Raw genomic sequence first — 55253 nt, 5'->3', positions numbered from 1 at the left:
GCCGAAGTCTCCCGCACCTAGCGTGGGGCGCATGACGACCTCCGACCCGTCCGTCCGCTCCTCCCGTGTCACCGCGTACGCGGACGCCCGTGCCGTGCTCGACCAGCCGCTGCTGGTCCCCGAACCCGTTGCTGACGCGGTGGATGCGCCCGCGGGCTCCCTGGCCTGGCTGCGCGCCACTGTCGCCCGCTTCACCGGCGACGCGCAGACGCACGCCCGTCGGCGCGCCCACGCGGTGCTGGCGCTTGCTCGCCTGGACCCGCGCGAACTGCGCCAGGCGGCTGCCGGCTCGGTGGTCGGCGCGGACGACCGGCACACTGTCGTACGCATCCTGGCCGAGGAGCTGGGTCTGGCGGGCCCGGACGCAGTGGCCGACGCGGTCATGACCGTCTCTGCCGGATACTTCGGCAGCGACCTGACGCCCGCCCAGGAGAAGACCGCCGACGAAGCCGTCGCGTCACTGCTCGCCCGGACCGCCGAGGGGGACGGCGTGGCGGACCTGGAGGCCGCCGCGCAGCGGATCGGGCTGCTGGTGCAGGCGTGCGACGCGACCGCCCGATGGGTCGAGCACGCCCGCCGGGCCGCGCCGGACGGACTCCCACCAGGTGGCGCGGACGCCCTCCTCGCCGAGGTGCTGCGGCAGGACCCACCCGTGACCGCGCTGCGCCGACGAGCGCCGGCGGACGTCCGCGTGGGCGCGCTGGACTTCCGGGCCGGGGAGGTGGTGCTGATCGACGTCACCGCCGTGGAGCGGGGCACCCCCGCCGGCGGCGCCCCGTCCGATCCGGACATCGGCTCCGACGACGATCCGGCCCCTCTCGCCTTCGGCGCGGGGCCGCACCGGTGCCCGGGGCAGGCCCAGGCACTGGCGCTCGCCGCCGGAATACTGGAACGGGACGACCCGGCCGCGCAGGTCACGGACGCGGTCGCACGCGTGCTGAACCTCGCCGCGACCTGGACCGCCTGGGACGGGCTACCGCTGGCGGTGGACGACCGCGTCTACACGCCGCACAAGGCAATCCGCCGGGTCGCCGACCATCTGGTCGACCACCTGGCCGAGTTGGAGGCCCGTCTGGCCGGCCAGGAGCCGCAGCCGGACCACTGGCGGGCATCGGCGATCACCACACCGGCCGACCTCGCGCCGTTCACCACGGGAGACCTCGACGAGGCGCGTAGCCGCCTGGTCCGGCTCGGCAGAATCTGGGCCGACCGCCTCCGGGCGCTGAGCGACGCACAGTTGGACCGCTCGCCCGGCCAGGGCTGGTCCTTCCGGCTGCTCGCCGCACACGTCGCCGGCTCGCTGGACTACTACGCCGGGGCCGTCGGCCCTCTCGGCACCGCTGCCGACCCCGAGGAGCGGGCATGAGCACGGTCAGCGCTTCCGCCGCCATCGCCTTCCGTGAACTGCACCACCGCCCCGGCGCGCCGATATTGCTGCCGAACGCCTGGGACCACGCTTCCGCAGCCGCGCTGGCCGTGGCCGGCTTCCCCGCCGTCGGCACCACCAGCCTGGGTGTCGCCGCCGCGGCCGGGCTGCCGGACGGGGTCGGCCGGACCCGAGCCGAGACGCTGCGGCTCGCGCGCCTCCTCGGCAGCGGGCCCTTCCTGCTCTCCGTCGACGTCGAGGGCGGCTTCAGCGACGACCCGGCCGAGGTCGCCGGCCTCGCGGCGGAACTCGCCGAGGCGGGCGCGGTCGGCATCAACCTGGAGGACGGCCGCGCCGACGGCGGTCTCACCCCGCCGCGCCTGCACGCGGCGAAGATCACCGCGGTCAAGGCAGCCGTGCGCGGGCTCTTCGTCAATGCCCGCACCGACACCCATTGGCTGGGCGGGGGACACGAGGCGGAGACAGCGTCCCGCCTGGCGGCTTACCAGGACGCGGGCGCGGACGGCGTCTTCGTGCCGGGTCTGACCGATCCGGCGTCCATCGCAGCGGCGGTGGACGCGACCGCGTTGCCGCTCAACGTCCTCGCCACACCGGACGGGCCACCTCTCGCCCGCCTGGCCGACCTCGGTGTGCGCCGGGTCAGTCTCGGCTCACTGCTGTTCCGGCTCGCCCTCGGTGCGGCCGTGGACACCGCCGTCGGCCTGCGCGCGAGCGGTGTGTTCCCGCAGACGCCCGCAATCCCCGGCTATGCCGCGGTACAGGACCTGGCCTCACGCGGGCGCTGAGGACCCGCCCTTGGCACCACGGTGCGCGTGGACGCCGGCAGAGCTCTCGCTCGGTCAGGGCTGGTATGCGTAGCCGATGGTGAACCGGGGCGGCAGGCACCACTCCCCGTATTCGATGATCCCCTCCGCGTCCGACCAGCGGTGGGCGCCGGCCAGGATCGGGGAGCCGACCGGCAGGCCGAGGGCACTCGCCTCGCGGGCGTCGGCGGGGCGGGCGTGCATGTCGTCGCGGGCGTGGGTGATCGTGCGTCCGGTGGCTTCCAGCACCCGGGCGGACAGTCCGTGATTGCGGCCGGGGGCGGTGTTCAGCAGATCCGGTACGAGGGCGGCGAACGGGGCCGGGTACCACGTCACGGCGAACACGGTCCGGGTCTTGCCCCGGCCGGCCAGCCACTCGCGCCGGACCACCTGATCCCCGGCCTCCAGATCGAAGACCTCCGCCACATACAGCGGCGGGACGATGAGCTCCGCGGCCGTCACCCGGCTCGTCTCGCCCTCGGCCAGGAACGACTTCACCCGCTGGACCCGGGCCAGGCGGTCCCGCGCCGACAGCGTCCAGCGCGGATCGTCGGCGACGTACGTACCCCGGGGGGTGGTGCGGATGAAGTTCTCCACCTGGAGAGCCTGCAAGGCGCGGGAGACCGTGGCGGCCGCGGCCTGCCACTGGCCGGCGATCTCGGGCCGGGCAGCACCCGGCCACCTCGAAGTCCCGGCCGGGAGCACCGAACGTCGGTCACGCAGGCCGGGATCCCGGCCGGCCTGCGAAGCCTCGGCCCAACCCGGCCGACCCGCCCCGCCCCCACGCCCGCCCGTGGGGGCGGTGGGCAACCCAGGGCCCGGCAACGCCCGACCGGCGGGGGTTGAAGCAGGCGGCCGGCACGCTCCGTACCCCGGCCCACCCCTAAAGCCCCCGACCGGGAGCGCCAAACGTAGGCCACGCCGGCCGAGATCCCGGCCAGCCCGGAGCCCCGGCCCGCCCCTCAGGTGAAGTTCGGCGCGTTGCGTTCGTACACCAGGCGCAGGCCGATCAGCGTCAGCCACGGCTCGTGGACGTCGACCGCCGAGGACTCGCCCAGGACCATCGGGGCCAGTCCGCCCGTGGCGATGACGTGGACGTCGGCCGGGTCGCCCTTCGGGCCGACCAGTTCCCGCGCCATCCGCGTGACCACCCCGTCGACCTGGCCCGCGAAGCCGTAGACGACGCCCGCCTGCATGGCCTCGACCGTCGACTTGCCGATCACGTTGCGCGGCCGGGCCAGCTCGATCTTGCGCAGCTGCGCGCCGCGGACGCCGAGCGCCTCCATCGAGATCTCGATACCCGGCGCGATCACGCCGCCCACGTACTCCCCGCGCACCGACACCGCGTCGAACGTGGTCGCCGTGCCGAAGTCGACGACGATCGCCGGGCCGCCGTACAGCTCCACGGCCGCGCACGCGTTGATGATGCGGTCGGTGCCGACCTCCTTGGGGTTGTCCATGAGGATCGGCACGCCCGTCTTGACGCCCGGCTCCACCAGCACCGCCGGTACGTCGCCGTAGTAGCGCCGGGTGACCTCGCGCAGCTCGTGCATGACCGCCGGCACCGTCGAGCAGATCGCGATGCCGTCGATGCCGTCGCCCAGCTCGTTGCCGAGCATCGGGTGCATGCCCATCAGGCCCTGCATCATCACGGCCAGTTCGTCGGCCGTGCGCCGCGGGTCGGTCGAGACCCGCCAGTGTTCGACGATCTCGTCACCGTCGAACAGGCCGAGGACGGTCTGGCTGTTGCCGACGTCGATCGTCAGGAGCATTACCGCTCCTCGCGCAGGTCGAGGCCGATGTCCAGGATGGGCGAGGAGTGGGTCAGGGCGCCCACCGCCAGGAAGTCCACGCCGGTCTGCGCGTAGGCGCGGGCCGTCTCCAGGGTCAGCCGGCCGCTGGACTCCAGCTGCGCCCGGCCGGCGACGATCGTGACGGCCTCCTCGGTCTCCGGCACCGTGAAGTTGTCCAGCAGGATCAGGTCGGCGCCCGCGTCCACGACCTCGCGGACCTGGTGCATCGTGTCGACCTCGACCTCGACCGGGACGTCGGGGAAGGCCTCCCGTACCGCCTTGAAGGCCTGCGCGACACCGCCCGCCGCCACCACGTGGTTGTCCTTGACCAGCGCCGCGTCCGACAGCGACATGCGGTGGTTGACGCCGCCGCCGCAGCGCACCGCGTACTTCTCCAGCGCGCGCAGCCCCGGCGTCGTCTTGCGCGTGTCGCGGACCTTGGCGCCCGTGCCCTCCAGCAGGTCGGCCCAGCGGCGGGTGGCGGTCGCGATGCCGGAGAGCCGGCACAGGATGTTCAGGGCGCTGCGCTCGGCCGTCAGCAGGTCGCGGGTGCGGGCCGTGACGGACAGCAGGACCTCGCCCGCCGCCACCCGGTCGCCGTCCTCGGCGTGCCGCTCCACCTCGAACGCCTCGGTGCACACGATGGACAGCACGGCCTCGGCGATCCGCAGGCCGGCCACCACGCCCTCCTCGCGCGCCGTGAAGTCGGCCGTGGCGACCGCCTCCTCCGGCACCGTGGCGACGGTGGTGACGTCCACGCCGCCGTCGAGGTCCTCGGACAGCGCCATGTGCGCGATGTCCTCGACCTCGATGGGGTCCAGGCCGGCGTCCGCCAGCAGCTGGGCCAGCGCCGGGTCCAGGCCGCTCTCGTCGTCGCCGCAGCCGCAGTCGTCGCCGCAGCCGCCTTCGTTCTGCTCGATCAGGGAAAGCTCGGGGTGCTCGGGGTGCTCGGGGGTGCTCACGGTTACTGCTCCTGGCTCGGGGACTCGGCGGTCCGAAGCGGATGGCGGACGGACGGGAGGTCCGCGCCGGCGGTGGGGGTGACGACCAGGGCGCGCCGGCGCGTCGACGACAGCCGGACGACCAGGTGACGGCGCCAGTCCGCGTCGTCGCGGTCGGGGTGGTCCTCGCGCCAGTGGCAGCCGCGGGTCTCCTCGCGCCGCAGGGCGGCGGCGACCAGGACCCGGGCCACGCACAGCAGGTTGGTGGCCTCCCAGGTGTCCACACCCGGTTCGGCGGTCTTGCCGTGCGTCTCCAGATCGGTCAGGGCGGCCGCGTACAGGTCCTCCAGGGCCTCGGCTGCCGCCCGCAGGGAGCCGGCGGACCGCAGCACGCCCGCGCCGTCCGTCATGATCCGCTGGACCTCGAAGCGCGCCTCGGCGGGCTGCAGCGGACCGGTGGCGGGTACCGGTATGCCCGGGCCGCTGCCGGCCGGCGGCCGCGCGGCGATGTCGGCGGCGATCCGCTCGGCGAAGACCAGGCCCTCCAGGAGGGAGTTGGAGGCCAGCCGGTTCGCGCCGTGCACGCCGGTGCAGGCGACCTCGCCGCACGCGTACAGGCCGGGCACCGTGGTGCGGCCGTGCAGGTCGGTACGGACGCCGCCGGACGCGTAGTGCGCGGCGGGCGCGACCGGGATCGGCTCGGTCACCGGGTCGATGCCGTGGGCGCGGCAGGCGGCGAGGATGGTCGGGAAGCGCTGCTCCCACATCGCGGCGCCGAAGTGCCGGGCGTCCAGGTACATGTGCTGGGCGCCCTGCTCCTGCATACGGCGCATGATGCCCTTGGCGACGATGTCGCGCGGTGCCAGCTCGGCCAGCTCGTGCTGCCCGAGCATGAAGCGCACGCCGTCGCCGTCGACGAGGTGGGCGCCCTCGCCGCGCACGGCCTCCGAGACCAGCGGCTGCTGGCCCTCGGCGTCCGGCCCGAGGAAGAGCACCGTCGGGTGGAACTGGACGAACTCCAGGTCGGAGACCTCGGCGCCGGCGCGCAGCGCGAGGGCCACGCCGTCGCCGGTGGACACCGACGGGTTGGTGGTCGCGGAGAAGACCTGCCCCATGCCGCCGGTCGCCAGGACCACGGCGGGCGCGTGCACCGCGCCGACGCCGTCGTGCTGGCCCTCGCCCATCACGTGCAGGGTGACGCCGGCGGTACGGCCCTCGGCGTCCTGGAGCAGGTCCAGGACGAGCGCGTTCTCGACGGTCTCGATGCCGGCCGCGTGGACGGCCTCGACCAGCGCCCGGCTGATCTCGGCGCCGGTGGCGTCGCCGCCGGCGTGCGCGATCCGGCGGCGGTGGTGGCCGCCCTCGCGGGTCAGCTCGATCTCGCCGGTCTCGGCCGAGGTGTCGAAGACCGCGCCGGTCGCGATGAGGCGGCGTACGGCGTCGGGGCCCTCGGTCACCAGCAGCCGTACGGCCGCCTCGTCGCACAGGCCCGCGCCCGCCACCAGGGTGTCGTCCAGGTGCTGTTCGGGGGTGTCGCCCTCGCCGAGCGCGGCGGCGATACCGCCCTGCGCCCAGCGGGTGGAGCCGTCGTCGAGCCGGGCCTTGGTGACCACGACGGTACGGCGGCCCGCCGCCGCGCAGCGCAGCGCGGCCGTCAGGCCCGCGACGCCGGAGCCGACGACCACGACGTCGGCGTCCAGGGCCCAGCCGGGGGCGGGGGCGTGCAGCCGTATGCCCGTACCGGCCGCCACGCCGCTTCCGGTGCCGGTGCCGGTGCCGGTGCCGGCGTCGGTACCGGTGGCGGTGGCGCTGCCTGAGGTGGTCACGAGTGTGCTCCGAAGTCCAATGGGATGTTGTCGATCAGCCGGGTCGTGCCGACCTTCGCGGCGACGGCCAGCACGGCCTCGCCCGCGAAGGCGGGGCCCACGTCGGTGAAGTCCGCGGGATCCACCAGCGCCAGGTAGTCCAGGGCCAGCGGCGGGGTCGCCCGCCCGGCCTCCTCCAGGACGTGCCGGGCGGCGGCCCGTACGGCGTCGGGCAGGCCGGAGCCGGCGACCGAGACGGCGTGCGCGTCGGCGGAGGCGCGGGCCTCGCCGAGCTTGGCCAGCCCGTCGGCCCGGCTGTCGTCCGCGGGCGCGGCGGTGGCCTCGGCGCGGGCCGCGAGCGCGGACTGCGCGGCGAGCCGGTCGCGGCCGGCGAACAGGGCGCGGGACAGGGCCAGGGCGGTACGCCGCTCCCCGTCCGAGAGGTAGCGGTTGCGGCTGGACAGCGCGAGCCCGTCGTCCTCCCGGACGGTGGCCACGCCGGCGATCTCCACGGGGAAGTTCAGGTCGGTCACCATCCGCCGGATCAGGGCGAGTTGCTGCGCGTCCTTCTGTCCGAAGAACGCCACGTCGGGCCGGGTGAGGTGGAGCAGCTTGGCGACGACGGTGAGCATGCCGTCGAAGTGGCCGGGGCGGGTGGCGCCCTCCAGCCGGGTGCCCATGGGGCCCGCGGAGACCCGTACCTGCGGTTCGCCGCCCGGGTAGACCTCGTCGACGGACGGCGCGAACACCACGTCCGCGCCGGCCGCTTCGGCGAGCGCGAGGTCGGCGTCGAGGGTGCGCGGGTAGCGGTCGAGGTCCTCGTCGGCCCCGAACTGGAGGGGGTTGACGAAGACGGTGACGACGACCTGGCCGTCGGCGCCGGCCCGCTCGCGGGCGGTACGGACGAGGGTGGCGTGGCCCTCGTGCAGCGCGCCCATGGTCATGACGACGGCGCGGGGGCCGCCGCTGCGCGGCAGCTTGTGCAGCGCCTCGGCGGTGGACAGCAGGTCCGTCATCGTTCCCCTCCCGGGGTTCCTTCGTCGGTGGGGGCGGGACCGGTGCCGGGGCCGCCGGTGCCGGGGGTGGTGCCGCCGGTGCCGCCCGGGCCGCCGGTGCCGCCCGGGCCGCCCGGGCTGGTGTCGCCGTCGTCGGCGAGGACGCCGAGGAGGTCCTCGGCCAGCTCCGGCTTGAGCAGCCCGTGCGCGAGGGCGCGGTCGGCGGTGCCGCGGGCCATGGCGAGGTAGCCGGCGACCGTGCCGGGGGCGTGCCGGCGCAGCTCGGCGACGTGCGCGGCGACCGTACCGGCGTCGCCGCGGGCGACCGGGCCGGTCAGGGCCGCGTCGCCGGAGCGCAGGGCGTTGTCGAGGGCCGCGCCGAGCAGCGGGCCGAGCATCCGGTCGGGGTGCTCGACCCCGGCGGTGCGCAGCAGTTCCATGGCCTGGGCGACCAGGGTGACCAGGTGGTTCGCGCCGAGGGCGAGGGCCGCGTGGTAGAGCGGACGCGCGTCCTCGGCGATCCACTCGGGCTCGCCGCCCATCTCGATGACCAGCGCCTCGGCGGCCAGCCGGAGCTCGTCGGGGGCGGTGACGCCGAAGGAGCAGCCGACCAGCCGCTGCACGTCGACCATCGTGCCGGTGAAGGTCATGGCGGGGTGCAGCGCGAGCGGCAGCGCGCCGGCCCGGCGGGCGGGGTCGAGCACGCCGGCCCCGTACCGGCCGGAGGTGTGCACGATCAGCTGCCCGGGGCGGACCGCGCCGGTCTCGGCGAGCCCCTGGACCAGGCCGGGCAGCGCGTCGTCGGGCACGGTCAGCAGGACCAGGTCGGCGAGCGCCAGCACCTGGGCGGGCGGCACGAGGGGGACGTCGGGCAGCATGTCCGAGGCCCGCCGTACGGAGGCGTCGGAGACGCCGGACACGGCGACGGGGCGGTGCCCGGTGAGCTGGAGCGCACGCGCGAGCGCCGGGCCGACGCGGCCTGCGCCGACGACGCCGACGGTCAGCCGGGCGGGGCGGGGCTGCTGTGTTGGGTTCACGCGGGGCGGGCCTTCCGTTCCAGTCCGCGGGGGGTACCGGACGATACGTCGCCATGCTAGCCCCGTGGCCCTGCCCGCGTGGCGCGGGCCATGATCGGTGCCATGAGCGACGAGAACGACCGCAATCCGGGGCAGCACCAGGGCCGGCGCGTGGGCCCGCGCCAGGGCCGGCACCCGGGGGACGCACGGGACGTGACGGGGATGGCGGAGGCGGCGGGGAGGCCCGTGGCGGCCGGGACACCCATGGCGGCCGGGGCGGCCGGGACACCGGAGGCTGCAGGGACGCCAGAGGCAGCGGTGGCGGCCGAGACGCCAGGGATGCCGGTGGCAACCGAGACGGCAGAGGCGGCGCGGGTGCCCGGGGCGGAAGGGATGCCAGGGACGGCACGGGGGCCTGGTACCTCCGGGAAACCGGGGGTGTCTGGGGTGCCCGGGGCCGTGTCGGCGGGGGGCGCTGTCGAGGTGTCCGGGGCGGCAGAGGCTGACGGGTCTGACAGGGCCGACAGGGCCGACGGGGAGGACGAGGACCGGGACGCGCGGGCGGTCGCCGCCTGGCGGGCGGCCCGGCGGCGGCTGACGCGCGGGGTGCGGGAGGCGAGCGTCGGGGAGCTGCTGGCGGGGTTCGCGGACGGCCTGCCCGAGGACCTGGCGGCCGGACCGGCGGACGTCTACGGCGACGGCGTCGTGGCCCGGCTGGAGCAGCGCGTGGCGGAGCTGCTGGGTGCGGAGGACGCGGCGTACTTCCCGTCCGGGACCATGGCCCAGCAGATCGCGCTGCGCTGCTGGGCGGGCCGCACCGGCAACCCGGTGGTGGCGCTGCATCCGATGAGCCACCCGGAGCGGTGGGAGGGCGGCGCGCTGTCGGCGGTCTCCGGGCTGCGCACGGTGCACCCGACGACCGCGCCGCGCCAGCCGACCGCCGAGGAGGTCCGGGGCCTGGCGGAGCCCTTCGGGACGCTGATGCTGGAGCTGCCGCTGCGCGACGCCGGCTTCCTGCTGCCGTCCTGGGAAGAACTGACGGAGCTGGTCGAGGCGGCCCGGGACCGGGACGCGGTGGTCCATTTCGACGGCGCGCGGCTGTGGGAGACCACCGTCCACTTCGGCCGGCCGCTGCCGGAGATCGCGGGCCTGGCCGACTCGGTCTACGTCTCCTTCTACAAGTCGCTGGGCGGGCTGAGCGGCGCGGCGCTGGCCGGTCCGGTAGCGCTGGTGGAGGAGGCGCGCGTCTGGCGGCACCGCTACGGCGGCCAGGTCTTCCGCCAGTTCCCGCAGGTGCTGTCGGCGCTGGCCGGGCTGGACCGGGAACTGCCGCGGCTGCCGTCGTACGTGGCGCAGGCCCGCGTGGTCGCGGCGGCCCTCGCCCAGGCGCTCGAGGCCTCGGCCGTGCCGTGGTTCCGGATCAACCCGGAGGTTCCGCAGACCCATCAGTTCCAGGTCTGGCTGCCGTACGAGCCGGACCGGCTGACCTGGGCAGCCGTGCGGCAGGCCGAGGAGACCGGCACATGCCTGTTCCGTACCTGGTCGCCGGACAGCCCGCCGGGACTGGCGGTGACGGAACTGACGATCACCTCGGACGGCCTGTCCTGGACCCCGGCGGACGTCGCCACGGCAACCGCCGACTTCGTGGCCCGCGTGACGGCGTAACTGACGGCAAAACCACTGGGCCCGCAGGCCGCAGGCCGCAGGCCGCAGGCCGCGCGTAGACGGTGCCCGGGATCGCGTGGCACGGGGCCGGTGGCATGGGCCCGGGGCCGTGGCCCGCGGTCCGGCGCCGGCCCGCGGGGTCCGGGCGTCTCCCCCGGCCGGGTCCCACGGGCGGCGGGCGCCGGGGTCACTGGCAGGTGCGGTGGCGGGCGAGGAGTCGGCGGAGGGCCGCTCGCCACGGGTGGTTGGCCGGGCGCCCCTCCAGCACGGCCTGGAACTGGCCGTACGAGCGGGCCGCCCGCAGCACGGCGACGTCGTCGCGCCCCGGCGGGGGCGGCGGCGGGTCCTCGTGCTGCGCGGACCGGTACGTGTCGATGAGGTACTGCTCGATCGCGGTCATGTCTCCACACTGGACCCGTCCGCGCCGCCCCGCCCGTCGATTGACGGCCCCCGTCAATCGACCGGCGAACCCCCTGTTCAGCGCAGTGCGCCCACCCGCGCGGCGCACCCCGGGCGGCCGGGCGGACAGCGCGCCGGTGAAGATGGACCCATGAGTGTGAGCATCGACATCGCCGGGCTGGGCGAGGAGCGGATCGCCATCGCGCCCTCGCCCCTCGCCGAGCTCTGCATGGCCCTGCACGCGCTGTCCCAGCCCGCCCACCACCCCGGGCTCACCACCTGGGCCTCCGCCACCTCCGCCGCCCTCGATCCGTGCCTCGCGGACCGGCTGCTGGACGCGGACTTCATGTGGCGCGCATCCTTCGCGGACGTGTTCATGCCGTTCGCCGGCGTGCCCGGTGGCAGCGGGCTGCCCGCCACGACCCTCACCGCGGAACTCGACGTACTGGACCGCCTCGACGACGAGCGGTTCGTGATGGCCGCGCTGGAGCACTGCTGGCTCGCCCTCTACAACGAGGGCGGCGGCCCGCACCCGCTCAAGGACCCCGCGGCCCGCGCCAAGGCCCTGGAGACGGCCGCCGCGCGCGGCCCGCGCCAACTGGAGTTCTCCATCCGGCTCCTGGACGACCCCACCGCCGTACGGCGCTGGCTGCGGACCCTGATCGAGGACTGCGACGAGGCCTTCTTCGCCGAGACCTGGCGCCGCATCGAGCCGGAGCAGAGCGCCGACGCCCGCCACAAGACGCAGGTGCTGCGCCGCAAGGGCCTGCCGGCCCTGCTCAGGGAGATCTCCCCGGCCCTGTCCGTGGACGAGGCCCGGACCCGGATCACCGTCGACAAGATGGTCAACGGGACGGCCACGGCCACCGATCCGGCCGTCGGCGAGGGGCTGGTCTTCATACCCACGCACTTCGGCTGGCCGCACCTGCTGGTGCTGCACGCGCCCGGCTGGCGGCCGGTGGTGCACTATCCGCTGGCGCTCCCCGAACTGGCCAGGGAGCCGGGCTCGGTGGAACTGCTCCAGCGCCGGATGGAGGCGCTGGCCCACCCCCTGCGGATGATGCTGTGCCGCAGCCTCGCACGGGCGCCGTACACCACCAGCGAGCTGGCCACCGTGCACGGGATCACCGCACCCGAGGTGTCCCGGCACCTGACGGTGATGCGCAGAGCCGGGCTGCTGCACACGCGGCGCCGCGGGCGTTACGTCCAGCACCAGTTGGACCTGACGGCGGTCGCGCGGATCGGCTCGGACTTCATAGAGGGCATACTCCGCTGACCCGGCGCGCCCCGAGCGCCCCGAGCGCCCCGAGCGGTCCGGCAGTCCGGTTGCCCGGTTGCCCGGTTGCCCGGTTGTCCGGTTCTCGCCCTTTCGCGCTTACCGATATACGGAATTCATAAACCGGAATCAGTGAAAACTCTGGCGAGAGTGGCCTCTGGCTGCTTAACGTGCGTCCACCGTTCCGCCCCACGGCGCACACCGCGTCTGCACGTCCGCACGCCTGCTCATGTCTGCTCTGTCGTGAAAGGACCTTCATGCCCTCTCGCCGTATAGCCGCAGTCGCCGCCCTGGCCGCCGCGGCCCTTGTCTCACCGCTGCTGCTCGCCGGACCGGCCGGTGCCACCGGAAGCCCGCAGAGCGACGCCGCGAAGGGTGACGCGCTGGCCAGGAAACTCGTCAAGGACGCCACGGGCAAGGGGGCGTACAACCACCTCAAGGTCTTCCAGTCCATCGCGGACTACAACAACAGCACCCGCGTGGCCGGTTCGAAGGGCCACGTGCAGTCGGCGCAGTACGTCGAGGCGGTCATGAAGGCGGCCGGCTACAACGTCAGCCGGCACGAATTCGATTTCGTCTACGTCGAGACGCTCGCCGAAAAGCTGTCGGTCAACGGCGCGGGCGGCCGGGACGTCCCGGTCAAGCTGATGACGTACACCGCCAGCAGCCCCGAGGGAGGCGTGACCGCGCAGGTCGCCGCCGCCCCGGTGGACGCCGACGGCACCAACGGCTGCGAGCCCGGCGACTTCGCCGCCGGCGCGTTCACGGGCAAGATCGCGCTGGTCAAGCGCGGCGGCTGCACCTTCGCCGTCAAGCAGCAGAACGCGGCGGCGGCCGGCGCGGTCGGCGCGGTCATCTACAACAACACCGCGGGCGCCCTCAACGGCACCCTCGGCGACCCGGCCGCCGGCAAGATCCCGACCGGCGGCATCACCCAGGAGGACGGCGAGAAGCTGGCCGCCGAGGCCACCGCCGGACCGGTCGAGGTCACCCTCGACATCCGGGAACTGCGCGAGAACCGCACGACGTACAACGTCGTGGCGGAGACCAAGGGCGGCGACGAGAACAACACCGTCTTCCTCGGCGCGCACCTGGACTCGGTGGCGGACGGCCCGGGCATCAACGACAACGGCTCCGGCTCGGCGGGCATCCTCCAGGTCGCCCAGCGGCTCGCGGGCGACCAGAAGAAGATCAAGAACAAGGTCAAGTTCGCCTGGTGGTCGGCGGAGGAGTTCGGCCTGCTCGGCTCCGAGGCGTACGTCGCGTCGCTGACGGACGACCAGAAGAAGAAGATCAAGCTCTACCTGAACTTCGACATGATCGCCTCGCCGAACGCCGCGTACTTCGTCTACGACGGCGACGACTCCGACGGCGTCGGCGCGGGTCCCGGCCCGGAGGGCTCCGCCCAGCTGGAGCGGGGCATCACCGACTTCCTCGACTCCAGGAACATCCCGCACGAGGGCACGGACTTCAGCGGTCGCTCCGACTACGGGCCGTTCATCGCGGTCGGCATCCCGTCGGGCGGCACCTTCACCGGCGCCGAGGGCATCAAGACCGAGGCGCAGGCGGCGAAGTTCGGCGGCCAGGCGGGTGTCGCGTACGACGTGAACTACCACGGCGCCGGTGACACCCTCGCGAACATCGACCAGAAGGCGCTCGACATCAACGTCGACATCATCGCCAACGCGGTGGGCCACTACGCGTACGACCTGGCCCCGCTGTCGCAGCCGGTGACCTCGCAGCCGTCCGACGGCTCCGGCAGCGGCGGCGGTCTGCACGACGGCCACGACCACGAGACGCAGTGACGTACTGCCTCGCCGATCCGATGTGACCCGGAGGGCCGGGTCCCCCGCCCGGGGGACCCGGCCCTCCGGCGTCACACGGAAGGCGCCGCCGGCCCCGGCCCTGCCCCCGGCTCCGGCCAGGCCGGCAGGCCCACCGGCTCGGCGAGCCAGCGGAAGTCGCCGAGCCCGCCGCGCGCCGTCAGTTCCGCCGCCTCGCCCGCCGACGCGAGCGCCCTGACGTACGCCGCCGGGTCCGACGAGGCCAGCGCCAGCGGCGGCCGGGCGCCCGAGACCCCGAGGGCGCCGAGCGCCGCGCGCTGGGTCAGCAGTACCGCGCCGGGCCCGGCGCACGCGTCCAGGGCCACGTGAGCGGTCACATCGCACGTACCGTCCGGCACCGGCGGCACCTCACGGCCCGCCCGGAACCCCGTCAGCGTGCCGAACGCGGGCCGGTCCGCGGCGGTGTGCGCGTAGTCCACGGCGACCGCCAGCCCCCGGTCCACGCCGGCGACCGCCCGCCGCCAGGCCTCGTCCCGCGGCCGGCCGATCTCCCGCCGGCCCGGCCCCGGCCACCACCGCTCCAGCCACGCCCGGTCGGCCGGCGACACCGGCCCGCCCACGGACTCCGTGCCGTCGCGGCCCACCAGCACGTAGCGGCCGTCCTCGGCGACGTCGAGCGGTACGTTGTCCAGCCACTCGTTGGCGAACAGCAGCCCCGTCATGCCCTCGGGCGGCCGCGCCACCCACCGGATCCGCGGATCCAGGCCCTCCGGGCGCGCGGCCCGCTCCACCGCGTACGGCCGCACCCGCACCGCCACCTCCACGGGCAACGCCCGCAGCACCCCGGCGACCAGCTCACCGCGCCCGGCGCCGACGTCGACCAGGTCCAGCCCCTCCGGGTGGCCGAGCTGCCCGTCCACCCACCGCAGCAGCCGGGCCACCGCCCCCGCGTACAGCGGCGACGCATGCACCGACGTGCGGAAATGCCCGGCCGGCCCGGGCCCGCCCGGGCGCACGTAGAAGCCCCCGGGGCCGTACAGCGCGGCCTCCATCGCCTCGCCCCAGCGGACCGGCAGGGCCCCGTCACCCACGTCTTCCACAGCGTTCATCCCCAGAAGGCTAAGCTCACCCTCCACCTTGGGGAGTAGTCCCCCTCCGCCCGGATCGCCCCTGTGGTTGACTCCAGCACCTATCCCCCTTCCCTACTCTGGGTTACGTGCAGCGCCTCTACGACTTCCTCCGCAGACACCCGACGGGCGTCGACAGCTTCTGGGCTGTGATGCTCTTCGGGATCTCCATGCTGCAGGTCGCCGGAAGCGTGGACACCGCCCGCGAGCGGCTGATCGCCGTCCCCTCCGTGCTCGGCATGACGGCCGTCGTCGCCCTGCGCCGCCGGTGGACCATGACGATGTTCTGGGTGGCCGTGGCCAGCGGCTGCTACCAGCTGCTGCTGTCCGTCCCGGCGCACTTCGGCGACTTCGCGATGCTGGTGATCCTCTACACGGTGGCCGCCGCCGACGTCCCGCGCCGGCTCTCGCGCACCGCGCTCGGCGTCGGCCTGGCCGCGTCGCCGCTGTACTTCCTGCGTTTCCCCGTGGACAAGAGCGCCAGCAGCGTCGAGGAAGCCCTGTTCGTGGTGTTCATGATGGTGCCGTTCGCCCTCGCCTGGGTGCTGGGCGACTCCCTGCGCACCCGCCGGGCGTACTACGCCCAGCTCATCGAGCGCAATCAGCGGCTGGAGAAGGAGCGCGAGGCCCAGGCCAAGGTGGCCGTCGCGGCCGAGCGCGCCCGGATCGCCCGCGAACTGCACGACGTCGTCGCGCACAACGTCTCGGTGATGGTCGTCCAGGCCGACGGCGCCGCGTACGTCATGGACGTGGCCCCCGAGCAGGCCAAGGAGGCCCTGCAGACCATCTCCGGCACCGGGCGGCAGGCGCTCGCCGAGATGCGCCGCCTGCTGGGCGTGCTGCGCACCGGCGAACCGCAGGAGTCCGAGGACTACGTCCCGCAGCCCGACGTCGAGCAGATCGAGGTCCTCGTCGAGCAGGTCCGCAGCTCCGGGCTCTCGGTCGACTTCACCGTCGAGGGCGCCCCGCGCCAGCTGCCCAGCGGCGTCGAGCTCACGGCGTACCGGATCGTGCAGGAGGCGCTGACGAACACCCGCAAGCACGGGGGGCCCGACGCGCGGGCGAGCGTCCGGCTGGTCTACTTCGACGACGGCCTCGGGCTGCTGGTCGAGGACGACGGCCGGGGGGCGGCGCACGAACTGTACGAGGACGGCGGCGCCGACGGCGCCGGGCACGGCCTGATCGGCATGCGGGAGCGGGTCGGTATGGTCGGCGGGACCCTGGACGCCGGGCCGCGGCCCGGCGGCGGTTTCCGGATCAGCGCACTTCTCCCGCTCAAGAAGAAATGACGACGAGGTCGAGGTAACTGATGTCCATCCGAGTGATGCTGGTCGACGACCAGATGCTGCTGCGCACGGGCTTCCGGATGGTGCTCGCCGCCCAGCCGGACATGGAGGTCGTCGCCGAGGCCGGCGACGGCCTGGAGGCTCTGGAGGTGCTGCGGGCGACCAAGGTCGACGTGGTGCTGATGGACGTCCGGATGCCCCGGCTCGACGGGGTCGAGGCCACGCGGCGGATCTGCGAGCCGGAGGAGCACCCGAAGGTCATCATCCTGACCACGTTCGACCTGGACGAGTACGCCTTCTCGGGCCTGAAGGCGGGCGCGAGCGGATTCATGCTCAAGGACGTGCCGCCGGCGGAGCTGCTGGCCGCGATCCGCTCGGTCCACAGCGGCGACGCGGTGGTGGCGCCGTCCACGACGCGGCGGCTGCTGGACCGTTTTGCCCCGATGCTGCCGACGACGACGGCGGAGCCGCAGCACAAGGAACTGGAGCGCCTCACGGACCGCGAGCGCGAGGTCATGCTCCTGGTCGCCCAGGGCCTCTCGAACGGCGAGATCGCCGCGCGTCTGGTCCTCTCGGAGGCCACGGTGAAGACCCACGTGGGCCGCATCCTGACCAAGCTGGGCCTGCGCGACCGCGTCCAGGTGGTCGTCCTGGCGTACGAAACGGGCATGGTCCGCGCGGGCGGCGGCGGCCAGGCGTAACCCCACGGACGCGGGGCTCCGGGGGCCGGCCCCCACTCCCCCGCGCCTCAAACGCCGACGAGGCTGGACGGGGCCGCCCCCAGGCCCTGCGCCCAGACGCCGACGGGGCCGCGTGGGCTGGCGCGACCCCGGCCACGCGCCCCTTCCGGGGGCTCCGCCCCCGCACCCCCGCGCCTCAAACGCCGGCGGGGCTGGATAGCGCTGGCCCCAGGCCCTGCGCCCTGAACGCCGGCGGACCGCGTGAGCTCGCGCGACCCCGGCCGGGCCCCGTTCCGGGGGCTCCGCCCCCGCACCCCCGCGCCTCAAACGCCGGCGGGGCTGGATAGGCCGGGCCCCAGGCCCTGCACCCAAACGCCGGCGGGGCCGGGTCGAGCCCGGCCGGTTCGCTGCTGAGCCCACCGGGCACACATCCAACCCGCGCGGGCCCCGGACCACCGGGCACATATCCAGCCCGCGCGGCGATTGAGCGCACCCGGCGCGAAGCGCCCGGGTCGGCGGATACCGAGCGCCGGGCCCACCGGGCCGTGGGCCCGGGGCCGCCGGGGCCGGGGGCTTAGCCGTCCGTCGGGGCGGGGGCCGTGCCTGCCGGTTGGAGGACCTGGACCTTTGCGCCGTGGGCGTGGAGCCACTCCTCCAGGGCCGACCCCGACAGCCGGTGCGTGCCGGCGGCCGTCGTCACCTCCACCGGACCGAACACCGACCCCGTCAGCCCCTTCAGCCGCGTGCGCTCGTCCACCCGCACCTGGAACGTGTTCTCCCGGACCTCCGCCCCGCGCAGATCCGCCCCCCGCAGGTCCACGTCCAGCAGGGACGCGCCCTGGAAGCGCGTGCCCCGGCAGGACGCGCCGCGCGCGTCCACGCCGTACAGCGAGGCCTTCGCCAGATCCGCCCCGGCCAGCACGCAGTCCCGCAGCACCGCGTCGTCGAGGTTCGCCCGGACCAGGCACGCCCCGCTCAGGTCGGCCCGCGTCAGGTCCGCGCCCTGGAGGTCGGCCCGGTAGAACGACGCCCCGGCCAGCCGGACCTCGACCAGCCGGGCGTCCATGAACCACGACGAGGAGAAGTCCCCGCCGGCCAGTTCCGCGCCGCCGAGGTCGAGCCCGATCACGTCCAGCCCGCCACCGGTGCCGCCCGCCACCCACTCGCGCAGGTGCCCGGCGGCCGCCGGGTCCGCGGGCAGGACCAGCCGGCCCGGCACCCCGCGGTCCGCCGCCAGCGCCTCCGTCAGCGCGATCGCCTCGGCCTCGTTCCCCCTGATCAGCACTGTTCTCTCCTTACTGCGTGCCACGGCTCACGCGCGTCCGGCGTCCGGCGTCCGCACCGTCTCATCCCACCAGACGGCCGGACGGACCCGTTCGGTTGACCCCGGCGCCCCGCGCGTTCCGGACGTCACGTCATCCAGCGGTCCGGCCGGGCGTCCGCGCGCCCCGTACGGGACCGGTCGGCCTGCGCCCACAGCAGTTCCACGGCCTCGGCCGCCCCGCGCAGCCGCGCGGTGACCGTCCCGTTGGCCCCCGTGTCCACGTGGAGGTCGGCCACGCCCCGGGCCCGCTCCCAGGGCCCCTGCGACAGACGTACGCTCTGCACCTTCGCGTGCGGCACGATCTGCGTACGCCGGCACAGCCGCCCGTGGCGCGCCGCGAAGACCTGGTCCGACAGGGCCAGGCCGTAGCCCTTCCACCACACCGGCACCACCCAGCGCGACCCGCGCTCGGGCGAGGGCGCGAAGGCCAGCGCCGCCACGTCCACGTCCGGCAGGACGCGCGCGATCACGGCGTACGCGTCGGCGCGCGCCGCCACCGGCACCAGCACGTTGTTGTCCGAGCCGGCCACCGCCAGCTCCACCCGGACCCAGCCGCGCCGCCGCCACAGCAGCGGCTCCACGATCCGTACGGTCTGCACCCGCCCCGGCGGCACCGTCTCGTGGGAGCGGTCCAGCAGCCCGTGGTCCAGGCGCAGACCGTCCGGGGACTCGGCGACCGTCCAGTCGTACTCGGTCAGGAAGCGGCCGACGCTGCCCGCCCAGACGCCGCCGAGAACCGGCACCAGGATCGCCAGCGCCGCCCACAGGCTGTCGCTGAACCACCACACCAGCGGCGGCACGACCAGTCCGGCCGCCAGCGCCGCCCACGTGCCCAGGCTCAGCGCCAGCGAGGTCACCAGCTGTCCGGCCGGCAGCCGCAGCAGGGTGCGTACGGGCGCCTCGCCGACCGAGGCCGCCTCCTCCGGGGCGAAGCCGGCCGCCCGTGCGAGCAGCTCCGCGCGCAGCTCCCGGGCCTCCGCCTCGCCCAGGAAGGCCAGCTCGTCCTTCTCCTCGGTGCCGATCACGTCCAGCTTGAGCTTGGCGACGCCGACGATCCGGGCCACCAGCGGCTGGGTGACGTCCACCGCCTGGAGCCGGTCCAGCCGGATGTGCGCGGTGCGCCGGAACACCAGCCCGGTGCGGATCCGCAGCTCGGTGGCCGTGACGGCGTAGGAGGTGAACCGCCAGCTCAGGAACCCGTACACGCCGGCCACCAGGACCAGGGCGGCCAGGATCAGCGCGCCGAGACCGCTGCCCACGCCGCGCGCCCACTCCTGGGCCCGCTCGCCCTGCTGGGCGACGATGCCGATGCCGATGCTGATCGGGACCCAGGCGCGCCGCAGCGGGGTGAAGGGGTGCAGCCGCCGCTCCGCCGACGGCCCGGGCACGGCAGCTGGGGCCGCGGCCGGGTCGGAAGCCGGGTCCGGCATCGGGGTCGGGTCCGGCATCGGGGTCGGGTCCGCGGCCGGGGTCGGGTCCGGGGGCGGACCCGAGGCCGGGTCCGGGTCCCGGGCCGGGTCCCGGGCCGGGTCCTGCGCCGGGTCGTGCGCCGGGTCGTGCGCCGTGGTCACAGGCCCGCCGACCTTGCCTCGCCCAGCTCCGTCAGCCGGTCGCGCAGCCGCTCGGCCTCGGCCGGGACCAGGCCCGGGATGCGGGCGTCGCTCGCGGCGGCCGCCGTGTGCAGCTGTACGGAGGCCAGCCCGAAGCGCCGTTCCAGCGGCCCGGAGGTCACCTCGACCAGCTGCATCCGCCCGTAGGGCACGACCGTCTGCTCCCGCCACAGCACGCCCCGGCTGATCAGCAGGTCGTCGGCGCGCTCGGCGTACCGCCACGAGCGCCAGTTGCGGGCGAGCAGCACCCAGCCCCAGAACAGCACCGCCACCCAGAACAGGCCCAGCGCCGCCCACGCCGGCCCGACGAACGCGCCGAGCAGCACACCGGTGACCACCGCCAGCACGGTCATCCACACCACCAGCAGCAGCCGGCGCATCGTGAGCAGACCGCCGGGCAGCCCCACCCACCGCGGCCCGTCCGCCGCCTCCGCCGCCTCGAACCGCGCGCTCGCGCCCGTCCCCGTATCCATCCCTCCACCCTAGGTGCCGGTCCGATCCGCCTGTAGAGACCAAAGGACGAGATCAGGCGTCGGGGTGGGACAATGCGGCCATGACGGAGACCACGGTCGGCATCGGCGGTGCGGCGGAGAGCACCGACATGGTGCTCAACATCGGCCCCCAGCACCCTTCCACGCACGGCGTGCTGCGCCTGCGGCTCGTCCTGGACGGCGAGCGGATCACCAGCGCCGAGCCGGTGATCGGATACATGCACCGTGGTGCCGAGAAACTCTTCGAGGCGCGCGACTACCGTCAGATCATCATGCTGGCGAACCGCCACGACTGGCTGTCCGCCTTCTCCAACGAGCTCGGCGTGGTCATGGCCGTCGAGCGGATGCTGGGCATGGAGGTCCCCGAGCGCGCGGTGTGGATGCGCACGCTGCTCGCCGAGCTGAACCGGGTGCTGAACCACCTGATGTTCCTCGGGTCGTACCCCCTCGAACTGGGTGGAATCACCCCGATCTTCCACGCGTTCCGCGAGCGCGAGGAGCTCCAGGCCGTCATGGAGGAGATCTCCGGCGGCCGGATGCACTACATGTTCAACCGGGTCGGCGGCCTCAAGGAGGACCTCCCGGCCGGCTGGCTCGGCCGGGCCCGCGCCGCCGTCGCCGACGTCCGCTCCCGCATGGACGTCTACGACAAGCTGGTCCACGGCAACGAGATCTTCCGCGGCCGCACGCGCGGCGTCGGCGTGCTCTCCGCCGAGGCCGTGCACGCGTACGGCGTCTCCGGGCCGATCGCCCGCGCCTCGGGCGTCGACTTCGACCTGCGCCGGGACGAGCCGTACCTCGCGTACGGCGAGCTGGCCGACGTACTGAAGGTGGTCACCCGCGAGGAGGGCGACTGCCTGGCCCGCTTCGAGTGCCTGCTCGACCAGACCCACAACGCGCTCGACCTCGCCGACGCCTGCCTGGACCGGATGGCCGAGCTGCCGCCCGGCCCGGTCAACCAGCGGCTGCCGAAGGTGCTGAAGGCGCCGGAGGGCCACACGTACGCGTGGACCGAGAACCCGCTCGGGATCAACGGCTACTACCTCGTCTCCAAGGGCGAGAAGACCCCGTACCGGCTCAAGCTGCGCTCCGCGTCCTTCAACAACATCCAGGCGCTCACGGAACTGCTGCCCGGCACGCTGGTGGCGGACATGGTGGCGATCCTCGGTTCGCTCTTCTTCGTCGTGGGCGACATCGACAAGTAGGCGCGGGCCGGGGCGGTTTCCCGGCGCGTCCGGGCGGGGCCGTGCCTAGGCTGGCCCATGACCGCGACGACACGCGCAGCGCTGCTGTCCGCCTACCTGCGCCGGCTGGGGACCGGGAATCCGGGAGCGCCGTCCCGCGCCGGGCTGTTCGCCCTCCAGCGGGCCCATCTGGAGCGGGTCCCGTACGAGAACATCGACATCCAGCTGGGCCGGCCGCCGGGCATCGACCCGGTCGGATCGGCGCGCCGCATCGCCGCCGGGCGGGGCGGGTACTGCTTCCACCTCAACGGCGCGTTCGCGCTGCTGCTGGAGGCCCTGGGGTACGACGTCACGCGTCACATCGGCGGTGTGTGCGGCGGCGACGCGGACACCGGGGCGGAGCGCACGGCCGCGCAGGTCAACGGAAACCACCTGGTGCTGACCGTCCGGGTGGACGGGACGGCGTACTTCGTGGACACCGGACTCGGCGACGGCCCCTACGAACCGCTGCCGCTGCGCGAAGGGACCTACCGCCAGGGCGGGTTCACGTACCGCATGGCGCCGCTGTCCGACGGAGGGGGCTGGACCTTCCACAACGAGGGCGGACCGTGCCCGGTGGTCGACTTCCGCTCCGCCCCGGCCACGATGGCCGACTTCGCCGCCGAACACGTCCGGCTCTCCACCGCCGAGGACTCCGGCTTCGTCCGCACCCTGGCCCTGCTGCGCCGGCACCGGGACGGCGTCGACGCCCTGCGCGGGCGCACCCTGAGCCGCGCCACGGGCCGCGGCGGGCCGGAGGGCTGGCACACGGACAAGCGGGAGCTGGGTTCGCGGGAGGAGCTGGACGAGGTCATCGCACACGTCTTCGGCCGCGCACTGGACGACCTGACCGAGCCGGACCGGGCCCGCCTGTGGCACCGGTCGGCGTCCCCGTCAGCGGCGGCCGGGCCGCCCGGCCCCCTGAATGTCGGCGGGAACGGGCAGACTTGACGCCATGTCCCACTCCCCCCGCCGCGCCTGCCCCGCCTGCGGCCGCGACTGCGCCGTCACCGCGGGCCGGATCGCCCGCCACGACCCGCCCGGCCGCCCGCGCGGCACGGGCGAGCTGATCTCCTGCCCGGGCTCCCGTGCCCGCGTGGTGCTGGGCGCGACGGCACCGACGCTGGACGGCTTCGTCCTCCCGGACGTCCCGGGCCAGCTGCCGCTGTTCTGAGCCCGCCTGCGTTCTGAGCACGCCCTCGGCTCGCTGTACCACTTCTTCCCCGGCGGCAAGCAGGAGCTGGCGGTGGCCGCGATCCGCTTCGGCGACCAGGAAGACCAGGAATTCGCGGAGCTGCTGACGGTCGGCCGTCATGGTGGTGAACACCCTGGAGGACGCCGAGATGACCGCCCAGGTGCGCCGGTCCCGGACCCCCATCCCCGCCGAAGCCCTGCGCCCCCTGCGGGACCGCCGTCGCTACGGGATCAACGCCCCTACGAGATCGCCGTCCGCAGCTTGCCCACGCGGATCGGTTCCGTCTCGTCGTGCGCCGTCAGGTCGATCACCTGGCCCACCGCGCGCTGTTCCGGGGTGGCGGGCTTGAACTCCGGGGCGCCCTCCGGCGAGGTCGCCTCCGCCTTGTGGGCCGCCAGGGCCTCCGCCCCGACGACGTCCGCCAGGTCCTCGTTCTGGACCGCCTCGATCGCCGCGCGCGCCTGCGCCGCGGTCTTCGTACCGAAGAAGTCGAAGCCGCCCTCGACGCGCGACGCCGAGTGGCGCGGCGGCGAGTACGGCGCGACCGCCGCCGCCAGGCGGCGGGCCGGGACGGCCGACGGCCGGCCCGCAGGCGCCTGCCCTCCGGACGGCTGCCCCTCGGACGGCCGGTCCCCGGACGGCTGCCCCTCGGACGGCCCGTCCCCGGACGGCTGACCTCCGGACGGCCCGTCCCCGGACGGGCCGGGCACCTCCGCCCGGCGCCCCAGGGCCACCAGCGCCACGTTCGCGCGGGCGTAGCCCACCGACGTCGGCGCGCCGCTCGACGTACGCTCCTCCGACACCGCCGGGAGTTCCTTCGGGGGCGCCGTGGCCGCCGACGCCTCGATGGCCAGCAGGCGGCGCTTCTCCAGCGCCGTGGCGCGTTCCGTTTCGGCGGTGGCGTAGCGCCGCAGCAGTGCCGCGTGCTCCCCGCGCAGCCCCGCCAGTTCGACCCGCTTGGCCCGCAGCTTCGCGTCCAGCCGGGCGCGCAGGACCCGGGCCTCCTCCAGGTCGCTCTCCAGCTCGGCGATGCGCTCCTCGGTGCGCCACTCGTCCTTGACGCGCTCGCGCGCGAGTTCGGCGACCCGGCGCCCGGCCGAGCGGTCCCAGGACCGCATGAGGGCCGCGCCGGCCACGCCGGTGGCCGCGGTCAGCGCCACGAGCAGCCGCAGCGGAATCGGTTCTGCCAGCAACCAGGCGACCCCGGCGCTGGATATGGACACACCGGCGACGAGCGTCGGGGTGAGCAGCCGGTGCAGCGGTTCGGGATTGCGGTGGCGTCCACGGGGCATGGCCCGAAATTTACAGGGCGTAGGCACCCGATGGGGTAACCGCCCGGCAATCTGTTGCCGGGCGGTTACGCCTCAATCCGGTATGAACCCGGAATCCTTTGAGTTCCCCGGCGTTCTCCCGTGCCCGCCCTCCTGCTCGCCCTACTTCTTCAGCAGGCCCTTCGACTCCAGGTACGCCTTCGCCACGTCCGCCGGCTTCGCCCGCTCCGCGTCCACCTTCCGGTTCAGATCCACCAGGTCGGCCGTCGTGAGCACCTTGGTGAGCTTGTCCAGCGCGGCCGCGATCTCCGGGCTGCCCGCGTCCTTGGCGTTGACCACCGGCAGCACGTTGTCCGCGTTCTGGAGCTTCTTGTCGTCCTCCAGCAGCACCAGCCCGAAGCTGTCGAGCGTGGCGTCCGTGGTCGTGGTCAGCACCAGCTGGTCGACGCCGTCCTTGACCGCCTGCTTGGCCTGCGGCGTACCGACGCCCTTCGGATCGACACCGGAAACGTCGATTCCGTACGCCTTCTTCAAACCCGGTGCGCAGAAGGGGCGGACGGTGCATTCGTCGCCCGCCGCGATCTTCACCTTCAGTCCCGACTTACCAAGATCGGAAAGGGTCTTCAGGTTGTTCTTCTGGGCGAATTCCTTGCTCACGGCGAACGCGTTCTGATCCACCGCGCCGCCGGCCGCCAGCGCCTTGAGCCCGAGCGGGGCGGCGAGCTTCTCCAGCCCCGCCACGGTCGCCGTCACATCGCTGGACGCGACCGGCTTCTCCTCCGGCGCCTTCGGGCCGTTCACCTTGGCGTTGAGGAACTCGGCGAGCGTGGCGGCGTACTCCGGTACGACGTCGATCTCGCCCTTCTCCAGGGCCGGCTCGTACAGCTCCCGGTTGTTGACCGTCGTGACGGACGTGCCGTAGCCCTCCGCCCGCAGCACCTGCGCGTACAGCTCCGCCAGCACGTTGGACTCGGTGAACCCGGCCGCGCCGATCACCAGCTTGCCCTTCTCCCCCGACCCCGACCCCGAACCCGTGCCGGAGCCGGCGGAGGCCGCGGAACCGCCGCCGTCCTTCGACTTCTCCAGACTGTCGCCGCCGCACGCGGCCAGCGACACGGTCAGGGCCAGCGCACCCAGGGACGCGCCGAGGACGCGCGTGCTCTTGCTCATGTTCTGCTCCGTTTCCCAACGTTGTCCGGGCCGGCCGGACCGGCCGCGCCCGTCGCCCGTGCCGGTGACAGCAGCCGGTCCGCCGCCACCAGCGCGCCCTCGACCAGCAGCGCCAGCAGGGCCACCAGCAGGGCACCCGCCACGACCTGCGGGGTGTTGTACGTGTTGAAGCCGGCCGTGATGATCCGGCCCAGCCCGCCCTGGCCGACCATCGCGGCGATCGTGGCCGTCGCGATCACCTGGACGGAGGCCGAGCGCAGGCCCGTCATCACCAGCGGCCACGCCAGGGGCAGTTCCACCCGCCAGAACAGCTGCCCGCCCGACATCCCCATGCCCCGCGCCGCCTCGACCACCGAGCGGTCGACCTCGCGCAGGCCGACGTAGGCGTTGGTCAGCAGGGGCGGGACCGCGAACAGCACGAGGGCGACCACGGTCGGCACGTAGCCGGCGTTGCGCAGCGGCGAGACCATGAACAGCGCCAGGACCGCGAAGACGGGGACGGCCCGTCCCACGTTCGAGATGTTGACGGCGAGCGCGCCGCCCCGGCCCAGGTGGCCGAGCCACAGGCCGACCGGCAGGGCCACGGCGCAGGCGATGGCCAGGGCCAGCCCGCTGACGTACGCGTGTTCCGCGAGCCGGTGCCAGACCCCGCTCTCGCCGGACCAGTTGGCCCCGTCGCTCAGCCAGTCCCAGGTACCGCCCAGCACTCCGGTGTCCACGGCCCTCACATCCCCTTCGCCGCGGCCCGCGTCCAGGGCGTGAGCAGCCGCTGCACGCCGAGCAGCAGCAGGTCCGCCACCAGGGCGAGCAGGACGCACAGGACGGACGCGGTGAGCACCTGCGCCTTGAACGAGCTGGTGACGGCGGGGGCGATCAGGTTGCCCAGGCCGCCCTTGCCGACGATGGCGCCGACCGTGGTCAGCGCGACCGTGGAGACCGTGGCGATCCGGACGCCGGCGAGCAGCGCGGGCAGCGCGAGCGGCAGTTCGACCTGCCACAGCAGCCGCCCGGGCCCGTACCCCATGCCGCGCGCGGCCTCGCGCACGTCCTCCGGTACGGCCTCCAGCCCGGCCATCACGTTGCGCACCAGGATGGTCAGCGAGTACAGCACCAGCCCGGTGACCACCAGGGCCGCCGAGAGCCCGAAGACGGGCAGCAGCAGCGAGAACATGGCCAGCGAGGGGATGGTGTAGAGCAGGGTGGTCAGGCCCAGCACCGGGGCGGCCCAGCGGCGGCCGCGCCGCGCGAGGAGGGCCAGGGGCACGGAGACGGCGATCCCGGTCAGGACCGACACCGCGGTGATCCAGACGTGCTGGAGGGTGGCGTCCGTCAGCTCCTGGCTCCGCGAGGTGACGTACTCCCAGCAGATCCAGTCGTTCGCCACCAGGCAGCTCTCGCGCCCGGCCATGCCGCTCCTCACCCCGAGTCACCGGATCCCGGCGCCGGCCGGAGTCCCGAACATCCGTGCAGACGTTCGTACGGAAGCGACCCTAACCCGCACGGCCGCCCGGGGTCGGATCCCTTCGCACAGGGGTAACACTTACGTCACACTTCACCCACGCCGCATAGGGAAAGATGGTGGGGTGATCCGATTCGAGCATGTGACCAAGCGCTACGCCGATGGAACGACCGCCGTCGAGGACCTGTCCTTCGAGGTGGCGGAGGGCGAGCTGGTCACCCTCGTGGGCCCGTCCGGATGCGGCAAGACGACCACGATGAAGATGGTCAACCGGCTGATCGAGCCGACCTCCGGCAGGATCCTGCTGGGCGGCGAGGACATCGCGGCCGCCGACCCCGTCGAGCTGCGCCGCCGCATCGGGTACGTCATCCAGCAGGTCGGGCTGTTCCCGCACAAGACGGTGCTGGAGAACACCGCGACCGTCCCGCAGCTGATCGGCACCCCCAAGGCGGCCGCCCGGGCCCGGGCGGCCGAACTGCTCGACCTGGTCGGCCTGGACCCCGCCGTGTACGGGGGCCGCTATCCGGAGCAGCTGTCGGGCGGCCAGCGCCAGCGCGTCGGCGTGGCCCGCGCGCTCGCGGCCGACCCGCCGGTGCTGCTGATGGACGAGCCGTTCGGCGCGGTGGACCCGGTGGTGCGCGAGCGGCTGCAGAACGAGTTCCTGGCGCTCCAGCGGTCGGTGCGCAAGACGATCCTGCTGGTCACGCACGATCTGGAGGAGGCGGTCCGGCTCGGTGACCGCATCGCCGTCTACGGGCACGGCACCATCGAGCAGTTCGCGTCCCCGGCCGCGGTGCTCGGGGCGCCGGCGACGGAGTACGTCGCCTCGTTCGTCGGGGCCGACCGCGGCCTGAAGCGGCTCGCGGTCACCCCGGTGGAGCGGGCCGACCTGGAGCCGGCGGGCCCGGACACGGCCGCCGGGGGCGACGGCTCCGGTACGGCCGCGCCCACCGCGTCGGTGGCGCTGGGCGCCTCGCTGCGCGAGGCGCTCGCCGTACTGCTCCAGGAGGACTCCGGCCGGATCGCGGTCACGGATCCCGCCACCGGCGCACCGGCCGGCGTCCTCACCCCGGAGGCGGTGCACCGGGCGCTGCGCCGGGCCCACCTCCAGGACGCCGCCTGACCGGGCTCGTGCGCGAGGACCCCCGACCGGTGCCGGTCGGGGGTCCTCGCGTCGTTCATGCCCGGGCTGTGCCCGGCCCACGGCTCACGCGTGGATGCGGCCGCTCATCCACGTCAGCATCGGCGGGATCTCGCGGCGCCAGGTGTTGAAGTTGTGGCCGCCGCTGTCGAGGACGATCGAGGAGACCCGGTCCGGGCCCTTGACCCCCTTGATGAACTTGCGGGTGTCGGCGAGGTTCGGCTCGCCGATCTCGCTGGTGGTGACCAGGAACGACGTACCGGTCGGCGTGCGCTTCTCCAGGCTGGCCAGGATGTCGGCGCGCTTCTTGAGATTGTCGTCACCGTGGAAGAGGTTGCCGGTGGTCGGGTCGTCCGGGGCCTCGTAGTACGCCGAAAGACCCGCGGCGGCGCCGAAGGTCTGGGGGTGGTGCAGGGCGATCTTCAGGGCGCAGTAGCCGCCGGTGGAGTTGCCGATGAAGCCCATGTTCTCGGGCTTCTTGCCGACCCGGAAGGTGGAGGTGATCGCCTGCGGGAGGTCGGTGGCGAAGAAGGTCTCGGTCTGCGGGCCCTGGGGTATGTCGACGCACTCGGTGTCGCGCGGCGGCGCGACGGTCGGGCGCATCATGACCAGGATCATCGGCTTCATCTTGCCCTGCTTGGCCTGCTTGAAGGCCGTCATGGGGTAATTCAGCCCTTTGATCAGGTTTTCGGCCGTACCCGGGTAACCCGTCAGGACGATCGACGCCGGAAAGTTCTTGTCCTTGTACTGCGGCTGGAAGTACTCCGGCGGCAGCCACACGTAGCCGGGGCTGGTTATCTTCGACTTCTGCCCGGTGATGGCCACTTTGAGGATCTGACCGGCGACCTGCGGCTTGGTCCCGCCCGGCACGTCGAGGTGCTGCTTGTCGACGACCTTGATGTCCTTGCTGCTCATGGAGTGGTCGACGACCTTGCCCATCTCGGTCTGCTGGCCGAAGAGGTCGGCCCAGGAACCGTAGAAGAGGAAGGACTTGTTCGCCCCCAGGCCGATCGCCGAGAACAGCGCCAGCTGGGTGGCGATCAGGAGGCCGACCCGGCCGAGGACCGCGCGCCACGTGCGGCCCGACAACCGCGGCCAGAGCCAGACCGTGGCCGCGAAGAGCAGCACTCCGGCCACGATGGCCAGCGCCAAGACCGTATTACTGGTGAGACCCATGAGCAGTTAGCCGACTTTCTCGTGGCAGGCCGATTTTTTTCCGGGCGAAGAGTGAACCCGCTGTCCCCCGATGTCGTCCTACTGGACGCACACTCCGGAGGCTGGTGCGGCCTTCGGCCACATGATCTCTCGCGGAGCAACGGGAAGCGATGTCTAGCAGGATAGATGGCGATAAGTCGGGACAGGTTCCAAGCCGGGTCCGCCGAATCCTCAGTGGCCCACGACCTGAGCGCGTCCCCAGTCTGATCGGTACGGCCGTCACGATCGTCGGCCTCCTCGACCTCGCGGCGGGCATCTTCCCGCGGTTCCGGTACAGCCGGATCCACGCCGCCGCCGAGGTGATCCCGGGCTCGACCCGGCCCATGGCAGCCGCCGTGACCATCTGCGCGGGCGTCCTGCTGCTCCTGCTCGCCCACGGGCTCAAGCGCCGCAAGCGCCGCGCCTGGCGGGCCGCCGTCTTCCTGCTGCCGGTCGGCGCCGTGGCGCAGTTCGCCTACCGCCACTCCTACATCGGCGTGGTGATCGCGGCCGTACTCCTGGCGGTGCTGCTGCGTCATCAGGGTGAATTCAAGGCGCTGCCCGACCCGCGCAGCCGCTGGAAGGCGCTGGCGAACTTCGTCCTGATGGGTGCCGGCTCCATCGGGCTGGGCCTGATCATCGTCAACGCCCACCCGAACAAGGTCGTGGGCAACCCCGGCCTGTACGAGCAGATCGCCCACGTGATCTACGGCCTCTTCGGCATCGAGGGCCCCGTCGCCTACTCCGGCGGCCGCGCCGACTGGATCGTCGGCTACTCGCTCGGCTCCCTCGGCATGCTCACCGCGCTCACCACGATCTACCTCGCCTTCCGCCCCGAGCACCCGGCGGCCCGGCTCACCGAGGACGACGAGACGAAGCTGCGCGAGCTGCTGGCCAAGCACGGCGCCCGCGACTCGCTCGGCCACTTCGCGCTCCGCCGCGACAAGGCCGTCGTCTTCTCCCCCAGCGGCAAGGCCGCCGTCACCTACCGCGTCGTCTCCGGCGTGATGCTCGCCTCCGGCGACCCCATCGGCGACGTCGAGGCCTGGCCCGGCGCCATCGAGCGCTTCATGGCGGAGGCCAAGGCCCACTCCTGGACCCCCGCCGTCATGGGCTGCAGCGAGACCGGCGGCGAGGTGTGGACCCGCGAGACCGGCCTGGACGCCCTGGAGCTCGGCGACGAGGCCATCGTCGACGTCAAGGACTTCTCCCTCTCCGGGCGCGCCATGCGCAACGTCCGCCAGATGGTCAAGCGCATCGAGCGCAACGGCTACACCACCAAGGTCCGCCGGGTCAGCGAGCTGACCGACGAGGAGCTGGCCGCCGTCCGCGGCGCCTCCGACGCCTGGCGCGGCACCGACACCGAGCGCGGCTTCTCCATGGCGCTGGGCCGGGTCGGCGACCCGGGCGACGGGGACTGCATCATCGCGACCGCGCACCGCGTCGAGGAGGGCGACACCAGCCCGTTCGGCGACCTCAAGGCCATCCAGCACTTCGTGCCGTGGGGCAAGGACGGCATGTCGCTGGAGCTGATGCGCCGCGACCGCGGCGCCGACCCCGGCATGAACGAGCTGCTGATCGTCGCCTCCCTGGAGGCCGCCCCGGCGCTGGGCATCGAGAAGGTCTCCCTGAACTTCGCGATGTTCCGCTCCGCGCTCGCCCGCGGCGAGAAGATCGGCGCCGGCCCGGTCCTGCGCGCCTGGCGCAGTCTGCTGGTCTTTCTCTCGCGCTGGTTCCAGATCGAGTCGCTGTACAAGTTCAACGCGAAGTTCCGCCCCCGCTGGGAGCCCCGATTCGTCGTCTTCCGCACCACCCGTGACCTGCCCCGCATCGGTTTCGCGGCGATGCAGGCGGAAGGGTTCGTGACGCTGGCCCTGCCGCGCCTGTTCGCCTCCCGCCGCCGGCCCAAGCCGGTCCGCGCCTGCGCGCACAACCACGGCGTGGCCCCCGTGCCGGCCCAGGCCGAGCGCGAGGTCCAGGCGGCGTAACCGCCTCCCCGCCCCGTACGGTGCCCACGGCCCCGGTCGCTCACAGCGGCCGGGGCCGTGGCGTACGTACACCAGCTCTACCCTGGAAGCCATGAACACGATGCGCGGACCCGCCGCCAGGGGTCGAGTCACAGGCCTGCCGGAATGGGACCGCTGCGCGGTCATGGGCGTCGTCAACGTCACGCCCGACTCGTTCTCCGACGGCGGCCGCTGGTTCGACACCACCGCCGCCGTCAAGCGGGGCCTGGACCTCGTCGAGCAGGGCGCCGACCTGGTGGACGTCGGCGGCGAGTCCACCCGTCCCGGCGCCAGCCGCGTGGACGAGGACGAGGAGCTGCGCCGGGTCGTGCCCGTCGTACGGGGCCTGGCCTCCGAGGGCGTCACCGTCTCCGTGGACACCATGCGCGCCGCCGTCGCCGAGCAGGCCGTCGCCGCGGGCGCAGTGCTGGTCAACGACGTCAGCGGCGGCCTGGCCGACCCGCGGATGATCCCCGCCGTGGCCGCCGCCGAGGTGCCCTTCGTGGTCATGCACTGGCGCGGCTTCAGCGCCGGCATGAACAGCCTCGCCGTGTACGAGGACGTGGTCGCCGAGGTCACGGCGGAGCTGCGGGCCCGGATCGAGACGGTCGTGGCCGGCGGTATCGCGCCCGAACGGCTCGTGGTCGACCCGGGCCTGGGCTTCGCCAAGAACGCCGAGCACGACCTCGCGCTCGTCGCCCACCTGCGCGAGCTACGGGCGCTGGGCCACCCGCTGCTGGTCGCCGCCTCCCGCAAGCGGTTCCTGGGCCGGGTGCTGGCCGGCCCCGACGGCGCCGCCCCGCCGCCGGCCCGCGAACGCGACGCGGCCACCGCGGCCGTGTCCGCCATCGCCGCCCACGAGGGCGCCTGGGCGGTGCGCGTCCACGAGGTACGGGCCACGGCCGACGCGGTTCGGGTCGCGCGCGCCGTGGAAGGAGCCCTGTGACGACGGCCGGGGGGCCGCCGGGAGGAGCAGCGTGAGCAGAACCGACATCGAGGCGGTCGAAGAGATCAACACGGCCTTCTACGAGGCCATGGAACAGGGGGACTTCGACGCGCTGTCGGCGCTCTGGCTCGACGACGAGGTCTCCTGCGTGCACCCGGGCTGGCCGGTGCTCAGCGGACGCGGCGAGGTCCTGCGCTCGTACGCGCTGATCATGTCCCACACCGAGTACATCCAGTTCTTCCTCACCGACACGAAGGTCGCGGTGATCGGGGACACGGCGGTGGTCACGTGCACCGAGAACATCCTCAGCGGCGGGCCCGCCGAGGACGGCCAGGACCTCGGTCCGCTCGTCGGCCAGCTGGTGGTCGCCACAAATGTGTTCCGACGCACATCCGAGGGCTGGCGGCTCTGGTCCCACCACGGTTCTCCGGTCCTGACGGAGTCCGACGAGGACGAGGAGGAGGACTCGTCGTGACCCCGTCGGCGGGGCAGCCGGTCGGTCGCAGGTAAATTCGAAGGTGGACGACGCCGACCGCACTCGGCGCAGGCCCATGGCGCCGGGGAGCCCCTGCGCCGGAAGCACCTACGAAAGCAGGAGTGATTCGCGTGGATCGTGTCGCGCTGCGCGGCCTCAAGGCCCGCGGGCACCATGGCGTCTTCCCCCGGGAGCGCGAGGAGGGCCAGACCTTCATCGTGGACCTGGTGCTGCACCTCGACACCCGCTCCGCGGCGGCCGACGACGACCTGGCCAAGACCGTCCACTACGGCGTGGTCGCGGAGGAGGTCGTGGACGTCGTCCAGGGCGAGCCGGTCGACCTGATCGAGACGCTCGCCGAACGGATCGCCCAGAGCTGTCTCAAGCACGAGGCGGTGGCCCAGGTGGAGGTCGTCGTCCACAAGCCGGACGCGCCGATCACCGTCCCCTTCGACGACGTGACCATCACGATCACCCGGAGCCGCGTATGAACCAGACCCAGAGCGACCCCACCGTGCAGCCCGTCCCCGCGTCCGTCGTCGAGGCCGTCGACGCCGCCGACACGACGCTGTCCAACCCCAAACTCGCCGTCGTCGCCCTCGGCTCGAACCTCGGCAACCGCCTGGAGACCCTCCAGGGTGCCGTCGACGCCCTGGAGGACACCCCCGGCCTGCGGGTCAAGGCCGTCTCGCCGGTCTACGAGACCGAGCCGTGGGGCGTCGAGCCGGGCTCGCAGCCCTCGTACTTCAACGCGGTCGTCCTCGTGAAGACCACGCTGCCGCCGTCCTCGCTGCTGGAGCGCGGGCACGCCGTCGAGGAGGCCTTCGACCGCGTCCGCGAGGAGCGCTGGGGGCCCCGGACCATCGACGTCGACATCGTCGCGTACGCCGACCGGGTCTCCGACGACCCGGTCCTGACCCTGCCGCACCCGCGCGCCCACCAGCGGGCCTTCGTCCTGGCCCCGTGGCACGACGTCGACCCCGAGGCGCAGCTGCCCGGCCACGGCGCCGTCGCGGCGCTGCTGGCCGAAATCGGCCTCACCGGCGTCACGCCGCGCCCGGACCTGGAACTCCGGCTCCCGGAGTAGTCGTTAGCCTGTGAGCTGCGCCATCGGGTAGAGGAACGGGGAGCGGGCACGTGAAGCAACTTCGGCTGGGCGTCCTGGCGGGCATCTTCGTGGTGGCCGGGGTCCTGTCCTGGGCGGGCGCCCGGCTGTGGAACGGGTACGGCACCCTGCCGGGCGTTCCGCTGGCGGCGCCCATCGTGCTGGCCGCCATCGCGGCCGTGCTGCTGGCCACGGCCCTGTCCCTGCGCGCCCGGCTGAAGGCGCAGCGCGAGCGCCGCCCCGGCGCCAAGGGGGTCGAGCCCCTGATGGCGGCCCGCGCGGTGGTCTTCGCGCAGGCCAGCGCCCTGGTCGCGGCCCTCGTGGCGGGCATGTACGGCGGTGTGGGGCTCTTCCTGGTCCTGGAGGCCCTGGAGGTCCCGGCCCGCCGCGCCCAGGCCTGGTACGCCGGTTTCTCGGTCCTGGCGGGCGCTGCGGTCGTCGCGGCGGCCCTGTTCCTGGAGCACGTCTGCAAGCTCCCGGAGGACGACGACCCCGGCAAGGCCCCGGCCCGGGCCTGACCGCCCCCGCCCCCGCCCCCGCCCCGTGGGCAGGGGCGCCGAGGGTTTCAGCCGAGCGGCGTCAACGGGCCATGATCAGGCTCATCGCCTCGTTGCGGGTCGCCACGTCGCGCAGCTGGCCGCGGACGGCCGAGGTGATGGTCTTGGCGCCGGGCTTGCGGACCCCGCGCATGGTCATGCACATGTGCTCGCACTCGACGACCACGATCACGCCGCGCGGCTCCAGGATCTCCATGAGGGAGTCCGCGATCTGCGTGGTGAGTCGTTCCTGCACCTGCGGCCGACGGGCGTAGACGTCGACGAGGCGCGCCAGCTTCGACAGGCCGGTGATCTTGCCGTCCGTGGACGGGATGTAGCCCACGTGCGCCACGCCGTGGAAGCTCACCAGGTGGTGCTCGCAGACGCTCTGCACCTCGATGTCCTTGACGAGCACCATCTCGTCGTGACCGAGGTCGAAGGTCGTCGTCAGGACCTCCTCCGGCCGCTGGTACAGGCCGGCGAATATCTCCTTGTAGGCGCGCGCCACCCGGGCCGGCGTCTCCAGGAGGCCCTCACGGTCCGGGTCCTCACCGACGGCGATGAGGAGCTCGCGTACGGCCGCCTCGGCGCGCTTCTCGTCGAATTCGCCGATGGTGCCCTCGCCGGCCAGGGTCACTGGGTCGGTCATCTGTGCCTCGTTCCTGTGTGCGCTCACGGCCGTGAGAAAAGTGCCGCGCCCCCCAGGCTAGAACCTGGGGGGCGCGGCATCCATTCCGGATCGGACGGACCGGTCCGCCGTTACTCGGAGCGGTCCTCCGGGGCGATCTCGAGGCCGGTGTCCGTGGTGGCGGACGCGGCGCTCGTACCGTTCGCCGAGTTCGTCAGCTGGAGCTCCTTGGGAGAGAGCACCGGCGGACGGGTGGAGGGGGTGCGGCGGGAGGAGCCGGTCCACGCGGGGCGGGCCGGGCGCTTGACGATGGTCGAGAAGATCTCGGCGATCTCCTCCTTGCCCAGCGTCTCCTTCTCCAGCAGCGCGAGGACCAGGTTGTCGAGGACGTCACGGTTCTCGACGAGGATCTCCCAGGCCTCGTTGTGCGCGGTCTCGATGAGCTTCTTGACCTCTTCGTCGACCAGCGCCGCGACCTCTTCCGAGTAGTCCCGCGGGTGCGACATCTCGCGGCCCAGGAACGGCTCGGTGTTGTCGCCGCCGAACTTGATCGCGCCCAGCCGCTCGGTCATGCCGTACTGCGTGACCATCGCGCGGGCGGTGGCCGTGGCCTTCTCGATGTCGTTCGCGGCGCCCGTGGTCGGGTCGTGGAAGACCAGCTCCTCGGCCGCGCGGCCGCCCAGCATGTAGGCCAGCTGGTCGAGCATCTCGTTGCGCGTCGTGGAGTACTTGTCCTCGTCGGGCAGGACCATGGTGTAGCCCAGGGCCCGGCCGCGGGACAGGATCGTGATCTTGTGGACCGGGTCGGAGTTCGGGGAGGCCGCCGCGACCAGGGCGTGTCCGCCCTCGTGGTACGCGGTGATCTTCTTCTCCCGGTCCGACATGATCCGGGTCCGCTTCTGCGGGCCCGCCACGACACGGTCGATCGCCTCGTCGAGCATCTGGTTGTCGATGAGCTTGCGGTCCGAGCGGGCGGTCAGCAGCGCCGCCTCGTTCAGCACGTTCGACAGGTCGGCGCCGGTGAAGCCGGGGGTGCGGCGGGCGACGGCCGACAGGTCGACGTCCGGAGCGACCGGCTTGCCCTTCTGGTGGACCTTGAGGATCTCCAGACGGCCCTGCATGTCCGGACGGTCGACCGCGATCTGCCGGTCGAAACGGCCCGGGCGCAGCAGCGCCGGGTCGAGGATGTCCGGGCGGTTGGTGGCGGCGATCAGGATGACGCCGCCCTTGACGTCGAAGCCGTCCATCTCGACGAGCAGCTGGTTCAGGGTCTGCTCGCGCTCGTCGTGCCCACCGCCGAGGCCGGCGCCACGGTGGCGGCCGACCGCGTCGATCTCGTCGACGAAGACGATCGCCGGGGCGTTGGCCTTGGCCTGCTCGAACAGGTCACGGACACGGGAGGCACCGACACCGACGAACATCTCGACGAAGTCGGAACCGGAGATCGAGTAGAACGGGACGCCCGCCTCGCCCGCGACGGCACGCGCGAGCAGGGTCTTGCCGGTGCCGGGCGGGCCGTACAGCAGCACACCCTTGGGGATCTTGGCGCCGACGGCCTGGAACTTGGCCGGCTCCTGGAGGAACTCCTTGATCTCGTGGAGCTCCTCGACCGCCTCGTCCGAGCCCGCGACGTCCGCGAACGTCGTCTTCGGGGTGTCCTTGGTGATCAGCTTGGCCTTGGACTTCCCGAAGTTCATGACACGGGAGCCGCCGCCCTGCATCTGGTTCATCAGGAACAGGAAGACCAGGACGATCAGGACGAAGGGCAGCAGGGAGAGCAGCACGCTGAGGAACGGGCTGGTCTTGTCCGGCGTGACGGAGTAGCCGTCCGGGATCTGGCCGGCCTCGTACTTGGTCTGGAGGTCCCGGGCGACCGAGACGCCCTGGTCCCCGATGTAGTTGGCCTGGAACTTGGTGCCGTCGTTCTTGCCGAGCTTCTGGCCGTTCTTGAGCTCGATCTTGATCATCTGGCTGTCACCGGTGGTGAGCTTGGCGCTCTCCACCTGGTTCTGGCTGATCGCCTTGATGACCTCGCTGGTCTCCACCGACTTGTAGCCGCCGCCGGAGCCGACGACGTTCATCAACACGACCACGGCGAGGACGGCCAGCACGATCCACATGACCGGCCCACGGAAGTATCGCTTCACGTCCATCCATACGGGGCGGTGATCGCCCCGTCCCTCCTGCCCGTAGGTAAATGCTGCTGTGAGTAAAGACTGTTCTTCGGAATGTACCCCTGAATTGTCACCCCGTGCCCCATGGGACGGCTGACAAACCCGCCTTCGACCTTCCAACGGCGGGAACGGCCCCAGGGTTCCCCGGACCGGTGCCGGGTTCGCCTGGGGCCGTGGGCCGGGGGTTCAGCCGCCGTAGACGTGCGGAGCGAGCGTGCCGACGAACGGCAGGTTGCGGTACTTCTCCGCGTAGTCCAGGCCGTAGCCGACGACGAATTCGTTGGGAATGTCGAAACCGACCCACCTCACGTCGATGGCGACCTTGGCGGCGTCGGGCTTGCGCAGCAGCGTGACGACCTCCAGGGAGGCCGGCTGGCGGGAGCCCAGGTTCGACAGCAGCCAGGACAGGGTCAGACCCGAGTCGATGATGTCCTCGACGATCAGGACGTGCTTGTCCTTGATGTCGGTGTCCAGGTCCTTGAGGATACGGACCACGCCCGAGGACTGGGTCCCGGCGCCGTAGGAGGACACCGCCATCCAGTCCATGGTCAGGGGGGTGGACAAGGCGCGCGCCAGGTCCGCCATCACCATCACGGCGCCCTTGAGGACACCGACGATGAGCAGGTCCTTGCCCGCGTACTCCGCGTCGATCTTCGCGGCCAGCTCGGCCAGCTTCGCGTCGATCTCTTCCTTGGTGATGAGCACCGACGCCAGGTCGCTGCCCATGTCCTTCTCGTCCACCCGCATCACTTTCGTTGTCGGCCGGGGCTCCGGGGGTCGCTCCCCGGAGGACTCAGCCGTGTTTCAGCACCATCAGCCCTGCCGGATGACAAGTCTGCCACCCTGCCGCTGGGCCTCGACGCGGCCGGGCAGGTTGATGGCGCCCTGACCGCGCCATCCGGTGATGAGCCGGTCGACTTCCTCGATGTGCCGGGCGAAGAGCGAACCAGCGGGGGAACCGGCGGCGACGACGGCCCTGCGCAGCACCCGGCGGCGGACGGCCGGGGGCAGGGCGTACAGCTTGGCGCACTCCAGCTGGCCCAGCTCGTCGCGTACCGCGTCGTCGGCCTCGGCGGCCCAGGAGTCGAGTGCGTCGGCGTCGTCGCGGGAGAGCTGGGCGGTCCGGGCGAGCGCCTCGACGACCCCCTTGCCGAGCGCCTTCTCCAGGGCGGGCAGTCCCTCGTGGCGCAGCCGGGAGCGGGTGTACGCGGGGTCGATGTTGTGCGGGTCGTCCCAGACGGCGAGGGACTGGACCATGCAGGCCTTGCGGGCGGTCTGCCGGTCGATGTGGAGGAAGGGCCGGCGGTAGCGGCCGGAGCGGCCCGGGCCGCCGGAGACTTCGGCCATGCCGGACAGGGAGCGGATGCCGGAGCCGCGGGCGAGCCCCAGCAGGACGGTTTCCGCCTGGTCGTCGCGGGTGTGGCCGAGCAGCACGGCGGCGGCTCCGAGCCGGTCGGCTGCCTCGTCCAGGGCGCCGTAGCGGGCGTCGCGGGCGGCGGCCTCCGGCCCGCCGTCCCGGCCGACGCGCACGGCGACGGACTCCACCGGGTCCAGGCGGAGTGCGGTCATGCGGGTGACGACCTCGGCGGCGCGGAGGTCGGAGCCGGCCTGGAGGCCGTGGTCGACGGTGATGCCCCCGGCCCGGACGCCGAGCTTGGGGGCCTCGAAGGCGAGCGCCGAGGCGAGCGCCATGGAGTCGGCGCCGCCGGAGCAGGCGACGAGGACGAGCGGCCGGTGCCGCCCGTCACTTTCGGTGAGGCCGGTGAGGACGTCGTGGAGTACGCGGCGGACCGCCAGGCGTATCGCCGCGACCGCAGGATGGGGACCCATGTCAGCTGCCCTTCGCTGGAGTGGGGTGGGTGAGGCCGGAGGTGCTCGGGAGGTGCTCGCTCGGTATCCGGGAATGTCACTCAGAGTGCGTCGATGGTGACAGAACCGAGCCGTTCCCCGAGCATCGCACGCCCTTCCACGGCCCACGGTCCCTCGGACGGGTGATGCTGCTTCCCCCAGTGAGACATGTTTACGCCTCCGCCGTCACCCCTGTTCGGTTCCCTTGCGGTGGACGCGGGCCACCCAGTCCGACGGCCTGGCGATCTCCGCCTTCGTCGGCAGGGTGTTCGGTGAGGTCCACACGCGGTTGAAGCCGTCCATGCCGACGTCCTCGACGACGGCCCGTACGAAGCGCTCGCCGTCGCGGTACTGGCGCAGCTTGGCGTCCAGGCCGAGCAGCCTGCGCAGCGCGACGTCGAGCCGGCCGGCGCCGGTGGCCCGGCGCTTCTGGAACTTCTCGCGGATCTCGGCGACCGAGGGCACGACCTGGGGCCCGACGCCGTCCATGACGTAGTCGGCGTGCCCCTCCAGCAGGGACATGACGGCGGTGAGCCGGCCGAGGATCTCGCGCTGCTCGGGCGTCTGCACGAGCTCGACCAGGGAGCGGCCCTCCTCGCCGCGCTCCCCGTCGGGGCGGGCGCCGGCCAGCGCCTGGGCGGCCTCCCGCAGCCGCTCCAGGACCGTCATGGGGTCCATGTCGGTGGCGCCGAGGAACGCCTGGATCTCGCCCTGGAGGTGGTCGCGCAGCCAGGGGACGGCGGTGAACTGGGTGCGGTGGGTCTCCTCGTGCAGGCAGACCCAGAGCCGGAAGTCGTGCGGGCTGACCTCCAGTTCGCGCTCCACGTGCACGACGTTGGGCGCGACGAGCAGCAGCCGGCCGCCGCCGGAGCCGCCGGGCAGGTCGCGGGCGACGGGGGCGAAGGTCTCGTACTGGCCCAGCACCCGCGAGGCCAGGAAGCTGAGCAGCATGCCCAGCTCGACGCCGGTGACCTTGCCGCCGACCACGCCGAGCACGGCCCCGCCGGGGGTGGCACCGCGTCGCTCCTGCATCCTGCCGAGCAGCGGCCCCAGCAGTTCGCGGAAGCCGGCCACGTTGGCCCTGACCCAGCCGGCCCGGTCGACGACCAGGACGGGGGTGTCCTCCACGGCGGCGCCCTCGGGCACCATCCGGGTGAAGTCGCGCACGTGCCGTTCCGAGGTTCTGGCGTGCCCGCGCAGCTCGGCGACGACGGCCCGCGCCTCGTCCCGGCCGACCTCCGGGCCGGGCCGTACGAGCCGGGTCGCGGTCGCCACCGCGAGGTTCCAGTCGACCATCTCCGCACCACCGATGCTCGTCATGCGTCAACCGTACGTGGACCGGCCCCCGGACGGATCCCCTCGGAAACGCTAGGAACCGCCGGGGGAGGTGGTGGCGACGGCGGCGGCGAGCTTGTCGAGGGCCTTCTCGGCGCCTTCCGGGCCGGGGGTGTTGGCGGTGAGGAACGCGAAGGCGAGCAGCCGTCCGGAGGGGTCGACGACCGTGCCGGCCAGCGAGTTGACCCCGGACAGGGTGCCGGTCTTGGCCCGCAGCAGGCCGGCGGCCGGGGAGGAGCCGGCGTTGCGCGCGCGCAGGGTGCCGTTGAAACCGGCGACGGGCAGGCCCGTGAGGACGGGCCGCAGTTCGGGCCGGCCGGGCTCGGCGGCCTTGGCGAGCAGGGCGGTCAGCAGGCCGGAGCTGACCTTGTCGGCGCGGTTCAGCCCGCTGCCGTCGGCGAAGCGGGTGCCGGTGAGGTCCAGGCCGAGGGAGGCGAGCTTCTCGGCGACGGCCTTCTCGCCGCCCTCGAAGTCGGCGGGCTTGCCGGCGGCGACGGCGGTCTGCCGGGCGAGGGCCTCGGCGATGTCGTTGTCGCTGGTGGTGAGCATCCGCTCGACGAGGCCGGCCACCGGGGTGGACCAGGTGGTGGCCAGGGCCTGGGCCCCGGCCGGGGCCTTGGCGCGGGCGGGGGCCCCGGTGACGGTGATGCCGCGCTCGCGCAGCAGCGCGGCGAAGGCGGCGGCGGCGTCCTGGGCGGGGGTGTCGGTGCGGTCGACGGGCCCGGACGTCGAGTCGTCGGGGCGGCCCTCGTCGGCCATCAGGGCGCTCATCGGCGCGATGTTGGGGTTGCGGCCGATGGGGTGGCGGGCGGGCCCGGTCCACAGGGAGTCGTCGTAGGCGAGCGTGACGGTCTCGGTGCCCGTGGCCTTGAGGGCCTGGGCGGTGTCGGCGGCGAGCACGACGAGGCTGCCGCCGGGGCCCGCGGGGTTCTTCTTCTTGGCGCTGAGCGAGGGGTCGCCGCCGCCGACGAGGACGATCCGGCCCGCGCCGGCGCCGGGCACCACGGTGGTCGCGATGCGGTGCTCGGGCCCGAGGGCGGCCAGCGCGGCCGCCGCGGTGGCGATCTTGACGGTGGAGGCCGGGGTCATCGGCTCGCGCGGCTTCTCCTCGTACAGGACGGCGCCGGTGGCCGCGTCCACGACGGAGGCCGCCCGTACGTCGCCCAGCGCGGGATCGGCCAGCAGCGGCCGCAGGGCGTCGGCGAGCGCGGTGGGGGCGCCGGCCTGCCGCGGACCGGCCCCGGAGACCGCCGCGAGGACCCCGGGGGCGCTGGGCGCGGCCTGCGGAACGCGGCCCTCCCCGTGATCTGCGCCACCCCGATGGCTCCGGGAGGCGGCCCGTTCGCGCTCGGCCGTACGCTGGCCGGAGTCCCAGGGACCGGCCGCGACCACCACGGATGCCGCCAGGGCGAGGCCTGCGACGGCCGACCCGGCGACGACCTGCCACGTCCTCAGCGTCGGCACCTCGGACCAGCCCCTTTCGCGATCACATGCATGCGTGAGGGACACTTAACCACTGCGTCTCGCCGCGAGCATGGCACCCCACCCAGCCAGGGGGGGCCGGACGCGCTATCACTCGTTAGCAACGAAGCTGGACACGGAGGAGCAGGACGTGGAGTTCGACGTCACCATCGAGATCCCCAAGGGTTCGCGGAACAAGTACGAGGTGGACCACGAGACCGGCCGGATCCGTCTGGACCGTCGCCTCTTCACCTCCACCAGCTACCCGGCCGACTACGGCTTCGTCGAGAACACCCTGGGTGAGGACGGCGACCCGCTGGACGCCCTCGTCATCCTGGACGAGCCGACCTTCCCGGGCTGCCTGATCAAGTGCCGCGCCATCGGCATGTTCCGCATGACGGACGAGGCGGGCGGCGACGACAAGCTGCTGTGCGTACCGGCCTCCGACCCCCGTGTGGAGCACCTGCGCGACATCCACCACGTGTCCGAGTTCGACCGCCTGGAGATCCAGCACTTCTTCGAGGTCTACAAGGACCTGGAGCCGGGCAAGTCGGTCGAGGGCGCCAACTGGGTCGGCCGCGCCGAGGCCGAGGCCGAGATCGAGGCCTCGTTCAAGCGCCTGGAGGCCCAGGGCGGCCACCACTGACGTTTCCGCCCACCCGGCGGTGACGCGGGCTTCGCCGACGGCGGGCGGCACCCCTTCGCGGGGTGCCGCCCGCCGTCGGCGTTCCCGGCCCCCGCTTTCCCGCCCGCTTTCCCGGCCCCCTGCTCCCGGCCCCGCGCTCCCGCCCCCGCGATCCCGCTTTCGCCGCGGATGAAACGATTCCGCATACTGATGTCCGGGGCGGTCAGGGACTGGAGGGCGCGTGGCGGAGGCCGAGGGGGCAGAGGACAGGAAGCCCCGTTCCGACGAGGCGCGCAGCGCGTTCACGCCGCCGCCCGGGATGGAGCCCGAGGTGCCCGAGGAGGACCAGCCCACCTCGGAATTCGCCCTTCCGGCGGGCACCGGAACGGCCCTGCCCGACGCCGCCCCCGCCGAGCCGGAGGGCTCCGCCTTCGCCCTGCCGAGCACGTACAGCGCGCAGGCCTCCCCGCCCGCCTACACCCCCGGCCAGGACTTCCCCGTCGCCCGGATGACGGAGTCCCCCTGGCAGGACCGCATGCGCACGATGCTGCGCATGCCGGTCGACGTCCGCCCGGTCCCCGAGACGGTCCACCGGCCCACCGAGTCCGGACCGGCCGTCGGCCGCGTGCTCGACCTGACCCTGCGCATCGGCGAGCTGCTCCTTGCGGGCGGCGAGGGCGCCGAGGACGTCGAGGCCGCCATGTTCGCGGTCGCCCGCAGCTACGGCCTGGACCGCTGCGAGCCGACGGTCACCTTCACCATGCTCTCGATCACCCACCAGCCCTCCCTGGTGGGCGACCCGGTCTCGGCGAACCGGACGGTGCGGCGGCGCGGCACCGACTACACGCGCCTGGCGGCCGTCTTCCGGCTGGTCGACGACATCAGCTCCCCCGACGTGGCCATCTCGCTGGAGGAGGCCTACCGGCGGCTGGCGGAGATCCGCCGCAACCGCCACCCGTACCCCACCTGGGTGCTGACCGCCGCCGCCGGCCTCCTCGCCGGGGCCGCGTCGGTCCTGGTCGGCGGCGGGGTCTTCGTGTTCTTCTGCGCGATGCTCGGCGCGGTCCTCGGCGACCGGCTGGCCTGGTACTGCGCCGGGCGCGGGCTGCCGGAGTTCTACCAGTTCGTGATCGCCGCGATGCCGCCGGCCGCGATCGGCGTGGCGCTGAAGCTCGCGGAGATCGACGTCCGCGCCTCCGCCGTGATCACCGGCGGGCTCTTCGCGCTGCTGCCCGGACGGGCCCTGGTGGCCGCCGTGCAGGACGGCCTGACCGGCTACTACATCACGGCCTCCGCCCGGCTGCTGGAGGTCATGTACCTCTTCATCGGGATCATCATCGGCGTCCTCGTGGTGATCTACCTCGGGCTCCAGCTGGGCGCCGCGCCCAACCCGGACGACGTCCTGAAGATCCCGTCGCGGCCGGTGATCCAGATCCTGGCCTCGATGGTGCTGGTCTTCACCTTCGCGATCCTGCTCCAGCAGGAGCGCTCCACGGTGGGGATCGTGACGCTCAACGGCGGGGTGGCCTGGGTGACCTTCGGCGCGCTGACGGCGGCCGGGCTGCCGCCGGTGCCCTCGACGGCCGTCGCGGCCGGCCTGGTGGGCCTCTTCGGCCAGCTCTTCTCCCGCTACCGGTACGCCTCCGCCCTGCCGTACGTGACGGCGGCGATCGGGCCGCTGCTGCCGGGTTCGGCGACGTACTACGGGCTGCTGTCGATCGCCGAGAACAAGCTGAACGCGGGGCTCGCCTCGCTGACCAACGCCGCCGCGATCGCGCTTGCGATCGCGATCGGGGTGAACCTGGGCTCGGAGACCTCGCGCCTGTTCATGCGGATGCCGGGCGCGACGAGCGCGGCCAAGCGCCGGGCCGCCAAGCGCACGCGCGGCTACTGACGGCCCGCTGGGGCCGCGCGGGGACCGTACGGGCGCCCGCGGGGCCCGTACGACGGCCGTACGACGGCCGTACGGCTCCCCCGGCAGCACGACGCCCCCGGAACCCTGACAGGGTTCCGGGGGCGTCGCGTACGCCCGTACGCCCGTCCGGAAGGCCGGGCGGGAGGCGTCAGCGCTTGGCGTGGCGGCCGCGCGTGACGGCGGCCGGGGCGGCCGTGCCGTCGGCCGGGTCGGCGGCGGCCGCCTTGTTCTCCTTGCGGGCCTTGAGGACCTCGATGATCACCGGGATCACCGAGATGAGGACGATGCCGACCAGGATGGGCTCGACGTTCTTGTTGATGAACTCGATCTGGCCCAGCCAGTAGCCCGCGACCGTGACACCGGCGCCCCAGGCGACGCCGCCGATGACGTTGTACGTCAGGAAGGTGCGGTACTTCATCGAGCCGGCGCCCGCGACCATCGGCGCGAACGTACGGATGATCGGCACGAACCGGGCGAGCACGATGGCCTTCGGACCGTGCCGGTCCATGAACTCGTGCGCCTTGTCCAGGTTCTCCCGCTTGAACAGCCTGGAGTTCGGCCGGTTGAACAGCTTCGGGCCGAAGAACTTGCCGATCATGTAGCCGACCTGGTCACCGATGATCGCGGCGGCCACGATCAGGGTGCAGACCAGCCACAGCGGCTGGGTGATGTACTTCCCGTCGGCGACCAGCAGGCCCGCCGTGAAGAGCAGCGAGTCGCCGGGCAGGAACGCGAAGAGTCCCGACTCGGCGAAGACGATGACGAGGATGCCGATCAGGCCGTATTCCGAGATCAGGTAGTCCGGGGAAAGCCACTCGGGGCCGAGCGCAAGCGTCGTGTACACGGGTTCCGGGCTCCTGGATGGGGTCGCGGCGGTGCTGCGGGCAGGTCAAGTTCTTCTCAATTATCAACGCACGCGGTCCCGGCCCGGTTCCAGGGGCCGGGCCGGGACCGCGTCGCCGCACCACCGGGCCCCCGCGGGCCCGCTACTGGATCTTGCGCAGCGCGTTGGCGAGGATCGCGTCGCGCAGGTGAGCGGCCATGCCGGGGCGGATACCGTCGTAGAACGCCGTGAACCGCTCGTCGGAGACGTACATCTCACCCAGGCACTGGTGGAACTCGTGGTCGCACGGGTAGAACCACGCGTCGATGTGCCGGCGGTGCTCCTCGGCCAGGTCCATCGCGCCCTCGCCGTCGGCGGGCTCGCCGGCCTCCATCAGGGCCGCGTAGCGGACGCCCCATTCGGCGGACTCCTGCTGCATCCGCTTCCAGTCGTCCTTGGTGTAGCGGGCGGCCCGGCGCTGCGACTCCGCGTACGCCTCCGTGTCGCCCCAGCGGCGCTCGGTCTCCTCGGCGTACTGCTCGGGGTCCTGGTCCCCGAAGACCTCGAAACGCTCCTCGGGCGTGAGGTTGATGCCCATCTTCTGTGCCTCCATGGCGTGCTCCACGGCCTTGGCCATCTGCTGGAGACGCTCGATCCGGTCGGACAGCAGGGCGTGCTGCTTGCGCAGGTGCTCCCGCGGATCCGTGTCCGGGTCGTCCAGCAGGGCCGCGACCTCGTCGAGCGGGAAGCCGAGCTCCCGGTAGAACAGGATGCGCTGCAGCCGGTCGAGGTCGGCGTCGTCGTAACGCCGGTGACCCGCGTGGCTGCGTCCGCCCGGGGAGAGCAGACCGATCTCGTCGTAGTGGTGCAGGGTGCGCACCGTGACTCCGGCGAATCCGGCGACCTGGCCCACGGAGTAGCTCATCGTTCCCGCTCCTCTGGTTGGGTACGCACCTCACTGTGGTCCCTCACGTGACGTGAGGTGCAACCCCGAACCCCGTACGACGCGAGCCCGCCCCGGCCGGTCCCCCGGCCGGTCCCCCTGCCGTCAGCCGTCCGTCGGCCGCCCGTCAGCCCATCGCCTTGCGGCCGTCGATGGACTCGCGGATCACGTCCGCGTGGCCCGCGTGCCGGGCGAACTCCTCCACCAGGTGGAGCAGCAGCCACCGCACCGAGACCTTGCCGTTCTCGGGGAACCAGGGCGCCGGGGGCAGCGGGAAGGTCTCGTCCAGGCTGCCGGCGGACGCGACGAACTCCTCCAGCTCGGCGCGTACGCCGTCCCAGAAGGCCAGGACGCTCTCGATGGTCTCGCCCTCGACGAGCCGGAAGCCGTCGGCCCAGCTCTCCGGGCCCGTGAAGCGCTCGTTGGGGCGCTGCTGCGCCAGCCGCAGCCAGTTGTGCTCGGCCTCGGACACGTGCTTGACCAGCCCCGACAGGGACAGCTCACTGGCGCTGGGACGGCTCGCCGCCTGCTCGGCGCTCACCCCGTCCAGCGCCTCGCGGATCGCGACGCGCTGGGCCTCGACGAACTTCAGGAGCGTGGCGCGCTCGTCGCCGAGGACCTCTTCGGAAATCTGAGCCATGACCGACCGCCTTCTGCGTGGAGGTGTTTCCCGCTGACAACCACCACGCTACGGACCATTGAGGACAGCGCGTGTCCTAGAAGGGGAAGTGGCTCCGGCCGTGTTGGACCGAGATCCACTTCTGCGTCGTGAACGCCTCCACCGTCGAGGCGCCGTTGAGCCGGCCGAGCCCGGAGGCCTTCTCGCCGCCGAAGGCCGCCAGCGGCTCGTCCCCGATCGTCGAGTCGTTCACGTGGATCATCCCGGTCTCGATCCGCTCCGCGAACCGCACGCCGCGTTCGACGTCCCGGGTGTGCACGGCGCCGCTGAGTCCGTACGGCGTCGCGTTGGCCAGCCGTACGGCCTCCTCCTCGCCGTCGAAGACCACCAGCAGCGCCACCGGACCGAAGATCTCCTGGCCCAGCAGCGGGGAGTCCTCGGGCAGGCCGGCCAGCACGGTGGGCTCGACCAGGTTGCCGCGCGTAGACCCGCGGACCAGGGCCCGCGCCCCGGACTCCACGGCACGGTCGACGAGGGCGGTGAGGGCGTCGGCCTGGAAGGAGTTGATCAGCGGGCCGATGTGGGTGTCCGCCTCGTGGGGGTCGCCGGTGTTCAGCGCCCGCACCCGCGCGGTGAACTTCTCCGTGAACTCGTCGGCGATCGTACGGTCGACCAGGATCCGGTTGGCGGCCATGCAGACCTGGCCCTGGTAGACGAAACGGCTGAAGACGGCTGCGTCCACGGCGTAGTCGACGTCGGCGTCGTCGAGGACGACCAGCGCGCTGTTGCCGCTCAGCTCCAGGACGGTCCGCTTGAAGTGGCGGGCGGCGACGGCGCCGACGTGGCGGCCGACCCGGTCGGATCCGGCGAAGGAGATCACCTTCGGCACGGGGTGGGTCAGGAGCGCGTCGCCTATCTCGGCGATGTCGGTGACGAGCACGTTGAGGAGGCCGGCGGGCAGGCCCGCGTCCTCGAAGATCTTGGCGATGACCCCGCCGCCCACCACGGGCGCGTTCTGGTTCGGCTTGATCACGACGGCGTTGCCGAGCGCGAGGGCCGGCGCGACCGACTTCATGGTCACGAGGAAGGGGAAGTTGAACGGGCTGATGACGGCGACGACACCGACGGGCAGCCGCTGGACCCGGTTCTCCTTGCCGGCCACCGTCGACGGCAGGATCTGGCCCTCGGGCCGGACGGCGAGCTGGATGGCCTCGCGGATGAACTGCTTGGCGAGGTAGATCTCGTACTCGGCCTTGGGACGGGTCCCGCCGAGCTCGTCGATCATCGCCTCGACGATCTCCTTCTCGCGCGCCTCGGTCAGCCGCAGGGCACGTTCGAGGACCTCGCGTCTCGCGTACGCGCCGATGGCCGCCCAGTCCGCCTGGGCGCGCTCGGCTGCCCGGTAGGCGCGGTCGACCTGCTCGACGGTGGCCACGGTGATGGCCGCGAGCTTCTCCCCGTTGTAGGGGTTGATATCGATGATGTCCCACGAACCGGTGCCGGCCAGCCATTCGCCGTCGATGTACTGGTGAGCCAGGTCGTCGAATATGGACATGCCATCCCTTACTGCGAGCGCGCACCTTGCGCTGCACCGGAGACCACCCGATCAGCCGATGGGAGACTGATCAGACGTCATGGTACGTGCGATTCAAGACAGTTGGAGCAATCCTCGGAGAAGATCCCGGGTCTGATCAGGCCCCGGGCAGTCGCGCTGGAGCCGTTCCATCGCCCGGTCGTACTGCGCCACTTCCTCGTCTTTGTCCAGGTAGAGGGCGCTGGTGAGCTGTTCCAGATAGACGATGTCCTGGAGGTCGGACTCCGGGAACCGCAACAGCGTGAACGCGCCGGACTCGCCCGCGTGGCCGCCGAAGGAGAACGGCATCACCTGGAGCTGCACGTTCGGCCGCTGGGACACCTCGATGAGGTGCTCCAGCTGCCCCCGCATCACCGCGCGGTCGCCGTACGGGCGGCGCAGCGCCGCCTCGTCCAGGACGGCGTGGAAGAGCGGGGCGTTCTCGCTGACGAGGGTCTTCTGGCGTTCCAGGCGCAGTGCCACGCGCCGGTCGATCTCGGCCGGGGTCGCCTCGGGCATGCCACGCCTGACGACCGCGTGCGCGTACGCCTCGGTCTGCAGCAGCCCGTGCACGAACTGGACCTCGTAGATGCGGATCAGGGAGGCGGCGCCCTCCAGGCCGATGTACGTCTGGAACCAGCCGGGCAGCACGTCGCCGTAACTGTGCCACCAGCCCGCCGCGTTGGCCTCACGGACCAGGCCCAGGAGCGACTCGCGCTCCGCGCCGTCCGTGACGCCGTACAGCGTCAGAAGGTCCTCTACATCCCGGGCCTTGAAGCTCACCCTTCCCAACTCCAAGCGGCTGATCTTCGATTCGGATGCGCGGATCGAGTAGCCGGCCGCCTCACGGGTGATGCCGCGGGATTCCCGGAGTCGCCTGAGCTGTGAGCCCAGGAGGATGCGGCGCACCACAGAACCGCTGGCTTCTGCGGTCACTAGTCCTGCCCTCCCCATCGAAAAGGTGTGCGGTGTGCGTCGCGGGGCCCCCGTACCCCAGAGGCCGCAGTCTGCCACCAAAACGCAGCGGCCCGTACTCGTTCCGTAACGGAATCCGGCCTGCCGGGAAAGAAGTCCGTAAGTCTGCGTAGGAAGAAATGAGCAAGAACCGTCACGGGTGGGGACAGGTCCGGCGCGTGCACGTGCATCTGCCCTTGCATCTGACATCCCCATTCGGAACGATGGTGCCGCGCACCTGCGTGCTCTTCGCGCCGGCGCCGGACCCACCCCGCAGTTCTTTTTGGACAGTGCCGCCGCTCCGTCCGCGAATCCCGGGAGTGCCTCGCATGGGGACGAATGGATCGACCATGCTCGAGCCGTTACGGCAGGGGCTGCCCCCGGTCGACCCCACGGCTGTCTCCGGGTCCGCCTCCTGTGCCCTGCCCGCCCGCTACGAGGCGGTGCGGGGCGCCCGTTCGTTCACCCGGTCCACCCTGGCCCAATGGGGTCTCGAGGACCGGTTCGACGACGTGGCCCTGGTCGTCTCCGAACTCGTCACCAACGCGCTGCGGCACGCCGCCGGGCCGGAGGATTCCGCCCGTCCGGGTGAGGAGCCGCCGGTGCGGCTGCACCTGATGCGGTGGAGCACCCGGCTGGTGTGCGCGGTCAGGGACCCCAGCGAGGACAAGCCCGGCGGCGACTTCTCGCCGGAGCGCACGGACGAGAACTGCGACGCCGAGTCGGGCCGGGGACTGTTCCTGGTCGACTCCTACAGTGACAACTGGGGCTGGCACCCACTCGCGGGGCGCCTGACGGGCAAAGTGGTGTGGGCGCTCTTCCTGCTCCAGGACTGAGCCGACCGGAACCCATGCGGAACGAGAACTGACCGAGACCGATCGCTGCGATCGGTCTCGGTCAGCGCACGTGCATGGCTTGATCCATGGCGTGTCGATCAAGCGATGGATCAAGCGATCAGATGGTCGAATTCACCGTCCTTGACACCGAGCAGCAGAGCCTCTATCTCGGCCGGCGTGTAGACGAGTGCCGGTCCGTCCGGGTGACGCGAGTTGCGTACGGCCACATTGCCGCCCGGCAGCTTGGCGAACTCGACACAGGAACCCTGCGAGTTGCTGTGCCTGCTCTTCTGCCAGAACACACCGTCGAGTTCTGCAGCTGCCATCCCGTTGTACGCGTGGTCCACAGGAAGCCCCCGATAGTGCAGATGTCAACTGCACCGGATCATAGCTGTGTTCATACGCGGCTGCACGGGCAGATGCACGTGCACGCGGGGTGGTTCCTTGATCACGCTGCGGCGGGACCCGGGCCCCACGGGCGTCGTACGAACGCCGTACGGAGCCGGTGTGCAGCCGGTACGGACGACGTACGGGCATGGAGTCAGACGCCCGGAAGCCCTCAGCCGGTTGCCCGCCGGCCGCTGCGCATCTGACTCACCGTCGGCGATGACTCAGGTCCGCAGGGTCCGCGCGCACGCAGGGCGACGAGCGGTTCCAGGCGGGCCCGCTCGACCCTGACGCCCGCGCGGGCGGTCTCCTTCAGCGCCCGGAACCAGCCCATGCGGACGAGCGCAGCCGCCGGGGGACGTACCGGACGGTCGGCATTACCGGAGATACCGCAGACCCCCGGGCATAAGAGCCTTCTTCAGGATTTGTTCAGATTTGTGCGGGCCGCCTGGAGCGGGGTTCCATGGGCGCCATGATCCGGAACGCGCTCGAACCCTGGCACCTGGTGATCCTCGCCGTCGTCTGCCTGCTGGTCTTCGGCTCCAAGAGGCTGCCCGACATCGCCCGCTCCGCGGGCCGGTCGCTGCGGATCCTCAAGGCCGAGACCCGGGCCCTGCGCGCCGAGGACGACGGGCCGGCGCGCTGACGCCCGGCGCACCGCCTGCCGCCGCACGGCCGCCCGGCGCGCCTCGGCCCGCCGCACGGCCGTCCGGCGCACCCACACGTAGAGCACGGCGACGGCGACGGAGGCCCCGCACCACACGGCGGCGGCGACCACGGTCACGGTGAGGACGTCTGCCATAGGAACTCCTTACGGGATTCCTGCGGATTCCTGCGGATTCCTGCGGGACTCCAGCGGACCCTGCGGGACTCCTGCGGGACTCCTGCGGGACGATTCCGGATCCCTTACGGATCCCTTACCCAGGAGAACGCCCCACCGCACGGGAGGACTTCACACTCGACCGGTCCGTGACTACTTGGGCAGGTGCGGGCGCCCGCCGCGCGCCACGCTCGCCCGGTCGGCCGCCGCCGTGCCGTCGGTCCATCCGGCGTGGTCGGTGGCCCCGCGCAGCCGGCTGGTGGTGGTCTTCGGGAACATCTCCTGCGCGCGCGATCCGACCGCCACGTCACGGGCGACCAGGGCCGGCAGCAGCGAGCCGGCCACCGCGTGTTCGGCGGTCTCGGCGAGCCGGTGGCCGATCCGGCTGGCGTAGGCGAGGAAGAAGGACTGCCGGAACGTCTTGGTCCGCTTGCGTCCACCGGAGCGCTGGGCGGCCTCGGCGCGCGTCATCGCCGCCGTGCCCTGCACCAGCAGCGAGGTGTACAGCAGTTCCACCGCCTCCAGGTCGCTCTCGAAGCCGACCACCGTGGAGAACTCGAACGCCGCGTTCCACACCGCCTGGCAGTGGTTGGCGCTCGCCACCGCGTCCAGCAGCACCGCCTTCGCCTCCTCGTACGGCGGCTCGACGCCGATCCGGCACGCGGCGGGCGTCTGCGCCGGCCGCTCGCCCCGGGCCGCCAGCACCGCCTCGTCCACCGTATGGCGGGCCATCAGGTCCTGCGCCTTCGAGCTGAGCGCCTCCGCCTCCTCCGGGTACGGGGTCGCCTCCGCCTTCGCCAGCAGCGCCCGGATCCGGGTCAGCATGCGCGGCTCGATGTGCGCTGCCTCGGGGAGGTCGGCGGGATCGCCCGGAACCGGGCCCACCGGTTCGATGGACGGCAGCCGCACCAGCAGCCGCAGCAGTTCCAGGACGGCGGTCGCCTGCGCGAACCGGTCGGCCTTCTCGCGGCGCGCGAGCGCCTCGGCGTACCCGTCGTCCTCGCCCCACCAGGCGTCGTACGCGCTCCAGCGGGCGGGCAGCCGCGCGTACCGGCGGCCCTCGGCGGCGAACAGGTCCTCGGCCAGCCTCAGGTGCCGCTCGCCGCCGAGGTCCCGGCGGACCAGCCGGAGCACGTCGGCGGGCTGCCAGCCGCGCTCCCAGGCCTGTCGTACGTACGTCTCCCCGCGCGCGAGCAGCGCCCTGCCGACCCCGGGCCAGGCGGCCGGATCGGCGGCGAGCAGGGAGGCGCCGGTGTCCAGCCCGGTGTCGTCCTGGGCGTAGAGGGCGGCGGCACAGGCCCGCTCGACGATGTCGTTCACGTGTTCAGCTTGACACGCGCGCGTCCCACGCCCGCCGGGCGGCTTCGATGCGCGGCCGGTGGGCGAGGGACCAGTCGGCCAGCGCCCGCACCAGGTGGGTGAGGCTGTGGCCGAGCTCGGTCAGCTCGTACTCGACCTGCGGCGGCACGGTGGGGTGGACGGTACGGGTGACCAGGCCGTCCCGCTCCAGGCGGCGGACGGTGAGGGTCAGCATGCGCTGCGAGATGCCGTCGACGGAGCGCTGGAGCTCCTTGAACCGGCGGACACCGGCGGCGAGTTCGACGACCACGAGGACGGACCACTTGTCGCCGATCCGGTCGAGGACGTCCCGGATCCCGCAGTCGTCGTCACAACTGACGACGGGGTCGGTTACCCCGATGTGCCCTACTGACATGAAAGTGCCTCCTTATGCGGTGGTTCGTCACCCGCCACGATGTCTGCACGTACCAAGCAATGAACGAACGAACAGACGGAGGACTTCCCATGTTGTTGATCACTGGCGCCTCGGGCGGACTGGGCTCGCTGATCGCCGGGCGGCTGGCGGGGCGGCCGGACATCAGGCTGGGCACGCGCCGGCCGACCGGCCCGGAGCAGCTGCGGGTGGACTTCGACGACCCCGCCGGCCTGGACTTCTCCGGTGTGGACACGCTGTTGCTGATCTCGGCCGGGTTCGGGGAGGACGACACCGTGCGGGCGCGCCACGAGGCGGCGATCGCGGCGGCGGAGCGGGCGGGGGTGGGGCACATCGTGTACACGAGCCTCACCCGGGAGGGTGACCACCTGCCGTACGCGCTGCCGCACCGCTGGACGGAACGGCGGCTGGCCGCCTCGCCGGTGGCGTGGACGGTGCTGCGCAACGGGCTGTACGCCGAACTCCTGGCGGCGCTGGCCGCGCCGGGCCCGGACGGGCGGATCACGGCGCCGATGGGCTCCGGGCGGATCGCGGCGGTGGCGCGCGAGGACCTGGCGGAGGTCGCGGTCCGCGTGGCGACGGACCCGGCGGCGCACGCGGGCCGCACGTACGAGCTGGTGGGCGACCGCCCGATCGGCGGCGCGGACCTGGCCGGTGCGGTCGGCGCCACGTACACCCCCGGCACGCTGTCCGAGGCCCGCGCCGCATTCTCGGCGGCCCCGGACATGGCCGCCTTCCAGATCCCGATGCTGGTCGCCACGTACTCGGCGATCGCGGCGGACTGCCTGTCCACCCCGGACGAGGGCACCCTGGCCGCCCTCCTCCCCCACCCCCCACGCCCAGCCCTGACCACATACGCGACCTCCCTCCCCACCCCCTGAACCCCAGCCCCATGACCACCCCCACCCCACCCCCGCCACACCACTCCAGCCCCGCCACACCACTCCAGCCCCGCCGGCGATTGAGGCGCAGGGGCCCGGGGCGGAGCCCCCGCAGCGCCAGCCCCGCCGGCGATTGAGGCGAGCGGGCCCCGGGGTGGAACCCGGCTCGTTGTCGGACCCTGGTGGGACACTCGCACCCATGAGCGACCGCAGCGACCGGTGGCTGCTGGCCGAGGACGGAGCCGGCGGCTGGCAGGCCATGCCCCTGACCGGGCCACTGGGCCGCCCAGGCGAAGGGCCAGGCGACAGGCCAGGCGGCGGCCCCGCCCCAACCATCCGCGCCCAGGACCCCGCCACCGCCGTCGCCACCGCCCCACAAAGCACCCGCTGGGTCTGGCGCAGCACCGCCGCGGTGTACCCCCGCCTCCTCGCCGCAGGCCTCCGCGTCACCCGCTGCTACGACATCGAGGACGCCGAGCTCCTGCTCCTCGGCCACGAGGGCCGCCTCGGCGAACCCCGCTCCGCCGCGGCCGCCTGGGCCCGCCTCACCGGCGGCCCCGTACCCCCCGACCCTCCGCAGCGCTCCGCCGAGCCCGGCACCCAGTCCTCCCTCTTCGAGCCCGGGCCCGTCCCCGTACCCCCCGACGCCCTCCGCCGGATCTACGAGGACCAGCTGCGCCGCCACGACGCCACCGCCCACCCCGACCGCCTGCACCTGCTGACCGCCGCCGAGTCCGCCGGCTTCCTCGTCGCCGCCGAGATGAACCGGGCCGGCCTGCCCTGGCGCGCGGACGTGCACCGCGCCGTGCTCACCGAGCTGCTCGGCGAGCGCTACGCCGGCGGCGGCGAACCGCGCCGCCTGGCCGAGCTCGCCGACCAGGTGTCCGCCGCCTTCGGCCGCCGCGTCCGCCCCGAACTCCCCGCCGACGTGATCAAGGCGTTCGCGCAGGCCGGGATCAAGGTCAGGTCCACCCGCCGCTGGGAGCTCCAGGAGCTCGACCACCCCGCCGTCGAACCGCTGATCGCCTACAAGAAGCTGTACCGGATCTACACCGCCCACGGCTGGGCCTGGCTGGGCGACTGGGTCCACGACGGCCGCTTCCGCCCCGAGTACGTCCCCGGCGGCACCGTCACCGGCCGCTGGGTCACCAACGGCGGCGGCGCCCTCCAGATCCCCAAGGTCATCCGGCGCGCCGTCGTCGCCGACCCCGGCTGGCGCCTGGTCGTCGCCGACGCCGACCAGCTGGAGCCGCGCGTCCTGGCCGCGATCTCCCGCGACCCCGGTCTGATGGCGGTGGCCGGCCGCCCCGAGGACCTGTACACCTCCATCTCCCGGCAGGGCTTCTCCGGCGACCGTGACATGGCCAAACTCGCCGTGCTCGGCGCGGTGTACGGCCAGACCTCCGGCGACGGCCTGAAGAACCTGGCCGCCCTGCGCCGCCGTTTCCCGCGCGCCGTCGCGTACGTCGACGAGGCCGCCCGCGCCGGCGAGGAGGGCCGCCTCGTACGGACCTGGCTGGGCCGTACCTGCCCCCCGGCCGTCGGCGCCGCCGACCCGGACGAGGCCGGCCTCCCCCAGGACGAGGAGCCCAGCGC

Annotated in this window: 53 protein-coding genes (1 of these 53 running past the window's edge); 23 read left to right on the top strand and 30 right to left on the bottom strand. The window is 73.0% G+C overall.

Features of this window, described 5'->3' with window-relative positions:
* The first annotated feature begins 31 nt into the window (after window positions 1-31).
* Both ACIPXB_RS07430 and ACIPXB_RS07425 read left to right on the top strand, forming a co-directional pair.
* Window positions 32-1366: a hypothetical protein gene (locus tag ACIPXB_RS07430; RefSeq protein ID WP_401445673.1), complete on the top strand. Its 1335-nt coding sequence runs from the start codon at window positions 32-34 to the stop codon at window positions 1364-1366.
* Window positions 1363-2172: an isocitrate lyase/phosphoenolpyruvate mutase family protein gene (locus tag ACIPXB_RS07425; RefSeq protein ID WP_401445671.1), complete on the top strand. Its 810-nt coding sequence runs from the start codon at window positions 1363-1365 to the stop codon at window positions 2170-2172. Before ACIPXB_RS07430 ends, ACIPXB_RS07425 begins: the two co-directional genes overlap by 4 nt.
* 54 nt (window positions 2173-2226) lie before the next feature.
* Here the strand turns inward: ACIPXB_RS07425 and ACIPXB_RS07420 are convergent, their stop codons facing one another.
* The 6 genes from ACIPXB_RS07420 to ACIPXB_RS07395 all read right to left on the bottom strand — a co-directional run bounded on the left by ACIPXB_RS07420 (window position 2227) and on the right by ACIPXB_RS07395 (window position 8761).
* On the bottom strand, window positions 2227-2895 hold the full coding sequence (locus ACIPXB_RS07420) for a GntR family transcriptional regulator (protein WP_401445669.1): 669 nt from the start codon (window positions 2893-2895) through the stop codon (window positions 2227-2229).
* A gap of 257 nt (window positions 2896-3152) precedes the next feature.
* The gene (locus ACIPXB_RS07415; protein WP_401445666.1) at window positions 3153-3962 is read right to left on the bottom strand and encodes a type III pantothenate kinase; all 810 of its coding nucleotides are present in this window, start codon (window positions 3960-3962) and stop codon (window positions 3153-3155) included.
* Complete coding sequence (nadC, locus tag ACIPXB_RS07410; protein WP_401445665.1) at window positions 3962-4945, bottom strand: carboxylating nicotinate-nucleotide diphosphorylase; 984 nt, start codon at window positions 4943-4945, stop codon at window positions 3962-3964. Before nadC ends, ACIPXB_RS07415 begins: the two co-directional genes overlap by 1 nt.
* 2 nt (window positions 4946-4947) lie before the next feature.
* Complete coding sequence (locus ACIPXB_RS07405; protein ID WP_401445844.1) at window positions 4948-6675, bottom strand: L-aspartate oxidase; 1728 nt, start codon at window positions 6673-6675, stop codon at window positions 4948-4950.
* A gap of 71 nt (window positions 6676-6746) precedes the next feature.
* A complete protein-coding gene (gene panC, locus ACIPXB_RS07400) occupies window positions 6747-7745 on the bottom strand; it encodes a pantoate--beta-alanine ligase (protein WP_401445663.1) in 999 nt (332 codons plus the stop codon).
* The gene (locus ACIPXB_RS07395; protein ID WP_401445662.1) at window positions 7742-8761 is read right to left on the bottom strand and encodes a Rossmann-like and DUF2520 domain-containing protein; all 1020 of its coding nucleotides are present in this window, start codon (window positions 8759-8761) and stop codon (window positions 7742-7744) included. The genes panC and ACIPXB_RS07395 overlap by 4 nt, the downstream gene beginning before the upstream one ends.
* A 462-nt stretch (window positions 8762-9223) precedes the next feature.
* Here ACIPXB_RS07395 and ACIPXB_RS07390 point away from each other — a divergent pair, with 462 nt between their 5' ends.
* Window positions 9224-10405: a threonine aldolase family protein gene (locus ACIPXB_RS07390; RefSeq protein ID WP_401445659.1), complete on the top strand. Its 1182-nt coding sequence runs from the start codon at window positions 9224-9226 to the stop codon at window positions 10403-10405.
* A gap of 187 nt (window positions 10406-10592) precedes the next feature.
* Here ACIPXB_RS07390 and ACIPXB_RS07385 read toward each other — a convergent pair whose 3' ends face one another.
* Entirely contained in the window at window positions 10593-10805 is a 213-nt protein-coding gene (locus tag ACIPXB_RS07385) for a hypothetical protein (RefSeq protein ID WP_401445657.1), read from the bottom strand.
* Window positions 10806-10955: 150 nt separating this feature from the next.
* On the opposite strand from ACIPXB_RS07385, the gene ACIPXB_RS07380 reads away from it, so the two are divergent.
* Both ACIPXB_RS07380 and ACIPXB_RS07375 read left to right on the top strand, forming a co-directional pair.
* The gene (locus ACIPXB_RS07380) at window positions 10956-12080 is read left to right on the top strand and encodes a DUF5937 family protein (RefSeq protein WP_401445655.1); all 1125 of its coding nucleotides are present in this window, start codon (window positions 10956-10958) and stop codon (window positions 12078-12080) included.
* Between the two features lie 257 nt (window positions 12081-12337).
* Window positions 12338-13885: a M28 family metallopeptidase gene (locus ACIPXB_RS07375; RefSeq protein ID WP_401445653.1), complete on the top strand. Its 1548-nt coding sequence runs from the start codon at window positions 12338-12340 to the stop codon at window positions 13883-13885.
* A 71-nt stretch (window positions 13886-13956) separates the two neighbouring features.
* On the opposite strand, the gene ACIPXB_RS07370 is transcribed toward ACIPXB_RS07375, so the two are convergent.
* Window positions 13957-14973, bottom strand: coding sequence for an SAM-dependent methyltransferase (locus ACIPXB_RS07370; protein WP_401445651.1), 1017 nt, complete (start codon window positions 14971-14973; stop codon window positions 13957-13959).
* Between the two features lie 107 nt (window positions 14974-15080).
* Between ACIPXB_RS07370 and ACIPXB_RS07365 the strand changes: the two genes are divergently transcribed.
* Together ACIPXB_RS07365 and ACIPXB_RS07360 are read left to right on the top strand one after the other, a co-directional pair.
* Window positions 15081-16280, top strand: a complete 1200-nt coding sequence (locus ACIPXB_RS07365) for a sensor histidine kinase (protein WP_401445649.1) — start codon at window positions 15081-15083, stop codon at window positions 16278-16280.
* A 20-nt stretch (window positions 16281-16300) separates the two neighbouring features.
* Window positions 16301-16978: a response regulator gene (locus tag ACIPXB_RS07360; protein WP_401445647.1), complete on the top strand. Its 678-nt coding sequence runs from the start codon at window positions 16301-16303 to the stop codon at window positions 16976-16978.
* Window positions 16979-17531: 553 nt separating this feature from the next.
* Here the strand turns inward: ACIPXB_RS07360 and ACIPXB_RS07355 are convergent.
* From ACIPXB_RS07355 to ACIPXB_RS07345, 3 genes are all read right to left on the bottom strand, one after another.
* Window positions 17532-18242 (bottom strand): pentapeptide repeat-containing protein, encoded by a 711-nt coding sequence (locus ACIPXB_RS07355; protein WP_401445645.1) that lies wholly within the window; start codon window positions 18240-18242, stop codon window positions 17532-17534.
* Window positions 18243-18367: 125 nt separating this feature from the next.
* Complete coding sequence (locus ACIPXB_RS07350; RefSeq protein ID WP_401445643.1) at window positions 18368-19852, bottom strand: PH domain-containing protein; 1485 nt, start codon at window positions 19850-19852, stop codon at window positions 18368-18370.
* Window positions 19849-20364: a PH domain-containing protein gene (locus ACIPXB_RS07345; protein ID WP_401445641.1), complete on the bottom strand. Its 516-nt coding sequence runs from the start codon at window positions 20362-20364 to the stop codon at window positions 19849-19851. The genes ACIPXB_RS07350 and ACIPXB_RS07345 overlap by 4 nt, the downstream gene beginning before the upstream one ends.
* Window positions 20365-20444: 80 nt before the next feature.
* On the opposite strand from ACIPXB_RS07345, the gene ACIPXB_RS07340 reads away from it, so the two are divergent.
* Genes ACIPXB_RS07340 through ACIPXB_RS07330 form a run of 3 tightly spaced genes read left to right on the top strand, consistent with a single transcriptional unit; the run spans window position 20445 to window position 22779 of the window.
* Window positions 20445-21587 (top strand): NADH-quinone oxidoreductase subunit D, encoded by a 1143-nt coding sequence (locus tag ACIPXB_RS07340; protein ID WP_401445639.1) that lies wholly within the window; start codon window positions 20445-20447, stop codon window positions 21585-21587.
* Between the two features lie 57 nt (window positions 21588-21644).
* Complete coding sequence (locus ACIPXB_RS07335; protein ID WP_401445636.1) at window positions 21645-22556, top strand: arylamine N-acetyltransferase; 912 nt, start codon at window positions 21645-21647, stop codon at window positions 22554-22556.
* A 4-nt stretch (window positions 22557-22560) separates the two neighbouring features.
* Complete coding sequence (locus tag ACIPXB_RS07330; protein ID WP_401445634.1) at window positions 22561-22779, top strand: hypothetical protein; 219 nt, start codon at window positions 22561-22563, stop codon at window positions 22777-22779.
* A 260-nt stretch (window positions 22780-23039) separates the two neighbouring features.
* Here the strand turns inward: ACIPXB_RS07330 and ACIPXB_RS07325 are convergent, their stop codons facing one another.
* From ACIPXB_RS07325 to ACIPXB_RS07310, 4 genes are all read right to left on the bottom strand, one after another.
* Window positions 23040-24092, bottom strand: a complete 1053-nt coding sequence (locus tag ACIPXB_RS07325) for a coiled-coil domain-containing protein (RefSeq protein ID WP_401445633.1) — start codon at window positions 24090-24092, stop codon at window positions 23040-23042.
* Between the two features lie 141 nt (window positions 24093-24233).
* Window positions 24234-25241 carry an ABC transporter substrate-binding protein gene (locus ACIPXB_RS07320; RefSeq protein ID WP_401445631.1) on the bottom strand — a complete coding sequence of 336 codons (1008 nt, stop codon included), beginning with the start codon at window positions 25239-25241 and terminating at the stop codon, window positions 24234-24236.
* Window positions 25238-25960: an ABC transporter permease gene (locus ACIPXB_RS07315; RefSeq protein ID WP_401445629.1), complete on the bottom strand. Its 723-nt coding sequence runs from the start codon at window positions 25958-25960 to the stop codon at window positions 25238-25240. Before ACIPXB_RS07315 ends, ACIPXB_RS07320 begins: the two co-directional genes overlap by 4 nt.
* Before the next feature lie 5 nt (window positions 25961-25965).
* A complete protein-coding gene (locus ACIPXB_RS07310; RefSeq protein WP_401445627.1) occupies window positions 25966-26649 on the bottom strand; it encodes an ABC transporter permease in 684 nt (227 codons plus the stop codon).
* Between the two features lie 175 nt (window positions 26650-26824).
* Between ACIPXB_RS07310 and ACIPXB_RS07305 the strand changes: the two genes are divergently transcribed.
* On the top strand, window positions 26825-27823 hold the full coding sequence (locus tag ACIPXB_RS07305) for an ABC transporter ATP-binding protein (RefSeq protein ID WP_401445625.1): 999 nt from the start codon (window positions 26825-26827) through the stop codon (window positions 27821-27823).
* An 84-nt stretch (window positions 27824-27907) separates the two neighbouring features.
* On the opposite strand, the gene ACIPXB_RS07300 is transcribed toward ACIPXB_RS07305, so the two are convergent.
* Complete coding sequence (locus ACIPXB_RS07300; RefSeq protein WP_401445623.1) at window positions 27908-29017, bottom strand: alpha/beta hydrolase; 1110 nt, start codon at window positions 29015-29017, stop codon at window positions 27908-27910.
* Between the two features lie 149 nt (window positions 29018-29166).
* Between ACIPXB_RS07300 and ACIPXB_RS07295 the strand changes: the two genes are divergently transcribed.
* The 6 genes from ACIPXB_RS07295 to ACIPXB_RS07270 all read left to right on the top strand — a co-directional run bounded on the left by ACIPXB_RS07295 (window position 29167) and on the right by ACIPXB_RS07270 (window position 34085).
* Window positions 29167-31023 (top strand): phosphatidylglycerol lysyltransferase domain-containing protein, encoded by a 1857-nt coding sequence (locus tag ACIPXB_RS07295; RefSeq protein ID WP_401445621.1) that lies wholly within the window; start codon window positions 29167-29169, stop codon window positions 31021-31023.
* Between the two features lie 91 nt (window positions 31024-31114).
* Complete coding sequence (folP, locus tag ACIPXB_RS07290; RefSeq protein WP_401445619.1) at window positions 31115-31987, top strand: dihydropteroate synthase; 873 nt, start codon at window positions 31115-31117, stop codon at window positions 31985-31987.
* Window positions 31988-32018: 31 nt separating this feature from the next.
* The gene (locus tag ACIPXB_RS07285) at window positions 32019-32462 is read left to right on the top strand and encodes a nuclear transport factor 2 family protein (protein ID WP_401445618.1); all 444 of its coding nucleotides are present in this window, start codon (window positions 32019-32021) and stop codon (window positions 32460-32462) included.
* 131 nt (window positions 32463-32593) lie between these two features.
* Window positions 32594-32953, top strand: a complete 360-nt coding sequence (gene folB, locus ACIPXB_RS07280) for a dihydroneopterin aldolase (RefSeq protein ID WP_401445616.1) — start codon at window positions 32594-32596, stop codon at window positions 32951-32953.
* Window positions 32950-33549 carry a 2-amino-4-hydroxy-6-hydroxymethyldihydropteridine diphosphokinase gene (gene folK, locus ACIPXB_RS07275; RefSeq protein WP_401445614.1) on the top strand — a complete coding sequence of 200 codons (600 nt, stop codon included), beginning with the start codon at window positions 32950-32952 and terminating at the stop codon, window positions 33547-33549. The genes folB and folK overlap by 4 nt, the downstream gene beginning before the upstream one ends.
* Window positions 33550-33599: 50 nt before the next feature.
* The gene (locus ACIPXB_RS07270; RefSeq protein ID WP_401445611.1) at window positions 33600-34085 is read left to right on the top strand and encodes a DUF3180 domain-containing protein; all 486 of its coding nucleotides are present in this window, start codon (window positions 33600-33602) and stop codon (window positions 34083-34085) included.
* 61 nt (window positions 34086-34146) lie between these two features.
* Here the strand turns inward: ACIPXB_RS07270 and folE are convergent, their stop codons facing one another.
* The 6 genes from folE to dacB form a co-directional block, all read right to left on the bottom strand.
* Window positions 34147-34752 carry a GTP cyclohydrolase I FolE gene (folE, locus tag ACIPXB_RS07265; protein ID WP_401445608.1) on the bottom strand — a complete coding sequence of 202 codons (606 nt, stop codon included), beginning with the start codon at window positions 34750-34752 and terminating at the stop codon, window positions 34147-34149.
* 110 nt (window positions 34753-34862) lie between these two features.
* Window positions 34863-36884, bottom strand: a complete 2022-nt coding sequence (gene ftsH / locus ACIPXB_RS07260) for an ATP-dependent zinc metalloprotease FtsH (protein WP_401445605.1) — start codon at window positions 36882-36884, stop codon at window positions 34863-34865.
* A 207-nt stretch (window positions 36885-37091) separates the two neighbouring features.
* Window positions 37092-37652, bottom strand: a complete 561-nt coding sequence (gene hpt, locus ACIPXB_RS07255; RefSeq protein ID WP_401445602.1) for a hypoxanthine phosphoribosyltransferase — start codon at window positions 37650-37652, stop codon at window positions 37092-37094.
* Between the two features lie 66 nt (window positions 37653-37718).
* Window positions 37719-38735 carry a tRNA lysidine(34) synthetase TilS gene (gene tilS / locus ACIPXB_RS07250; protein ID WP_401445599.1) on the bottom strand — a complete coding sequence of 339 codons (1017 nt, stop codon included), beginning with the start codon at window positions 38733-38735 and terminating at the stop codon, window positions 37719-37721.
* A 204-nt stretch (window positions 38736-38939) separates the two neighbouring features.
* Window positions 38940-40073, bottom strand: a complete 1134-nt coding sequence (locus ACIPXB_RS07245) for a zinc-dependent metalloprotease (protein WP_401445597.1) — start codon at window positions 40071-40073, stop codon at window positions 38940-38942.
* 48 nt (window positions 40074-40121) lie between these two features.
* Window positions 40122-41552, bottom strand: a complete 1431-nt coding sequence (gene dacB, locus ACIPXB_RS07240; protein ID WP_401445596.1) for a D-alanyl-D-alanine carboxypeptidase/D-alanyl-D-alanine-endopeptidase — start codon at window positions 41550-41552, stop codon at window positions 40122-40124.
* 148 nt (window positions 41553-41700) lie between these two features.
* On the opposite strand from dacB, the gene ACIPXB_RS07235 reads away from it, so the two are divergent.
* A complete protein-coding gene (locus tag ACIPXB_RS07235; RefSeq protein WP_401445593.1) occupies window positions 41701-42195 on the top strand; it encodes an inorganic diphosphatase in 495 nt (164 codons plus the stop codon).
* A 220-nt stretch (window positions 42196-42415) separates the two neighbouring features.
* Complete coding sequence (locus ACIPXB_RS07230; protein ID WP_401445590.1) at window positions 42416-44068, top strand: threonine/serine exporter ThrE family protein; 1653 nt, start codon at window positions 42416-42418, stop codon at window positions 44066-44068.
* A 169-nt stretch (window positions 44069-44237) separates the two neighbouring features.
* Here ACIPXB_RS07230 and ACIPXB_RS07225 read toward each other — a convergent pair whose 3' ends face one another.
* The 5 genes from ACIPXB_RS07225 to ACIPXB_RS07205 form a co-directional block, all read right to left on the bottom strand.
* On the bottom strand, window positions 44238-44933 hold the full coding sequence (locus tag ACIPXB_RS07225) for a VTT domain-containing protein (RefSeq protein WP_401445587.1): 696 nt from the start codon (window positions 44931-44933) through the stop codon (window positions 44238-44240).
* A 142-nt stretch (window positions 44934-45075) separates the two neighbouring features.
* A complete protein-coding gene (locus ACIPXB_RS07220; RefSeq protein ID WP_401445584.1) occupies window positions 45076-45837 on the bottom strand; it encodes a MerR family transcriptional regulator in 762 nt (253 codons plus the stop codon).
* A 145-nt stretch (window positions 45838-45982) separates the two neighbouring features.
* Complete coding sequence (locus ACIPXB_RS07215) at window positions 45983-46495, bottom strand: DinB family protein (protein WP_401445581.1); 513 nt, start codon at window positions 46493-46495, stop codon at window positions 45983-45985.
* Window positions 46496-46571: 76 nt separating this feature from the next.
* A complete protein-coding gene (locus ACIPXB_RS07210; protein WP_401445578.1) occupies window positions 46572-48029 on the bottom strand; it encodes an aldehyde dehydrogenase family protein in 1458 nt (485 codons plus the stop codon).
* Window positions 48030-48122: 93 nt separating this feature from the next.
* Window positions 48123-49001 (bottom strand): helix-turn-helix domain-containing protein, encoded by an 879-nt coding sequence (locus ACIPXB_RS07205; RefSeq protein WP_401445576.1) that lies wholly within the window; start codon window positions 48999-49001, stop codon window positions 48123-48125.
* Window positions 49002-49330: 329 nt separating this feature from the next.
* Between ACIPXB_RS07205 and ACIPXB_RS07200 the strand changes: the two genes are divergently transcribed.
* Complete coding sequence (locus tag ACIPXB_RS07200) at window positions 49331-49837, top strand: ATP-binding protein (RefSeq protein ID WP_401445573.1); 507 nt, start codon at window positions 49331-49333, stop codon at window positions 49835-49837.
* A 110-nt stretch (window positions 49838-49947) separates the two neighbouring features.
* Here the strand turns inward: ACIPXB_RS07200 and ACIPXB_RS07195 are convergent, their stop codons facing one another.
* Window positions 49948-50184 (bottom strand): DUF397 domain-containing protein, encoded by a 237-nt coding sequence (locus tag ACIPXB_RS07195; protein ID WP_401445570.1) that lies wholly within the window; start codon window positions 50182-50184, stop codon window positions 49948-49950.
* A gap of 512 nt (window positions 50185-50696) precedes the next feature.
* Here ACIPXB_RS07195 and tatA point away from each other — a divergent pair.
* Complete coding sequence (gene tatA, locus ACIPXB_RS07190; RefSeq protein WP_401445568.1) at window positions 50697-50870, top strand: Sec-independent protein translocase subunit TatA; 174 nt, start codon at window positions 50697-50699, stop codon at window positions 50868-50870.
* 327 nt (window positions 50871-51197) lie between these two features.
* Here tatA and ACIPXB_RS07185 read toward each other — a convergent pair whose 3' ends face one another.
* Window positions 51198-52364 carry a DUF2786 domain-containing protein gene (locus ACIPXB_RS07185; RefSeq protein ID WP_401445567.1) on the bottom strand — a complete coding sequence of 389 codons (1167 nt, stop codon included), beginning with the start codon at window positions 52362-52364 and terminating at the stop codon, window positions 51198-51200.
* 4 nt (window positions 52365-52368) lie between these two features.
* Window positions 52369-52758: a winged helix-turn-helix transcriptional regulator gene (locus tag ACIPXB_RS07180; protein ID WP_401445565.1), complete on the bottom strand. Its 390-nt coding sequence runs from the start codon at window positions 52756-52758 to the stop codon at window positions 52369-52371.
* Between the two features lie 89 nt (window positions 52759-52847).
* Between ACIPXB_RS07180 and ACIPXB_RS07175 the strand changes: the two genes are divergently transcribed.
* Window positions 52848-53657 carry an NAD(P)H-binding protein gene (locus tag ACIPXB_RS07175; RefSeq protein WP_401445563.1) on the top strand — a complete coding sequence of 270 codons (810 nt, stop codon included), beginning with the start codon at window positions 52848-52850 and terminating at the stop codon, window positions 53655-53657.
* Between the two features lie 199 nt (window positions 53658-53856).
* Window positions 53857-55253, top strand: the 5' portion of a protein-coding gene (locus tag ACIPXB_RS07170) for a bifunctional 3'-5' exonuclease/DNA polymerase (protein ID WP_401445561.1). It continues 337 nt past the right edge of the window; 1397 of the gene's 1734 nt are visible here — the first part of the coding sequence; it begins with the start codon at window positions 53857-53859; the stop codon falls past the right edge of the window.

It is taken from the genome of Streptomyces sp. NPDC090022, from assembly GCF_044748145.1.
In the GTDB taxonomy this organism is placed as follows: domain Bacteria; phylum Actinomycetota; class Actinomycetes; order Streptomycetales; family Streptomycetaceae; genus Streptomyces.
Note: the sequence above shows the minus strand (reverse complement) of the source record. Positions and strands in the feature narration are given on the sequence as shown.

Coding starts and splice junctions, on each gene's coding strand:
- ACIPXB_RS07360 (WP_401445647.1), top strand. CDS start 16,301: ATGTCCATCCGAGTGATGCTGGTCGACGACCAGATGCTGCTGCGCACG.
- ACIPXB_RS07210 (WP_401445578.1), bottom strand. CDS start 48,029: ATGTCCATATTCGACGACCTGGCTCACCAGTACATCGACGGCGAATGG.
- tatA (WP_401445568.1), top strand. CDS start 50,697: ATGATCCGGAACGCGCTCGAACCCTGGCACCTGGTGATCCTCGCCGTC.
- ACIPXB_RS07335 (WP_401445636.1), top strand. CDS start 21,645: ATGACCGCGACGACACGCGCAGCGCTGCTGTCCGCCTACCTGCGCCGG.
- ACIPXB_RS07375 (WP_401445653.1), top strand. CDS start 12,338: ATGCCCTCTCGCCGTATAGCCGCAGTCGCCGCCCTGGCCGCCGCGGCC.
- ACIPXB_RS07385 (WP_401445657.1), bottom strand. CDS start 10,805: ATGACCGCGATCGAGCAGTACCTCATCGACACGTACCGGTCCGCGCAG.
- ACIPXB_RS07245 (WP_401445597.1), bottom strand. CDS start 40,073: ATGACGAGCATCGGTGGTGCGGAGATGGTCGACTGGAACCTCGCGGTG.
- ftsH (WP_401445605.1), bottom strand. CDS start 36,884: ATGGACGTGAAGCGATACTTCCGTGGGCCGGTCATGTGGATCGTGCTG.
- ACIPXB_RS07310 (WP_401445627.1), bottom strand. CDS start 26,649: ATGGCCGGGCGCGAGAGCTGCCTGGTGGCGAACGACTGGATCTGCTGG.
- ACIPXB_RS07200 (WP_401445573.1), top strand. CDS start 49,331: ATGGGGACGAATGGATCGACCATGCTCGAGCCGTTACGGCAGGGGCTG.
- ACIPXB_RS07205 (WP_401445576.1), bottom strand. CDS start 49,001: ATGGGGAGGGCAGGACTAGTGACCGCAGAAGCCAGCGGTTCTGTGGTG.
- ACIPXB_RS07425 (WP_401445671.1), top strand. CDS start 1,363: ATGAGCACGGTCAGCGCTTCCGCCGCCATCGCCTTCCGTGAACTGCAC.
- ACIPXB_RS07430 (WP_401445673.1), top strand. CDS start 32: ATGACGACCTCCGACCCGTCCGTCCGCTCCTCCCGTGTCACCGCGTAC.
- ACIPXB_RS07300 (WP_401445623.1), bottom strand. CDS start 29,017: ATGGGTCTCACCAGTAATACGGTCTTGGCGCTGGCCATCGTGGCCGGA.
- hpt (WP_401445602.1), bottom strand. CDS start 37,652: ATGCGGGTGGACGAGAAGGACATGGGCAGCGACCTGGCGTCGGTGCTC.
- ACIPXB_RS07345 (WP_401445641.1), bottom strand. CDS start 20,364: ATGGATACGGGGACGGGCGCGAGCGCGCGGTTCGAGGCGGCGGAGGCG.
- folP (WP_401445619.1), top strand. CDS start 31,115: ATGAACACGATGCGCGGACCCGCCGCCAGGGGTCGAGTCACAGGCCTG.
- ACIPXB_RS07180 (WP_401445565.1), bottom strand. CDS start 52,758: ATGTCAGTAGGGCACATCGGGGTAACCGACCCCGTCGTCAGTTGTGAC.
- panC (WP_401445663.1), bottom strand. CDS start 7,745: ATGACGGACCTGCTGTCCACCGCCGAGGCGCTGCACAAGCTGCCGCGC.
- ACIPXB_RS07325 (WP_401445633.1), bottom strand. CDS start 24,092: ATGCCCCGTGGACGCCACCGCAATCCCGAACCGCTGCACCGGCTGCTC.
- ACIPXB_RS07295 (WP_401445621.1), top strand. CDS start 29,167: ATGTCTAGCAGGATAGATGGCGATAAGTCGGGACAGGTTCCAAGCCGG.
- ACIPXB_RS07220 (WP_401445584.1), bottom strand. CDS start 45,837: ATGAGCTACTCCGTGGGCCAGGTCGCCGGATTCGCCGGAGTCACGGTG.
- ACIPXB_RS07370 (WP_401445651.1), bottom strand. CDS start 14,973: ATGAACGCTGTGGAAGACGTGGGTGACGGGGCCCTGCCGGTCCGCTGG.
- folE (WP_401445608.1), bottom strand. CDS start 34,752: ATGACCGACCCAGTGACCCTGGCCGGCGAGGGCACCATCGGCGAATTC.
- folK (WP_401445614.1), top strand. CDS start 32,950: ATGAACCAGACCCAGAGCGACCCCACCGTGCAGCCCGTCCCCGCGTCC.
- tilS (WP_401445599.1), bottom strand. CDS start 38,735: ATGGGTCCCCATCCTGCGGTCGCGGCGATACGCCTGGCGGTCCGCCGC.
- ACIPXB_RS07380 (WP_401445655.1), top strand. CDS start 10,956: ATGAGTGTGAGCATCGACATCGCCGGGCTGGGCGAGGAGCGGATCGCC.
- ACIPXB_RS07320 (WP_401445631.1), bottom strand. CDS start 25,241: ATGAGCAAGAGCACGCGCGTCCTCGGCGCGTCCCTGGGTGCGCTGGCC.
- ACIPXB_RS07215 (WP_401445581.1), bottom strand. CDS start 46,495: ATGGCTCAGATTTCCGAAGAGGTCCTCGGCGACGAGCGCGCCACGCTC.
- ACIPXB_RS07175 (WP_401445563.1), top strand. CDS start 52,848: ATGTTGTTGATCACTGGCGCCTCGGGCGGACTGGGCTCGCTGATCGCC.
- ACIPXB_RS07340 (WP_401445639.1), top strand. CDS start 20,445: ATGACGGAGACCACGGTCGGCATCGGCGGTGCGGCGGAGAGCACCGAC.
- ACIPXB_RS07330 (WP_401445634.1), top strand. CDS start 22,561: ATGTCCCACTCCCCCCGCCGCGCCTGCCCCGCCTGCGGCCGCGACTGC.
- ACIPXB_RS07415 (WP_401445666.1), bottom strand. CDS start 3,962: ATGCTCCTGACGATCGACGTCGGCAACAGCCAGACCGTCCTCGGCCTG.